Source organism: Corallococcus exiguus, assembly GCF_009909105.1.
Classification (GTDB): domain Bacteria; phylum Myxococcota; class Myxococcia; order Myxococcales; family Myxococcaceae; genus Corallococcus; species Corallococcus exiguus.
The window spans coordinates 400979-457460 of the sequence record NZ_JAAAPK010000005.1; the positions used below are offsets into that span (position 1 = coordinate 400979).

Genomic DNA, 56482 nt, shown 5'->3' on the forward strand with positions numbered 1-56482 from the left:
GGACGCAGTACGGCCGGGGCAGTCCCTACGAAGACATGTCCCAGAAAACCATTTATGAGGACGCGTTGGGGGGAGAGGCCCTGCTCATTTCGCCCCGCAGGGGAATCGAGAGGTGACGCCATGACAAAGGACTATCCAGTCATCCGCCTGTGGTCGAAAGGCGAGCCTCCCGTCCCCACGGCCCGCGATGGCGTCGTCCTCCACTTTTTCATTCAGCATGAGCACAAGGAGGCCGCGCTGGCGGCATGGCGCGCGTTGCAGCACTACCGTCAGGCCATTCCCCCTGGCTCGCTGGGTTGGTATGGAGCGGACGATGGCGACATCCTGGAGCTCGACGACAGGGGCTGGGAGGTCGCACGCCAGAAGATGATCGAGCGTCCCTCAGGCTACAGCGGAAGTGCGCTGCTGCTGGAAAGCCCAGGAGGAGGAGAGGTCTCCAGCGGCTACATCTTCGAATACGAAGGCTGGTCCAGCGACAATCCCTTCGGCAAGGTGCCCTTCGTCTCGGTGTCATTCACGTTTCCCACCGAATACCTCCAGGAGAACGGAGCAGCCTCGTTTCGCGCCCTGGCACTAGAGCTGGCTCAAGAGCTGCCCTTCAGCTTCGGCTACGCCAGCTTCGCCATCATTTCTCCGGGAAGCCACTGGAGCTCCACGAGGGGAGAGCTGATCGAAGCGCTCCTCATCCGATACCCAGGCCTGGACCTGCACAACATCGAAGACTTCGGCCCCATCATCGGGACCCGTGCGCTGGGCCCCCACTGGCTCACGTTCCTGGGACAGCCCCTGCTGGGACAGCCGGGCGGCATCGACGCGCTCCGGAACGTGCTCCCCTTCCCAGAGGTCTCCCTGCTCCCCATGGACGGCGACCGCGTCCTCGTCACCCTGGACGAGTGGCCAGACCCCATCGACACACAGACGAAGGCCATTCCCCCCCAGTACCGCGCACTGGCCCGCCTGATGGAGCCCTTCCTCTTCCAGTACGAAGGCAAAGAGCTGCTCCCCTACCAACACGACACGAACCAGTGGCTCCGCCGGTTCCTCCAACCCTGAAGCCAGGACGACGTCCCGCGATGAGCCTGTGGGTGGCTTGCGCCCTGCTGACTGCGTGTGCTGGCGGTTCACGGCATTCCCGGCACGGAGAGCTGGGGTTCGTGGACTCGGAGACCGCCGGCAAGGCACGGCACGCGGCGTATGTGGCAGAACAGGCGTCCGCGCGGGCGGCGGCGTCGACCCTGGTCCAGGCGGCGCCCGTCCTGCTTGGCTTGATGCAGCAAGACCACGACGCCGTGGATGAGTTGGAGGAACGCCTCGCGGAGTGTGCTGCCCGGGCTGAGCAGGTGGGGAATGCGCGCTACTTCCACGGGCGGCCTCCCACGCGGCAGGAATGCAGCGAGATCGTCGAGAAGGATCGCTGTGGCAACCCCATCACGCGCGCAATGCAGTTGGGAAAGCAGAAGCACGTGCTCGCGCTTCAGTGCGCGGAAGAGGGGTTGAAGGAACTGTGGCCCGCGCCCTTCAGCATCGAGCAGCGCTACCGCTACTACCCGAACGCCCGCTTCTTGGAGACCATCAGCCCGCGGGAGGAAGCGCGCCTCATTGCCCAGGGATGCACCGAGGAACTCCGGGGCACCATCAAGCCCGACCTCGTGCTCCACGGAGACCGCGACCTGCTCAAGTCCGCGCTCACCCTGGACTTCAAGTTCCCTTGCCCTGATAGCAACCTGCCAAAGTGGACGGAGTATGGCCCCAGCAGTCCATACATCGGCAGGGACCAGGGTGAGATCTACAAGGCAGCACTGGGCGGACCGGCGCTACTCATCTCTCCGGGCAATGGAGTGAGGCCGCGATGAGGGACAACTTTCCAAGCATCCAGCTTCGCGCCAGGAAAGGCTGGCTCGCGGGACGCGATGGCATCGTCATCTCCTTCTTCATCCAGCGCACCCCCGCGGATTTCGCCCCTGCGGTATGGCGCGCCCTGCAAACCTATCTTCGAGCCATTCCTGCTGGAACGCTGGGTTGGTACCCGTCCGACGACGGAGACATGGCTCCTCTCGATGACGCCGGATGGAAACACCTCCGGCAGTGTCTGCTGGAGCCGCCCTGGAACGGTCTCCGATCCATCGAACTCATGGAGAGTCCGAGCGAGGCTGGCGGCTATCACTTCGAATACTACGGGCGGCAACTCGGGGATCCCATCCTTGAGGACCCCATCAGCTCGGTGTCGTTCACGTTCCCGACCGAATACCTCAGGGAGCACGGGGCTTCACACCTTCAAGCCCTTGCGCTCCAACTGGGGCACGAGCTGCCGTTCAACTTCGGCTACGCCAGCTTCGCGATCGTCTCACCCCAAGGTTTGTTCAGCTCAGGCGACTGGAAGCTCACCGAAGCGCTCCTCGCCCGGTATCCGGGACTGGACGCCTACAACAACAGGGAGCTCAGCGCAGTCATCGGCACGCACGCCCTGGTCCCCGCCTGGCTCACGTTCCTCGGCCAGCCCCTGCTGGGACAGTTGGGCGGCATCGACGCGCTCCGGAACGCGCTCCCCTTCCCGGAGGTCTCCCTGCTCCCCATGGACGGTGACCGCGTCCTCGTCACCCTGGACGAGTGGCCAGACCCCATCGACACACAGACGAAAGCCATCCCCCCCCAGTACCGCGCACTGGCCCAGCTGATGGAGCCCTTCCTCTTCCAATACAAAGGCGAAGAGCTCCTTCCCTTCCAACACGACACGAACCAGTGGCTTCGCCGGTTCCTCTAACCCTGCGGCCAGGGCGACAGCTTCTCCGCCTCGTACCGCCCCAGCAGCGCATGCGTCGCGCGCGCCGCCTCTTCCACCTCCACGCGGGACAGCCCCCGCGGCAGTGACGGAATCAGCGTCGGGAACGGCTGGTCGAAGACGAGCAGGTTCTCCATCTCCAGCGGGTCCGTCTCCAGGTCATACAGCTCCCACTGGTCCGCGTGCTCTCCGGACGGGTCAAACGTCCTCGCCAGCTTCCAGCGGGGCGTGCGCACGCAGCGGACGTGGTTCGGCTGGCACACCGCTCCGGGCCTCAACCCGGGCACCTTGCCCTGCTCCCGCAGCCGCTCCACCGCTCGCGAGTACACGGTGAACAGCGCGTCATCGTGCAGCTGGTGCGGGTCTCCCGTGCGCGGCAGCGGCTCCGTGATTTCGTCGTCCGTGATGAAGAGGACGCCTTCTCGCGGCGTGCCGTTGGGCTCCACCACCGTGGTGGACTCGCCCCTCGCCAGCGGGCTCAGGTCCGCGCCCACGAACGGCGGCACCGGACGGTGGAGCCGCAGGTCCGTGCGGATCGCCGCCTGCTCCTCGCGGGTAATCCCCGCCAGCCCCAGCACCGTGGGCACGATGTCCGCGTGGCTCGTCAGCGCGTCGATGTATCGCGTCTTCTGCTCCTCGGAGAACTGCACCACCAGCGGCACGTGCAGCGCCTCCTGGTAGGACGTGTGCCACTTCTCCATCAGGTAGCTGTGTGCCGCGCCGTACTCGCCGTGGTCGGAGAGGAACACCACCACCGTGTTCTCCCGCAGCCCCGTCTCGTCCAGCGTCCGCAGCACCCGCTCAATGTGCCCGTCCACCAGGTGGATGAGCCACGCGTAGTACTGCTGGAAGCGCAGCGCCGCCTTCTCCGGGTCGTGCGTCAGCTGGAACGGGATGCCCGCGTTCAACGTCACCGTCACCGGGTCGATGTTCTCGTTCGCCTGGTGCATCGTCAGGCCCGTCTTCGACGACAGCGCGAGCCCCACCTTGTACGCATAGTCCCGCTGACAGGCCGGCTTGTTCTCCAACGTGTCGTGCAGATTCGACGGCACGCTCGCGTTGTCCTGCGGGAACCCCAGCGGGTTCAGCGGCACCGTGAACGTCCCCCCCGTGGGCGCCACCGACCGCCCCCCCGTAGGCACCATCAGCGGCCCCACCTTGGGCCCCGCCGGATCCAACTGCCGCGGCAGGATGGGATACGTCGCGATGTCGTGCGGATTGGTGAACGACGCCACCGCCAGCCACGGCTGGGGCTCGCTCCCCGGCGCGGCGGCCCGGGGCGCCTCGTACGACTGCTCCGCCAGCGCCCGGTTGTACGGCTCACCCAATGCCATCCGCCGCAGGAAGCCGCACGCCAGGTCCGCGAAGCCTTCGTCACGGAACGCGCCCAGGTTGTTGATGGAGGCCCCGTGCGGCTCCGGATACGACAACTCCCAGTCGTCAAAGCCATACTGTTTCAGCGAGTGGTCCGGAGGATTGCTCACATGCCACTTGCCGAAATAGTGCGTGTGGTAGCCCGCCTTCTGGAACCAGTGCCCCAGCGTCGGAATCCCATCCGCTGACAGCCACGGGAAGGCCGCCGCGTCACCGCTCTTGAACAGGCCGTCCGTCTGCGTGACGCCCGTGCGCGTGCCGTACTGCCCCGTGTAGATGACCGCGCGGCTGGGAGTGCACGCCGACGCCGCGATGGTGTGGTTGCGGAACACCGCCGCGTTCTTCCGCAGCGCCGCGAAGCCGGGGAAGAACTTCCGGAACGGGTTGTCCTCCCCTCCCTCGTCCGCGAAGCCCAGGATGTCCTTGATGGCCGGCAGGAAGCCGCCATCAGGCCCATAGGCGAACGGGGGGAACTGGAGCTGATCGACCGTCAGGATGAGGATGTTGGGCCGCGAGGGAGTGGACATGCCCCGTCCCTGAGCACGCGCCATACCAACGGCCTTCCCAGAGACACCGGCCCCACGCCCCGCGTCCCCGGGGAACGCAAGCAGCCCTCCGCCGCGTCCCCACCCGACGCGGAAGGTTCAGCTCGGCGTGCGCGAGGACTCCGTCGGCGTCGCCGCCTGGGCCTCCGTGCGCCGGGGCAGCCAGACGTTGAAGGTGGAGCCCTGGCCCACCGTGCCCGTGGACTCCGCCCAGATGCGGCCGCCGTGCTGCTCCACGATGCCCTGGCTGATGGTGAGCCCCAGCCCCAGCCCGCCGTACTTGCTGCCGTGCGCGCGGCCGAAGCGCTCGAAGATGAGGCGCTGCTTCTCGCTGGGGATGCCCACGCCCTGGTCCTTCACGGACAGGTGCACGCCGCTGTCGCCCTCCGCCGCCACGCGCACCAGCACCTGGCCGCCTTCCGGCGAGTAGCGGATGGCGTTGGACAAGAGGTTCGTCAGCACCTGGTCCAACCGCCCCCGGTCCCACGTGCCCTCCAGGCGCTCGGGGACCTCCACCTTCAGCTCGTGCGTCTGGGACAGCACCGCCATGCGGTCCCGCGTCTCCAGCACCAGCTGCGACAAATCAAACGGCTCCAGCTCCAATGACAGCCGCCCCGCCTGCAACCGGCTGATGTCCAGCAGGTCCTCCACCAGCTTCGCCATGCGGTCGATCTGCCGGTTGATGATCTGCAGCGACTTGCCGGGGCCGGCCTCCGTCTGCCCGCCCAGCTTGAGCAGCGCCAGGTGCGCGTGGCCCTTCGCCGCGGCCAGCGGCGTGCGCAATTCGTGGCTCGCGGCGGCGAGGAACGCGTCCTTCGCCTCGCTCGCCAGCCGCAGCGCCGTCTCCGCGCGCTGGCGCTCGGTGATGTCGCGCGCCACGGAGATGAAGCGGCCGGGGCCCTCCCCTTCCGCCACGTACTGGAGCACCACCTCCACCGGTACCTCCGAGCCGTCGCGGCGGCGGTGGTTGGTGGAATACGTCTGCGACGGCAGCGTGCCGGACATCAGCGGCGCCAGCAGCTTGCGGAAGCCCATCTCGTCGAAGGCGCTCTCCACCTCCAGCACCGACAGGCCCACCAGCTCCTCCACGGAGGAGGACAGCTGCTTGGCCGCGCCCGCGTTCGCGTACGCGAGCGTGAGCGAGTCCGGGGTGAACATCAGGACGCAGTCCAGCGTGGCGTCGAGCGTCGTCTTGAAGCGCCCCAGCGCCTCCTCCGCGCGCCGCTTGTCGTCGATGTCCGTGGCGATGGCCAGCCAGCCCACCAGCTGCCCGTGCTCGTCGCGCTCCGGCACCGCGCGCGCCAGGTGCCAGCGGTAGACGCCGTCCTTGCGACGCAGCCGGAACTCCTGCGTGCTGCTCTGCACCTGCACCACCCCGTCGCTCCACACGCCGCGCATCCGCTCGCGGTCCGCCGGGTGCACGTCCAGGAGGAACGAGGAGAGCGACAGCTCATACCCCTCGTGGTGGCCGGTGTAGTCCCGCCAGGCGCGATTGGCGTACGTCAGCGCCCCATCCGCGCGAGCCGCCCACATGGGCTCCGGCAGGGACTCCGTGAGCCGCCGGTAGCGCAGCGCGCTCTGGCGCTCCAGGGCCTCGCGGTCGCGCTGGCGCAGGAGGGCCGCCTGGCGCTGGAGCTGCTGCTCCTTGAGGAACAGGTCCACGAAGACGCTGACCTTCGAGCGGAGGATTTCCGGGTCGAAGGGCTTGAGCAGGTAGTCCACCGCGCCGTGCGCGTAGCCCTTGAAGACATGCGCCGCGTCACGGCTGAGCGCGGTGAGGAAGATGATGGGGATGGTGCGCGTGCGCTCGCGCTGCTTGATGAGCGCCGCGGTCTGGAACCCGTCCAGCCCCGGCATCTGCACGTCCATCAGGATGACCGCGAAGTCGCGCTGCAACAGCTGCTTGAGCGCCTCCTCGCCGCTGGTCGCCTTCACCAGGTCCTGGCCCAACGGCTCGAGGATGGCTTCCAGCGCCAGCAGGTTGGCCGGATGGTCGTCCACCATCAGGATGGCCGCGCGCGGGGTGGCGGCGGCTTCCTGGGGACGTTCCGGAGTGTGCTCTGTGGAGTTCATGTGCGCGGCGGGGGAGCGCGTGGGTCAGAGGACCCGATACACGGCGAACAAGGCTAGGGCTGCCCCCTTCCAGACGGAAGTGCCAAGGGGGCTCAAGGATGGATCGTCCTCGTTGAGTATCAAGCACTCACCCACAGCCGGACCAGTTCCAACAGCTTATCGGTATCCACCGGCTTGGGCAGGTAGTCACTCGCGCCGGCCGCCATGCACTTCTCCCGGTCGTCCTTCAGCGCCTTCGCGGTGACGGCGATGATGGGGAGGCTGGCGTACTTGGGGTCCTTGCGGATGGCACGCATGGTTTCATAGCCATCCATCTCCGGCATCATCACGTCCATCAGCACGACATCCACGTCGGGGTGCTGACCGAGCATCTCGATGGCAGCCCGCCCGTTCTCCGCGAAGACCACCTGCATGCTGTGATTTTCCAGCACGCTGGTGAGCGCGAAGATGTTTCGCATGTCGTCATCCACCAGGAGCACCTTCTTGCCGGCCAGCGGCGCGTCCTGGTCGTTGCGCTGCGCCAGGGCCGCCCGCGCGCGCGCCGGGAGGTTCTCGTCCAGGCGGTGCAGGAAGAGCGCTGTGTCGCTGAGCAGCTGGTCGGGGCTCTTCGCGCCGCTCTTCAGGATGACGCTGCCGGTGTAACGCCGCAGGCGGGCCTCGTCCTTGGGCGTCAATTCACGGCCGGTGTAGACGACGATGGGCAGGTCGCGGAAGCGCTGCTGCGTCTTCACCTCCTCCACCAGCTTGATGCCGTCCATGTCGGGCAACAGGAGGTCGATGACGAGGCAGTCGTACTCGTTCTCCTCCAGCTTCGCGAGGGCCTCCTGGCCGGACGCCACCGCGGTGACGACGACGTCACCGCCGTCGCTGAGCAGCTGGGTGAGGCTGTTGCGCTGCACGTCATCGTCTTCGATGACGAGCAGGCGGCGCTCGCGGCGCTCCAGGAAGCGCGACAGCTGTCCGAAGACGCGCTCCAGCCCCTCCTTGCTCACGGGCTTGGTGAGGTAGCCGAACGCGCCCTGGGTGTTGCCCAGGTGCTTGTCCATCACGCTGATGATGTGGACGGGGATGTGGCGCGTGCGCGGGTTGCGCTTGAGGCGGTCCAGCACGCTCCAGCCGTCCACCACGGGCAGCTGGATGTCCAGGGTGATGGCGTCCGGCTGGTACTCGTGCGCCATGGACAGGCCGCTGTCACCGCGCGTGGCGACCAGGGCCTTGAAGCCCTTCTCGCGCGCCATCTGCACCATGATGCGGGCGAACTTCAGGTCGTCCTCGATGATGAGCAAGGTGCGGTCGCCCTCGCGGATGAGCTCGCGGTCGTCCTCCACCACGACGGGCGTGTGCGAGCCCTCCACCTGCGGGGGCAGCGCGGCGTCCAGTACGTGCGCCTGCGGCTCGGCCACCGGGGACGGCGGCGCGAGCGGCGGCGTCGCCGTGACGATGCCGGACGTGGACGGGGTGGCGTGCGTCTCCGGCAGGGCTCCCAGCGCGCGACTGGCCTCGTCGTTGCCCTGCCCGCCCTCCTCGTCCGCGCCCTGGTACTCCGGCGGCAGGTAGAGGGTGAAGGTGCTGCCCTTGCCCGGCTCGCTCTCCAGGCGGATTTCGCCACCCAGCAGCTTGGCGATTTCACGGCTGATGGACAGGCCCAGGCCGGTGCCGCCGTACTTGCGCGCGGTGGAGCCATCCGCCTGCTGGAACGCCTCGAAGATGATGCGCTGCTTGTCCTTGGCGATGCCGATGCCGGTGTCCTTCACGGCGAAGGCCAGCACGTGGCGCGAGCGGCGCAGCGCCTCGTGGTCGAAGCGGATGCCCTTGTCCACCAGGCGCACGGTGAGCTTCACGCCGCCCTCGTCAGTGAACTTGAAGGCGTTGGAGAGCAGGTTCTTGAGCACCTGCTGCAGCCGCTGCGGGTCCGTGCGCACGTGGCGCGGCGTGCCCGTCAGCACCTCCACCTGGAAGGTGAGGCCCTTCTGGTCCGCCACCGGGCGGAAGCTGCGGTCGATGAACTGGTTGAGCTCCGTGAGGACGATGTCCCGGGGCTCCACCTGCATCTTGCCCGCCTCCACCTTGGACAGGTCGAGGATCTCATTGATGAGGCTGAGCAGGTCCCCGCCGGACGCGTAGATGGTGTTCGCGTACTCCACCTGCTTGTTGGAGAGGTTCCCGTCCTTGTTGTCCGACAGGAGCTTCGCGAGGATGAGCAGCGAGTTGAGCGGCGTGCGCAGCTCGTGGCTCATGTTGGCCAGGAACTCGCTCTTGTACTTGGAGATGATGGTGAGCTGCTCCGCCTTCTCCTCCAGGCTGACGCGCGCCAACTCCACCTCGCGGTTCTTCTCCTCCACGCGGGTGTTCTGGTCCGCCAGCTCCTTCGCCTTGTCCTCCAGCTCGATGTTGGTGCGCTTCAACTCATCCTGCTGCTGGGTGAGCTCGCGCGACTGGCTCTGGAGCTCCTGGGTCAGGCGCTGCGACTCGGAGAGCAGGGTCTCCGTGCGCATGTTCGCCATGATCATGTTGAGCACCACGCCGATGCTCTCCGTCAGCTGATCCAGGAAGATCTGGTGGATGGCGCTGAACGGGTGGAACGAGGCCAGCTCGATGACGGCCTTCACCTCGCCCTCGAAGAGGACGGGCAGGACGATGATGTTGAGCGGCGCGGACTCACCCAGCCCGGAGGAGATGGTGATGTAGTCCGACGGCACGCGCGTCAGCAGGATGGTCTTCTTCTCCAGCGCGCACTGGCCGACCAGTCCCTCGCCCAGGCGGAAGCGGTTCGCCAGGTGCTTGCGCTCCCGGTACGCGTAGGTGCTGGTGAGCTTGAGGGACGGCATGCCGCCCTCGGGGTCGGAGAGGAAGAAGGCGCCGTGGTGCGCGGACACCAGCGGGGTCAGCTCGCTCATGATGAGACGGCTGACGGCATCCAGGGACTTCTGGCCCTGCATCATGCCGCTGAACTTCGCCAGGTTCGTCTTGAGCCAGTCCTGCTCCTGGTTCTTCTGCGTGGTTTCACGCAGGTTGACGATCATCTGGTTGATGTTGTCCTTCAGCGCCGCGACCTCGCCTTCGGCGACGACCGTGATGCTGCGGGTCAGGTCGCCCTTGGTCACGGCGGTGGCCACGTCGGAGATGGCGCGCAGCTGGCTGGTGAGCGTGCCGGCCAGCTGGTTCACGTTGTCCGTCAGCTGCCGCCACGTGCCGCGCGCACCGGGCACGCGGGCCTGGCCGCCCAGCTTTCCTTCGATACCCACCTCGCGGGCCACCGTGGAGACCTGCTCCGCGAAGGTGCCCAGCGTGTCGGTCATGTTGTTGATGGTGTCCGCGAGCGCCGCCACCTCGCCCTTCGCGTCCACGATGAGCTTCTGGGTCAGGTCGCCGTTGGCCACCGCCGTCACCACGCGCACGATGCCGCGCACCTGGGTGGTGAGGTTGGACGCCATGAAGTTCACGTTGTCCGTGAGGTCCTTCCACGTGCCGGCCACACCGGGCACGCGGGCCTGGCCGCCCAGCTTCCCTTCCACGCCCACCTCGCGGGCCACCGAGGACACCTGCTCCGCGAAGATGCCCAGCGTGTCGGTCATGTTGTTGATGGTCTCCGCCAGGGCGGCCACTTCGCCCTTCGCGTCCACCACCAGCTTCTGCTTGAGGTCGCCGTTGGCGACGGCGGTCACCACCTTCACGATGCCGCGCACCTGCGTGGTGAGGTTGCGGGCCATGAAGTTCACGTTGTCCGTGAGGTCCTTCCACGTGCCGGACACGCCCTTCACTTCCGCCTGACCGCCCAGCTTGCCTTCCGCGCCCACTTCACGCGCCACGCGGGTCACTTCGGAAGCGAAGCTGTTGAGCTGGTCCACCATCGTGTTGATGGTGTTCTTCAGCTCCAGGATTTCGCCCTTCGCGTCCACGGTGATCTTCTTGGACAGGTCACCGTTCGCGACCGCCGTGGTCACCAGCGCGATGTTGCGCACCTGGCTGGTGAGGTTGGACGCCATGCTGTTCACGTTGTCCGTGAGGTCCTTCCACGTGCCGGCGACTCCGGGCACCGCGGCCTGACCGCCCAGCTTGCCGTCCGTACCCACTTCCTTCGCGACGCGGGTCACTTCGGAAGCGAAGGCGCGGAGCTGGTCCACCATCGTGTTGATGGTGCTCTTGAGCTCCAGGATTTCGCCCCTCGCCTCCACGGAGATCTTCTGCGACAGGTCGCCGTAGGCCACCGCCGTGGTCACCTTGGCGATGTTGCGCACCTGGTCCGTGAGGTTCGCGGCGAGGACGTTCACGTTGTCCGTGAGGTCCTTCCACACGCCCGCGACGCCGGGCACCGCGGCCTGGCCGCCCAGCTTGCCCTCCGTACCCACTTCCTTACCGACGCGCGTGACTTCCGAAGCGAACGCGCGGAGCTGGTCCACCATCGTGTTGATGGTGTTCTTCAGCTCCAGCACCTCGCCCTTCACGCTCACGGTGATCTTCTGGGACAGGTCGCCGTTGGCCACCGCCGTGGTCACCTTGGCGATGTTGCGCACCTGGTCCGTGAGGTTGCCGGCGAGGACGTTCACGTTGTCCGTGAGGTCCTTCCACACGCCGGACACGCCCTTCACGTCGGCCTGGCCGCCCAGCTTGCCCTCCGTACCGACTTCCTTCGCGACGCGCGTCACTTCCGCGGCGAACGCGCGGAGCTGGTCCACCATCGTGTTGATGGTGCTCTTGAGCTCCAGCACCTCACCCTTCGCGTCCACGGTGATCTTCTTGGACAGGTCGCCGTTCGCGACCGCCGTCGTCACCTCCGCGATGTTTCGCACCTGGGCCGTGAGGTTGTTGGCCAGCAGGTTCACGTTGTTCGTGAGGTCCTTCCAAGTACCGGCGACACCCGGCACCTCCGCCTGGGCGCCCAGCTTGCCTTCCACGCCCACCGTGCGCGCGACGTCCGTCACCTGCTGCGCGAAGACGGACAGCGTCTGGGTCATGGCGTTGATGGTGTCCGCGAGCGCGGCGATTTCACCCTTGGCCTCCATCACCAGCTTCTGGGACAGGTCGCCGTCGGCGACCGCCGTCACCACCTTGACGATGCCGCGCACCTGGGTGGTGAGGTTGAAGGCCATGCTGTTCACGTTGTCCGTGAGGTCCTTCCACACGCCGGACACGCCCTTCACGTCGGCCTGACCACCCAGCTTGCCGTCCGTGCCCACTTCCTTCGCGACGCGCGTCACTTCCGAGGCGAACGCGCGGAGCTGGTCCACCATCGTGTTGATGGTGCTCTTGAGCTCCAGCACCTCACCCTTCGCGTCGACGGTGATCTTCCGGGACAGGTCGCCCTTCGCGACCGCCGTCGTCACCTCCGCGATGTTACGGACTTGATCAGTGAGGTTGTTCGCCAACAGGTTCACGTTGTTGGTGAGGTCCTTCCACGTGCCCGCCACGCCCGGCACCACGGCCTGGGCGCCCAGCTTGCCTTCCACGCCCACCGTGCGCGCGACGTCCGTCACCTGCTGCGCGAAGATGGAGAGCGTCTGGGTCATGGCGTTGATGGTGTCCGCGAGCTCCGCCACCTCGCCCTTGGCCTCCATCTTCAGGCGCTGGGTGAGGTCGCCATTCGCGACCGCGGTCACCACCTTGGCGATGCCTCGCACCTGGGTGGTGAGGTTGGACGCCATGAAGTTCACGTTGTCCGTGAGGTCCTTCCACGTACCGGACACGCCCTTCACTTCCGCCTGACCACCCAGCTTGCCGTGCGTGCCCACCTCGCGGGCCACGCGGGTCACTTCGGAGGCGAAGCTGTTCAGCTGGTCCACCATCGTGTTGATGGTGTTCTTCAGCTCCAGGATTTCGCCGCGCGCGTCGACGGTGATCTTCTTGGACAGGTCACCGGTGGCCACCGCCGTCGTCACCAGGGCGATGTTGCGCACCTGGGTGGTGAGGTTGGAGGCCATGCTGTTCACGTTGTCCGTGAGGTCCTTCCACGTGCCGCCGACTCCGGGCACCGCGGCCTGACCGCCCAGCTTGCCGTCCGTACCCACTTCCTTCGCGACGCGGGTCACTTCCGCGGCGAACGCGCGGAGTTGGTCCACCATCGTGTTGATGGTGCTCTTGAGCTCCAGCACCTCGCCCTTCACGTCCACGGTGATCTTCCGGGACAGGTCGCCATTGGCGACGGCGGTGGAGACCTCCGCGATGTTGCGCACCTGGCTGGTGAGGTTGGACGCCATCAGGTTCACGTTGTCCGTGAGGTCCTTCCACGTCCCCGCGGCGCCGGGCACCTGGGCCTGGGCGCCCAGCTTGCCCTCCACGCCCACCGTGCGCGCGACGCTGGTCACCTGCTGCGCGAACACGTTGAGCGTGTCCGTCATGTTGTTCAGCGTGGCACCCAGCGCGGCGATTTCACCCTGCGACGGCACCATCAGCTTCTGGGTGAGGTCACCGTTGGCGACCGCCGTCACCACCTTCACGATGCCGCGCACCTGCGTCGTGAGGTTGGACGCCATGAAGTTCACGTTGTCCGTGAGGTCCTTCCACGTGCCGGACACGCCGGACACCGCGGCCTGACCGCCCAGCTTTCCTTCCGTACCCACTTCGCGCGCGACGCGCGTGACTTCGGAGGCGAAGCTGTTGAGCTGGTCCACCATCGTGTTGATGGTGCTCTTCAGCTCGAGGACTTCGCCCTTCACGTCCACGGTGATCTTCCGGGACAGGTCGCCGCGGGCCACCGCCGTCGTCACTTCCGCGATGTTTCGCACCTGCGCGGTGAGGTTGCCGGCGAGGACGTTCACGTTGTCCGTGAGGTCCTTCCACACGCCGGACACGCCCTTCACGTCGGCCTGGCCGCCCAGCTTTCCTTCCGTACCGACTTCCTTCGCGACGCGCGTCACTTCGGCGGCGAAGCTGTTGAGCTGATCCACCATCGCGTTCACGGTGGTGCCGATGCGGAGGAACTCGCCCTTCACGGGCTGGCCGTCGATCTCCAGCGCCATCTTCTGGGTGAGGTCGCCTTCGGCGACCGCCACCAGCACGCGGGCGACTTCCGTGGTGGGCTGCACCAGGTCGCCGATAAGGGCGTTGATGGACTGGACGCTGGTGGCCCAGTCGCCGCGCACGTCGCCCAGGTTCACGCGCTCGCCCATGCGACCTTCGCGGCCGACGACGCGCTCCACGCGGACGATCTCGTGGGTGAGCGTGGAGTTGAGCGTCACCACCGCGTTGAACGCGCGGGCAATCTCATCCATGACCACGTCCTGCGCGCCCGACGGCAGCCGCACGGAGAAGTCACCGCCCTGCACGGCCCGGAGCGCCGCCAGCAACTGCTGGAGCGGAGGAGGGCCACCGGGGCGCAGGCCGTCATCAGCGGCCGGGCGGCTGTTGCCGTTGCGGCTTCGCGAGGGAGCACGGCGGGCGGTCGCGGGCTCGGCACGCGTCGCCTCCACGTTGCTCAGCCGGTTGGCCGCGACGTTGCCCTGCGAGCGGGCGCGTGGCGGGCCAGCGTCCTGGCTTGCGGCGGTGGCGGCTGTCTTTCGGCCGTTGGCGCGCTTGCGGGGAGCGGAGGAGCTGGAAGCCTTGGTGTCGTCCACGAATGAAACCCCTGATCGGCGGAAGCGTTGCGACCGGTACTGCGAAACCGGCCCGCGATCCCAGGAACGTCCAATGAGTTCGCGGGTTTGTCGAATGTAAAGCTGGGGCGGAATGGCCCCAGGTGTCAGGCACTGAACGCCGTGCCTGGGCCTGAGCCCCACCAACCCCGAAAGCCCCGGGTCACAGTCGCGGGCCCGAGGAGAAACCTCCCCATAACAGTTTCAGGGAGGCGAGGCGGTGCACGGGAAGCCATCGCACCCCTGCACATACAACGCCCGCCCCGAGAGCCTTCGGGCAGGCGTGCGAGTGCGTGCGGGCATCACTTCGCGTGCCCCCGTGCGGACATCGAACCGTAGCGAGCCCGGCCCCGATGCGTCCGGGGAAGCAGTGGCGCCACAGGCCAGCAGGACCTGATCCGCGGTGTCGAGCCACCACAGGAACTCCACGGCGCACGGGGCTTCCGCCCGCACCAGTTCCAGGGTGCGCGCGTCGTAGACGATGACGCCGCCGCCCCACTCCACCGCCGCGAGCACGCCGCCAGGACCGATGGACAGACGGCCTCCTGGACCCGGCACCTGCGCCTGGCCCAGCACCTTGCCGTCCGGCGCCACGGAGACGAGCTGCCCGGTGGCATCCAGCGCGAGGACTCCGCCCGCGTGGCCGATCAGCCATTCCGGTGGAGTGATGTCGCCCACCGGCAGCAGTGCGCCGTCCCGCTCCCGCAGCAGGTGACCTCCGGCGGCGGCCCACAGACGGCGTGCGCCGTCGAAGGCGAGCGCGGTGGTGCCGGGGATCTCCAAGCGCGAGTGCGAGCCATCGTCGCCGCAGACCGCGACGACGCGGGGCCCGAACACGGCCGCGCGCGACGCATCTGGCGCCACGGCCCAGCCCAGCCGCGTGACCCCTTCGAGCTGCCGCGCCAGACAGTCATTGAGTGCGCCCAGGTGCGCGTCTCCGGCGGGTGAGGCGATGAGGTACGGAAGGCTGGTGGTGGAGACGTAGAGCAGCAGGCCCAGGCCCGCGGCGATGACGAGCGTGAGCGGCCATGCACGGGCGCCCACGCTCCGCGCGAGGCGCGCGCTCTTGCGGCCCGCCGCCAGATGCCCTTCCCGTCCGCTCACGCACGCTCCTCCCGGGACCGGAGGACAGCACAGAAACGGGGCAAAGACTTCTCGCCGCGACACGGAAGCGCGGGTGTTGGACACCCGGGGGTATGCCGTCCCCGCCTGTTTCACTGTGTCGGGCGCGCGTGCGTGCAAGCCCTGTCCCGCGTGCTCTGTCCCATGAATGACCTGCGAGCTGGCGGCCTGCCATGTGCTGACTGGTCCTGACGGGTTGCCCTGTCCGGTGAAGCACACACCTTTACGCCTCAAGCGAGGGGAAAGGATTCCTGACATGCGACGCTCCATTGGCACCGCGGCACTGGCCTTCAGCTTCTTGCTCTCCACCAGCGCGCTCGCCCAGCAGGTAGGCGACGGTTCGAGCCCCGGGACGACCCCCGGCTCGTCGGGCGCTTCGCCGGAGATGATCAACAGCGGGCAGACGGGCACCGCTGGCTCGTCGGGCACGGTCACGCCCGGCACCAACAACTCCACGGGCGTGCAGACGGGCAACACCGCCACCGGCACGGGTGGCTCTGGCACCGGCGTGAACCCGACTCCGGGCACCACTGGCACCGGCACCACGGGAGGTAGCACTTCCGGCACCGGCGGCACCGGGACCAGTGGCATCGGCACGGGCACCGGCACCACCGGCTCCAGCACGGACACCTACGGCACCGGGAGCACCGCTCCGTCCACCGGCACGTACACGCCGCCCTCGACGAGCACCGGCACCTACGGCGGCGCGGGCACCAGCACCACCGGCGTCGGCAGCTCCGGTAGCAACGGCACCATTGGTGGCTCCGGCAGCACCGGCACCATTGGCGGCACGGGCACCGGCACCACCGGCGCCACCGAGCCCGGCAACGAGTCCAACGGCTCGACCGTCATCAACCCGGGCGGCACCGGTACGGGCGGCACCAGCGGCACGACTGGCACGGGCGGCGTCGGAGGCACCGGCACCAGCGGCTCCGGCGGCACCATGGGTGGCGTGGGCGGCACCGGCACCGGTGGCTCCAATGGCACCATTGGCGGCCAGTAGCCTTCAGCGAGCTGCATTTGCATGACAGCCACGGCCGCCAGCCCTTCGCTGGCGGCCGTCGCCGTGTCTGGCTTTACTTCGGCGCGTCCAGACAGGCCATGGCCCGGCCCACGTACTCCATGAGCTTCGGGTCGCGGCCCTGACGCTGGGCCATCCGCGGCTCCTGCTGGTGCATCGTCTGGAGCGACTTCTCCATGCCGGGGTTGCCGCCCGTGAAGGCGCGGACGAGCTCGCGCCAGCGCGTGGCCAGGGCTCGCACCGGCTCGGACGCGGGGTCGGCGCCCTGCTCCATCTGTTCGCGCATGCTCGCGATGAGGCGGGGCCACTCGGCCTCCACCTGCTTGATGGCGTCGTCACCCATCGCCTGGCGACGGGCCTCCAGCTCCTTCAACTGCTCCGGGGTGTAGTACTTCTCGAACATGGTCATGGCCTCGATGGTCTGTAGGAAGTCGTCGGCGGAGACGGGCTCCGCCGCGCGCAGCTGCCGTGCGAGGGAATCCAGGCGGTCGCAGAGCTGACGCTGTTCCGCCAACTGCTCCCGGGCCCGCTGGAGCCGCAGCTCCACCACGCGCAGGGCGGAGAAGTCCGCCCGGCCCAGCGTCTCGGCAATCTCCTCCAGCGAGAACCCGAGCTGCTTGAGCGACAGGATGTGACTCAGGCGGGCAATGTCCTCCGCCGTGTAGAGCCGATGCCCCGACGCCGTGTGCGCCGAGGGCTTGAGCAACCCAATCTCGTCGTAGTGGTGCAGCGCGCGGATGGACAGCCCCGTGCGCCGGGCCAGCTCCCCGACCTTCAGCTCCGTGTGCTGCATGCCTCACCCCTTTCCAGCCACGGTCTTCGCGTGACTGGATGTCATGGGTACAACCTCACGTCGCGTGAGGTTCAAGGGGGAAAACGCACGGGGGTGGCCAGCGGCCGACAGGAATTGTTAGGGTCCCGCACGGAACGGCGATGACCGCCGGTGGTTCCACGCACCCTGAGGAGACCTGTCCTGATGACTCCGCCCCTTGTCGTCGTCGCGGCCCTGTCCGCCACGCGGGCGCCCATCCGCTGAGCCGGTCGCATCACCGTCGTCCGTCGCAGCGCGAGCCCCGCTTCCTTCACGCCCGGCGCCCCGGAGTCCTCTCCCCGCGCCCCAGGCATCGCTCTGCCCGGAGTTCCCCAAGTGTCACTTGAAATCCTCGGCTGGGGTCCCGACCTCGACCTCGCGCTGTCCAACACCGTCTTGCAGTCGTCTTCCTCCCTCGTCCCCGGGCGCGTCGTGCGCCAGCAGCGGGGACTGCTCACCGTGCAGACCGCCGGCGCGGCCTTCCTCGCGCGCACCTCCGGACGCCTCCTCCATCAGGCCCAGGGCCCGGAGGCCCTGCCCACCGTGGGCGACTGGGTCCTCCTGCAACCGCCCGCGTCCGGTGACGGAGAGGCGCTGATGCACTCCGTGCTGCCCCGCCGCAGCCTCCTGAAGCGGCGCGAGGCGGGCAGCGAACACGACGGCCAGCTCATCGCCGCCAACGTGGACGTGGTGTTCCTCGTCGTGGGGTTGGACGGCAACTTCAACCCCCGCCGCATCGAGCGGTCCCTCACGGTGGCCTGGAACAGCGGCGCCACGCCCGTCGTGCTCCTCAGCAAGGCGGACCTCGCGGACAACGCGGCCGGGCGCGTCCTGGAGGTGGAGGCCCTGGCCCCCGGCGTGGACGTGCTCGCGGTGAGCGCGAGGACGGGCATGGGCGTGGAGGACGTGCGCGCACGGCTTCCTCCCAGCAGGACTGGCGTGCTGTTGGGCTCGTCCGGCGTGGGCAAGTCCACGCTCGCCAACCGGCTGCTGGACGCCGCGCGACTCGTCACCCAGCCCGTGCGGCCAGAGGACGACAAGGGCCGGCACACCACCACGCACCGTGAGCTGTTCGTGCTGGAGCACGGCGGCCTCATCATCGACGGGCCCGGCATGCGCGAGCTGGGCCTGTGGGGGGACGACGAGGAGGGCCTGGCCAACGCCTTCGCGGACCTCCTCGCGCTGGCCACCGGCTGCCGCTTCAGCGACTGCGGCCACCAGGGTGAACCGGGCTGCGCGGTGAGGGCGGCGGTGGAGAACGGCACGATCCCCGAGGAGCGGCGCGCGAACTTCGCGAAGCTCCTGCGCGAGCAGGCCTTCCAGCACCGCCAGACGGACGCCACCGCGCAGCGCGAGCACAAGCGGGTGCAGCGCAACCAGTCCAACGCGGGCTGGGCCCGGACGCGCTCCAAGCGGCGCGGCGAATAGACAGACACCTCCGGGCGCGGCGCGGACACCTTCGCGCGCCGCGTCCGGATGTATTTCAGAGTCCGGGGCTCGAATCCGGCACGGAGCCGGGCGGCGGCAGCGGCGGCGGAGTCGGGGCGTCGAGCACCGGGACCTCACCCTCCTCCGGTGCGTTCACGGAGTCCGGCACGCGGGCCGGCGTCTCCTGGCCCAGGTCCTGCCGCGGATTGACGTTCTGGGACTCCGAAGCGCAGGCGTAGGCAACGGTGCGCGAGCCCACCAGGAGCGTGGGCACCAGCAGGCCAATCGCGGCGCAGTTGGCCTGTTCCTCTTCGGTCCGGTTGCCGCCAGCGCACACCGCCGACCCGATGAACGCGCCCGCCACCGCCAGGCCCGCCTGGATGAGGAAGTCGCTGGGGGTCGCGCGGCTCTGCGCCCACGCGATGCCGTTCTTGCATTCGCTGCCAGGGGGACTCGACACGGGCAACAGGCCCACCGCCGTGAACCACTGCCGGTCCTGGTGGACCTTGGGCTCCGGCCGCAGGTTCGTGACGATGCTCGTCCGATAGCAGCCCGTCTGCCCCAGCATCAGCGCCACCATCGACGCCGCCACCGCATGTGCCTTCCGCATCAATGCCCCCAATCCCGGTGAGTGACCGCTCGCACCCGCGTTCAGGCCTCTGTGCCTAGCCTGAACGCGGGGGTCACCGGAAGAGGGGACGGCTCTAGCGGCGGCGCTTCACCGGGGCGGGCAGATGTTCGAACGCCGTCTCCACCATGCCGCGCAGGCTGGCCTCGTCCATGCCCGCCTTGCCCACGGCCTCCAGCCCCCGGAAGACCGCGAGCAGCATGGCACCCAACCTCTGTGAGTCAGCGTGGGCGGCAAGGTCCCCATGTGCCCGGGCCTGCTCCAGGCAGCGAACGAACGCGGCCTCCAGCCCCCGGAAGGTCTCCAGTGCCCGGTCCGCCACGTGCGCGTCCTGCGCCGCCAGCTCCGACGTGCCTCGCGCCAGCAGACACCCTCGCCGGTTCGCGGGCGCCGCGGACGCGGTGGCCACGCCCAGCATGTACTGGCGCAGCCGCTCCAGCGCTCCTGCGTCCGGCCCCTCCAGCGTCTTCTTCACCGACTCCACGGAGCTCACGCAGTACGTGTCGAACACCTTCAGGAAGAGCTGATGCTTGTCGCCGAAGGCTCCGTAGAGGCTGCCCTTCCCCAGCCCCGTGGCCCGCATCAGGTCGTCCATGGACGTCGCCGCGTAGCCCTTGTTCCAGAACTGGTCGCGCACCGCCCGCAGCACCTGCGCTTCATCGAATGTCCGAGGCCGAGCCATGCCCGGAAAATAAAAGTTATTGACCGTTCGGTCCACCATTCTTAGATATGGACCACAAAGTCCATAACCAAGGAGTGGGACGATGGGCAGGCTCGACGGGAAGGTGGCAGTCGTCACGGGTGGAACCACGGGCATCGGCTTCGCGTCCGCGAAGCGCTTCGCGCAGGAGGGAGCGAAGGTGTTCCTCACCGGCCGCCGGCAGGCGGAGGTGGACCGGGCGGTGCAGGAGATTGGCCACGGCGCGGTGGGAGTGCGCGGGGACGTGTCCGTGATGGCGGACCTGGACCGGCTCTACGCGCGGGTGAAGGAGGAGGCGGGGCACCTGGACGTGGTGTTCGCCAACGCGGGCGGCGGCGAGTTCGCGGCGCTGGGCTCCATCACGGAGGCGCACTTCGACCAGACGTTCAACGTCAACGTGAAGGGCACGCTGTTCTCGGTGCAGAAGGCGCTGCCCCTGTTGAAGGACGGCGGCTCCGTCATCCTGACGGGCTCCACCGCGGGCTCGGACGGCTCGGCGGCGTTCAGCGTCTACGCGGCGACGAAGGCGGCGGTCCGCTCGTTCGCGCGCACCTGGGCAACGGACCTGAAGGGGCGGCGCATCCGGGTGAACACGCTCAGCCCCGGGCCCATCGACACGCCGGGACTCAACGGGCTGGCGGCCGACGCGGCGGGGGCGAAGCAGATCAAGGAGTACCTCACCAGCCTCATCCCGCTGGGACGCATGGGGCAGCCGGACGAGGTGGCGAAGGCGGCGCTGTTCCTCGCGTCGGACGACAGCAGCTTCGTCAACGGCGCGGAGCTCTTCGTGGACGGCGGCGCCGGGCAGGTCTGAGCGGCCCGGCGAGGAAGGACCGCGTCAGTCTTCCTTGCCGTCCGGGTTCGACGCGGCCAGCTTGCGCATCTTCGCGGCGAAGGGGCTCTCGCCGTTCACCGGCAGCGGGCCGCCGGCCATGCGCTGGCGGCGGTCCATGGCGAGGTGGCCCTCGGGAGGACCTTCCAGGGCTTCCTTCTCGAAGCGGTCCTGGCCGCTCAGCACCCGTCCCACGGGACGGGACGAACCGACGCGACGAAAGGGATCCACGGACATGGTGCCGACCTCCGGATGACGCCCCTGTTCTACCGCGCTTCGGTCCCCGGTGCATCCCACCCCCGGGGATCCTCCAGCGCGCCACCGATGTGCCGGAGCACCCGCGCGGCCAGGTCCACGTCGATGAGGCGCGCGTCCCAGGTGCAGGTGAGCGTCATGGCCTTGCCGGGCACCAGCGTCCCGTCCTGCACCACGGGCACGTCCCGCACCAGCCCGGGCGCCAGCAGGAGCGGCACGCGGGTGTAGGGCACCATCGCGACGAAGCCCCGCTCCAGCCCCAGCGAGCCCAGGTTCGTCACCGCCACGGAGCCGAACGGGTCGAACGGCATGCCCACGCGGCGCAGGTTCACGTTCAGGCCGTACCAGACGAAGGACAACAGCCGCAGCGCGGGGCCCATCAGCCAGCCGGGCAACAGCGACGAGCGGCGCTTGCCCCGCTCAATCTCCACGTCCTCACGCGCGCGGACCCGCGACACTCGCGACTCCATGGCGTCCGCCAGCGCCTCCAGCGACTTCTGGTCCGCGCGGTGCACGGTGGCGGTGGTCAGGTCCACGCGCGACGCGCCGCTCGCCGGCTGCACCACCAGCACGCAGACGCCCACGTCCTCGCGCAGCCACGGGCGCTGGCCGCGCAGCACGACGTTGGCCTCCGGGTAGCGGCGCAGCGCGTCCGCCGCGGCCTTCGCCACCAGGTGCGTCACCGTCAGGCGGCGGCCGGTGAGCGTGCGGTGCGTGGCCATGAACGCGAGCGCCGGCTCCATGCGGACCTCCAGCGCCGCGTAGGCCGTGGGGTCGCGGGGCGCGCGCCACGTCCCCAGCGCGAGCTTGCGCAGGGCACTGGCCGGGGGCGCGGGATGGAGGTCCAGGTTCATGGAAGGTTTCTCAAGCCTTTGCACGGCGGGAGGACCGCGCGCAACCGGGACGGGCACCTGTTAGACATTGGCCCCAGCGCCCCTGCCCCTCCCGCCCTTCGAGGCCCATCCGCATGAGCACCCTCGCCCTGGTCCTGTCCCTGGCATTACAGGCCTCGCCGCCCGCGACGAAGCCGCTCCCGAAACCCGCCGCGCAGGCGGAGAAGAAGGCCCCCGCGGAGGACGTCGCCGCCGCCACCCAGGCGTGGCACGCCGAACGGCTGCAACGCCTGCAATCGCCAGACGGATGGCTGACGCTGGTGGGGCTCACCTGGTTGAAGGAGGGCGAACAGACGGCCGGCTCCGCTCCCGACAGCGCGGTGCCACTGCCCTCGTCGGCGCCGGCCAGGGCGGGGACCTTCGTGCGCAAGGGTGACACCGTGAGCTTCCAGCCCGCGCCGGGTGTGGCCTTCACGCTGGAGGGCAAACCCTTCACCGGCGGCGCGCTGAAGACAGACGAGAAGGAAGCGCCGGACGTGGTGCGGCTGGGCACCGTGAACTTCCAGATCATCCGCCGGAAGGACAGGCTGGGCGTGCGGATGAAGGATTCGGAGGCGGCGACGCGCAAGCAGTTCCACGGCATCCCGCTGTATCCGGCCAGCGCGGACTGGAAGGTGGAGGCGCGGCTGGTGCCGGACGACAAGCCGCGCATGCTCAGCGTGCCCACGGTGCTGGGGTACGCGGAGGAGATGAAGTCCGCCGGCACGCTCGTCTTCAAGGTGGCGGGCAAGGAGTACCGCCTGACGCCCGTGGGGGAAGAGGGCTCGGACGAGCTGTTCATCGTCTTTGGCGACGAGACGAACCGCGACACCACCTACGGCGCCGGCCGCTTCCTCGAAGCGCCGCTGCCGGACAAGGACGGGCGCGTCGTGCTGGACTTCAACCGCGCCTACAATCCGCCGTGCGCCTTCTCTCGCTTCGCCACCTGCCCGCTGCCTCCGCGCGGCAACCGCCTGTCCCTGCGCGTGGAAGCCGGTGAGAAGCGCGCGGGCGAGCACTGACCCCTCGAAACGCCTCCGCCCGCTTCCCTCCAGGAGGGAAACGGGCGGCATGGGGGGTGTCATCAAGGTGAAGCCTCAAATCTGGATGTTCTTCTCCACTTCCGCCATGCGGAAGCGCGCCATCGCCAGGTTCGCGTTCGCGCGGTGCAGCGCGATGTAGAGGAACAGTCCTTCGCGGGCCGCGAGCGGACGGATGATGTGGTACTGCTCGCCCAGGGTGATGAGCATGTCCTCGATGCGGTCCTTGATGCCCAGGGCCTTCATCGTCTTCAGCTTGGCGCGCATCACCTCCGTGTTGCCCGCCGCCGCCGCCTCGACGTTGAACCCCGCGGATCCGACACTTCCCAATGTCATCCCGCTGTTGGCATCCGCGAGACAGACCGCGAACGCCCCTTCAATCTTCATCGCCTCTTCCAGCGCCTGCTTCACGTTCGCCATGACTTCACCTTCCAGTAGGACGGGGGGACCCAGGGGGGACTGCGACTGCGGGGATTCGGCCGTGAGCTCCGCCAGGTCGAACGTCAGCTGGCTGGAGTAGGAGCGCGGCTGCGGCACGAAGAGGGCCTGCGCCTCCGTCAGTCCGCAGAGCGTCTCCAACTGCACCGCCAGGTGGCGGCACAGCACGTCGCGCAGCGTGTCGCGCGGCACCAGGCCCCACGCCACCAGCGTCTCGCAGAAGTTGCCGCCACTCTTGCGGCACTCCGCCATCACCTGCTCGACGTCCTCGCGGCTCACCAGCTTCGCGTCGATGAGCGCCGTGGAGAAGCTGCGCGCGCCCGGGCCCGTGAGCACCGTCCACGCCACCTTGCGCTCCACCACGAAGATGCGTCCGGAGACCGTGGTGGACTTCACCACCACCTCACCGCCCAGCTTGCTCTCCAGCGCTTCGTTCAACACCGCCCGGACAACCTGACGGGGCTGGGACACCACGTTTCGGGGAGCCGGATTCATGCGGAGTCCACAGTGACCGTCAGTGATGTCGCGGTCCGTCAAGGGGGCCCTACTGGCGGAATACTAAGCAACAACACTGTATAATGGCAACTCAGCTGTAAAATTCAGGGATTTTATGACTCCCCTGGGGTTGATGGAACCCCGTACAAACGTCTGAGTGTCTTGTATCGAAGAACCAAAGACAACGGAACAATGCCAGCGCAGCAAAAAACCGGCGCATGCGTCCGACAGTGCAATGCGTCGAGGGGATGCGGGGTTGTCCCCTCAACATTTTCCCTCTGAAACAGGGGCAGGCAGGCCTCTCCCCGGGGGGAAAATCCGATCCTCCGCGCGGCACGTAGAACCCCCCAGAGCGCGTGAAGCACCCTGGGGGGCTGGGTCCTGTTGGACCATGTTTCGCCCTGTTGGCGGCTCAGTGCACTGGGGGTGCGCGGTCCGCGGTGGCTTGCGGGGCCAGGGGCGACTCCAGACGTGGGGCGATGCCGTCCTTCAGCTGACGCAGCACGGCGGCGCAGAAGGCCTCCAGGTCATCCGGCTTGCGGGACGTGATGAGGTTGCCGTCCTCCACCACCTGGCGGTCCACCCAGCGCGCGCCGGCGTTGATGAGGTCCGTCTTGATGGAGGGGAACGAGGTGACGGTGCGCTCGTCCGCGATGTCCGCCTCCACCAGCATCCACGGCGCGTGGCACACGGCGGCGATGGTCTTGTCCGCCTTGAAGAAGTCGCGCACGAAGCCGACCATGGCGATGTCCATGCGCAGGTGGTCCGGCGAGTAGCCGCCGGGAATCACCAGCGCGGCGAAGTCCGCGGCCTTCACCTCCTTCACCGCCTTCTCCGTGCGGATTTCCGCGCCCTTCTTCCCCTTGAGCGTCTTGCCGGCCTCCACGCCGATGACGACGGGCTCGTGGCCCGCCTGCTTGAGCGTGTCGAAGGGCACCTGAAACTCGGAGTCCTCGAAGTCGTTCGCCACGATGAATGCGATGCGCGCCATGGAACTACCTCCCGCTGGGCATTGGTGTCGTTGAACCCGCCCGAGCAAGGTGCCCACGACAGGGGCCGCGACAACGCCACCCCGCACCGTCTTCCAGTCCCGAATGCGCTCGGCTGCCCCCCTTCCAGGTCGGTAGGCCGCGTTCACCAACGCTAGATTGTCGCCATGCGCTCCCGACGCCTGCTCCTGTCCGCCCTCGTGGTGCTCACCGCATCCGCCTCCGCCTGCCGCAGGAGCCAGGCGCAGGGGACGGCCTCCGCCGCGGACTGCATCCTGATGGAGGACGACTGGGGCCAGGACGGCAGCGTGCCCGTCACCGTGGACGTGGTGGCGGAGGGGCTGGAGGTCCCCTGGGGCGTGGCCTTCCTGCCGGGCCAGGACGGGGACGCGCTGATCACCGAGCGGCCGGGCCGCGTGCGGCTGTTGCGCGGAGGGCAGCTGCAGCCCGGGGCCGTGGCCACGCTGCCCCTGACGGCGAACGGCGAGGGCGGCCTGCTGGGCATCGCCGCGCATCCGGACTTCGCGACGAACCGTTGGTTCTACCTGTACGTCACCACCCAGGCGGACGGGAAGGCGCAGAACCGCGTGGAGCGCTGGACGCTGTCACCGGACAGCACGAGCGCGACCTTCGAGCGCGTCATCTTCGGCGACATCCCGTCCGCGAAGTATCACGACGGCGGGCGGCTGCGCTTCGGGCCGGACGGCATGCTGTACGTGGGCACGGGCGACTCCCGAGACCCGGACCTGTCGCAGGACGTGGCCAGCCCCGCGGGCAAGCTGCTGCGCCTGACGCCGGACGGCGCGGTGCCCCAGGACAATCCCTTTCCCAATTCGCCCACGTTCCTGCTGGGCGTGCGCAACACGCAAGGCTTTGACTGGAAGGACGCCACCACGCTGTACCTCACCGACCATGGCCCCAGTGGTGAGACGCTGCGCTTCGGCCACGACGAGGTGAACGTGGTGAAGGCGGGCGACAACCTGGGCTGGCCCGGCATCTATTCGTGCGAGACGCAGAGCGGGCGCATCACCCCGTCGCTCACCTTCGATGACGCCGCGCCCCCAGGCGGCGCAGCCGTCTACACGGGCAGCGCGATTCCGGAGTGGAAGGGGTCGCTGCTCGTGGGCACGCTGAAGTCCAAGCACCTGCACCGGGTGGAGTTCGATTCACAGGAGCCCCGGCGCGTGACGAAACACGAGGTGTACCTGCGCGACACCTGGGGCCGCCTGCGCGACGTGCTGATGGGGCCGGACGGCCACCTGTACGTCACCACCAGCAACTGCGACGGCCGGGGCGAGTGCGGTCCGAAGAAGGACCTGCTCCTGCGCGTCCGGCGTTAGCTCACGCTCTCCGCGCTGTAGCGGGCCAGCAGGCCCGTGCGCACCGCGTAGCGGTAGACCCGCTGGAACACCCAGCCCGCCAGCACGATGTCCAGGAGCGCCAGCGCGAAGCCCCACCCGAGCGTGGCGCCGGAGAACTCGCCGCCAGCCACCAGCGTGCGCACGCCCTCGAAGACGTAGGACGGGGGCAGCAGCTTCGCCACCCACTGCATCCACTCCGGCAGAGTGGACAGCGGGTAGAAGACGCCCACGAACGGGGACAGCAGGCTGGGGATGGGCCAGACGAACCACTCGGACGCGGGGCCCAACCTCAAGACCATCGCGCTGCTGAGGATTCCCAGCGCGATGCCGAAGAGGAACAGCACCATCACGAAGGGGATGAACATTGCCCCGTAGGCGGCGAAGGACAGGCCGAACACCGTGGTGGACAACAGCAGCATGACGACGAGGCCAATGGCGCTGGTCACGATGCTCGTCAGCACCAGGCCACCCACGTACTCCGGCAGCGTGAGCGGCGTGGCGAAGACGTTGAGGAAGTTGCGCGACCAGACGTCCTCGAAGAAGCCCGTCGTCAAACCCTGCATCACGCGCGCGAAGAAGTCCCAGAGCAGCACCGCGCCCAGCAGCGCCGGCACGAAGTCGTAGCCGGAGGACGTGACCTGGTTGAGGTACCGGGTCATGAAGCCCCACAGCACCATGTCCACGGCCACCCAGGCGAACAGCGGCACCACTCGCGCGAGGTTGCCCTTGTAGAGATAGAACTGGCGCAGCGCGATGCCCGCGACGTGGTTCAGGTTCATGGCGCTTCGTGCCTCTCCAGCGCCAGCGGCTCGTTGGCCACGGCGATGAACAACTCCTCCAGTGACGCCTTGCCGTGCTCGCGGGGCAGCGTCTTCGGGTCGCCCTCCAGCAGCACCCGGCCGCGCGCCAGGAAGAGGACGCGGTCGCAGACGGACTCCACCTCGTACATGTTGTGGGACGTCCACAGCACGCCGCTGTTGCCCTTCGCGGCGAAGTCACGGATGCGGGTGCGGATGTCCAGCGCCGTGGCCGGATCCAGCGACGCGGTGGGTTCGTCCAGCAGCAGCAGGCGGGGCTCGTTGAGCATGGCCTTGGCCAATGACACACGGGTCTGCTCGCCGGAGGACAGCACGCCGCACTTGGTGTCTCGGAAGCGCTTCAGGTCGTACTCCTCCAGCAGCGTCTCGATGCGGGCGGACAGCCCCTTCACGCCGTAGATGAGGCCGAAGACGCGCAGGTTCTGGGCCACGGTGAGGTTGCCGGGCAGGGGCGAGTAGACGGCGGCGAAGTTGGTGCGGGACAGGGCCTTCACCCGCTGGGTCTCCAGGTCGGTGCCTTCGATGGCGATGGTGCCGGAGGTGGGCTGGAGCACGCCCAGGAGCATGTTGATGGTGGTGCTCTTGCCCGCGCCGTTGGGTCCCAGGAGCCCCACGATTTCGCGGCGGCGCACGTGGAAGGAGATGCCGTCCACGGCCGTGTGGGCGCCGTAGGTCTTGCGCAGGGCCGTGACGGAGAGGACCAGGGTGTCCAGCGAGCCGGATTTCATCTGGGTGCTTGCTGTACCACGCGGACGTCTCGCCGCCAGGGCGCACTTCCGGCGGGCGGCAGGCGGGCGGGGCCTCGGGGCCCGGAGACGAAAAGCGGACGGTGCCCGTGCACGGTCCACGCGAATCTGGAAAGCTTCGCGCCCCTTCCTGGCCCCAGTGGAGTCGCCGTGCTGCTGGAAGTACCTATTTTAATAGGCCTAATGGTGGCAGCCATCGCGCTTGCCATCGCCGCCAAGCGGGCCAGCGTGCCGTACAACGTCGCGCTGGTGCTTGGTGGCCTTCTCATCTCCGTCGCACACCTGCTGCCGGGAGTGCCCCCGCTCAACCCGCAGGTGGTCTTCCTCATATGCCTTCCGCTGCTGCTCTTCGAGGGCGGCATCATGGCGGACCTCAATGGCATCCGCGCGAACGCGGTCCCCATTGGCCTGCTGTCCACGCTGGGGATGGTGCTCGCCATTGGCGCCACCGGCGCCGCGCTGCACTGGATGCTGGACCTGGCGTGGGGGCCCGCGCTGCTGCTGGGCTCCATCCTCGCTGTGACGGACACGGTGTCCATCCTCTACGCCTTCCGTCGTGCGCCAGTGCCCGGGCGGCTGGCGGGCATCATCCAGGGGGAGAGCCTCTTCAACGACGGCACCGCGCTGGTGGCGTACACGGCCATCGCGGCGGTGGTGGCGGGCGGTATGGCGCCCTCGCTGGGGTCGCTGGGCGGCCATGTGCTGCTCGCGTCGGTGGGCGGCGCGGTGGTGGGCCTGGCGCTGGGACTCCTGGGCGGCTTCATCATCCGGCGCGCGGAGGATCCGCTCGCGGAGATCATGGTGACGACGGCGGTGGCGCTGGCGTCCTACGTGATGGCGGAAGAGGTGCACCTGTCGGGCGCCATCTCCGCGGTGGTGGCGGGGCTCGCGGTGGGCGTGACGCTGAGGCGGGAGGTGCCGCCTCAGAGCCAGGTGGCCATCCACTCCTTCTGGGAGTACGCCACCTTCGGCGTCAACACGTTCCTCTTTCTCTCCGTCGGTCTGGACACGCGGCCGGAGGCGCTCCAGGGACACCTGCCGGGCGTGGGCATCGCGGTGGTGGCGGTGGTGCTGGGGCGCGCGGTGGCCATCTACCTGCCCTTCCTGCTGCTGCGTCTGTTCAAGCCCGCGGAGACCATCCCGCTGCGCTGGCAGCACGTGTTCCTGTTGGGCAACATCAAGGGCGCGCTGTCCATCGGTCTGGCGCTGGGTCTTCCGGAGAATACGCCCGCGCGCGAGCAGATTGTCTCCATCGCGTTCGGCGTCACGTTGGTGTCCATGGTGGGCCAGGGGTTGATGCTCACGGGCGCGCTCAAGGCGCTGGGGCTGTTCCAGCAGGACGCGGTGGCGCTGGAGATGGCGGAGCAGCGCGGGAAGCTCATCGCCAGCCGCGCGGCGCACGTGGAACTGGAGGCGTTGCATTCGCAGGGCCTGTTGCCGCGCGCGGCCTATGAGCACCTGCGCAGCGAGTACCAGGTGAACATCGCCCGGGCGGAGCGGGAGCTGCGGCGCATCAGCGAGCAGCACCTGGCCGAAGGGGCGAAGGACCTCTTGAGCACGCGGCGGCGGCTCATCGACGCGGAGCGCACGGCGTTGCAGGGCGCGCGGCGCAACGGGCTGATTCCGGAGACGACGGCGGAGGAGATGCTGGCGCAGCTGGACGCGCGGATGTTGGGCCTGGAGAAGGTGCTGCACGGCGGGCACGCGAACTCGGAAGGCAAGGAGCACAAGGCGTCATGAAGATCGTCATCGCGGGGGGAGGACGGGTGGGCGGCGCGCTGGCGGCGCGGCTCGTGTCGGAGCAGCACTCGGTGACGGTCATCGAGCGCGACGCGGGCATCTGCTCGCGCCTCTTCGAAGAGGTGGGCGTGGTGACGGTGTGCGGTGACGCCACCAACCCGCGCGTGCTGGAGGCGGCGGGCATCGGGACGGCGGACGTGGCGGCGGCGGTGCTGGCGCACGACCCGGCGAACCTCGCGTTCGCCATGCTGGTGCGCGCCACGTCCAGCGCGCGCCTGATGGTGCGGATGCTGGACACGAACTACCGCGACGCGTACCGGCTGGCGGGCGTGAAGGAGCTGGTGGCGGAGGCGGACGTGGTGGTGGCGAAGATGACCACCGCCATCGACTTCCCGCAGGTGTCCGGGTCGCTGCCGCTCAGCAGCGGCGACGCGCTCCTCTTCGAGCTGGCCATTCCCGCCCGCGCCCGGGTGGCGGGCCAGACGGTGGCGCAGGTGCGCGGCATGGAGGGCTTCCCTCGCGAGTGCATCTTCATCGCGCTGGTGGATCCACAGGGCCACACTGCGCTGCCGGAGGGCAACACTCAGCTGAAGGCCGGGCACAACGTCATCCTCGTGGCGCGCCGCACGCAGGTCGCGAAGGCGGTGGAGTTCCTCACGTCGGAGCCGCCACTGGGCGAGGGCCTCGCTTCGACGCTGGCGAAGACGCTGCGCAAGCTGGACTTCCTGGCGCCCCTGAATGACGACGAATTGGAGGCGGTGGCGCGCGGCGCGGAGCTGCTCCAGACGCCCGCGGGCACGGAGCTGTTCCGCCAGGGCGATGCGGGCGAGACGTTCTACGTGGTCATCTCCGGCGAGGTGGCGATGAAGGACGGCTCACGGCAGACGGTGGCCACGGTGAAGCAGGGGGGCTTCTTCGGAGAGCTGGCCCTGCTCACGGGTGAGCCACGCAACGCCACCGCCGTCACCGCCACGCCGTGCGAGCTGGCCGCCGTGGGCCGCGAGGACTTCCGCGGCGTGATGATGGCCAACCCCGCCGTCGCGCTGGAGATGAGCCGCATCCTGGGCCAGCGCCTGTCACGCCTGGGCGGACAGGTGCAGCCGGCGAAGCGGCGCGGGCTGTTCGGGCGCTGAAAAGACAGGCACCCTTCAGGCGGAGAAGCGCATCCCCGCCTGAAGCACTTGCGTGTCAGGGGCTCGCGAAGAAGACGCGCGGGCCCTCTCCACCGATGAGGGTCCGTCCCAGCTCCAGGGTCCAGGGCACGTCACGAGGCACGGGCTCCGGTGAGCGCAACACCACGGTCGTCCCCTCCCAGTGCTGGGGTTTCAAACACTCGGAGACGCGCCAGACTCCCAGGGAGGAGTGATCCTCCGGCAGGACCTCCGGGGTCGGGTACCCAACGAGGCCAATGCACAGGGACTCCCCGTCCTTGTCACAGCCGTCGGGCTCCGAGCCGTTCGCGGGCACGCAGGTCAGGACAGCTGTCACGGTGACGTGGTCGTCCGCGTCACGGGTGGCGGAGGCGGCGCGAACGCCCACGGCGTCCCAACGAGGCCCGCAGGCCGTCAGCAGGCCCGCGAGGGCCACGATGATGAAGGTCGGATGCATGGGGGCCTCAGGGGTTGGGGATGATGACGTTCGCCACGCGGGGATCCGCGCTGACGAGGATGCGCAGCCCGGGGTCACGGGCCACGGCGTCCGGAGTGGTGACCGTCACCTGGGTGCCGATGATGTCGGGGACCGTCTGGCACGACTCCGCCCGGTGCAGCGGATGGGCGAAGGCCGTGTCGTCGGCCGCGTACCACGCCGCGGAGACACAGACGCGCTCGCCATCCGCGTCACAGCCTTCCGACCGCGCGAAGCCGTACACGAGGCCGCACGCCAGCGTGACTTCGACGGAGACACGGTCGTCCTCGAGCCGTGCCGCCGTGGCATCCAGTACGCCGGCAGCCTCCAGCCCGGACTCACAGCCAACAAGGATGGGGAGTAGCAGCAACAGCCAGCGACGCACGCGGGACCTCCGGGGGCAGTGGAGCCGGCACCCCAGAGCAACACCCGTGCCCACTCGCCGACAGACGGCCGCACTCGGAGTCGCGCTCCGCAATCCCTGACAGGCATGTCAGGGCATGACGCCCATGCCCTGCCGTCCGCGGTCTCTCAGGTCGACTGCTTGAGGCGCCCGCACACCGCTGACGCCGCCAGGAAGCCCACGCTGAAGGCCTTGCGGAAGCGGTCGTAGAGCGCGCCGACTCCGGGCACGTTGGCGATCATGTCGCCGAAGCTCCACATCTCCTCATGCGCGTGGATGAGCGGCAACACCTCACCGCCGTCCTCGCCGCGCTGGAGCGTGAAGTCGTACACGAGCAGCGTTCGCAGCGGGTACGTGTAGAGCCACGCGAACTGCTTGAGGTTCATCACCCCGTCCACGATGGCCCGCCCGCTCTTCCCATCCGGCTCCAGCTGGACGTTGAGCTGGAAGATGTCAAAGTCGAAGTGGAACATGCAGTGGAAGCCCGCCGCGCCCTTGCGGTACGTCTCCTTGCCGCCCCCCTTCTGCCAGGGGTCGGTGAAGGTGACGTCCTCCGCCATCATCGGCAGCAGCTCCGCGTCCAACACCGACGCGGGGATGGACGTCGTGTAGAGCAGCCGCGTCACTTCCCGGAAGCGCGCTTCCAGCTGCTCAATCAATGCCTGCTCCGCCTTGCGCATGCGTCCCCCCTGCCCGCTCTCGGACCGCGCCTGAAGGTAGGCACGGGCCTGGGACAGGGGAAGACGGGGTGCGTCAGCCGCTCAGCTCCGTGAGGAGCTGCGCCGCCTGGTCCTTCACGGTGGCGTCCGCCGTGCCCAACGACTGTGCCTGCCTGGCGTGCCGGGTGGCTTCCGCTCGGTCGAACGGCTGGGTGGCGCGCGCCAGGTTCAGGTGCGTGAGCGCGTCCTGGGGGTTCGCCTCCAGCACCCGCTCCAGCAGCACGCGGGCCCGCGCGTGGTCCTGGTCTCCCATCAGCAGGCGCACCAGGTCGTTGGTGGGGCCGGGCTCGTGGGGCACCACCGCCACGGTCTCCTCCAGGAGCTTGCGGGCCTCGGCGCGCTCGCCCAGCGCCTCGTGCGCCTGCGCCAGCGAGTGACGGATGTCCCACTGATTCGGAGCGCGCTCGAGGGCCTCCGCGAAGAGGGCCTTCGCCTCCGCCAGCTCCCCGGCCAGCATGCTCGCCAGGCCGTGCAGGTGGACGTAGCGGACCTGCGCCGGATCCAGCTCGCGCAGCTCCAGGATGGTGCGGCGGGCCGAGTCCTTGCTGTTGGCCTGGAGGTAGAGGCGGAAGAGGTCCTGCAACACCGCCACGCGCGTGCGGCCCTGCGCGTTCTCGAGCGCCCGCGTGGCCGCCGCGATGGCCGCCCCGATGGCGCCGTTCGCCGCGTGCGCGCGCGACAGCATCAGGTGCGGCAGTGCCTCCTGGGGCGCCAGCGCCGAGGCCTGCTGGAAGTGCGTCACCGCCGCCGCCGTGTCCCTGCGCTGCACCGCGATGCGGCCCAGCTCGAAGTGCGGATAGACGCTGTGGGGCGCCACCACCTGCGCGGCCTCGAAGGCGGCCTTCGCGCCCTCCAGGTCGCCGCGCTCGGCCAGCAGCGTGCCCAGGTTGAAGCGCTCGAAGTAGCCGGCGGTGGGCGCGGCGGCCAGCGCCTTGAGCGTCACCAGCGCCACGGGGTCTCCGGCCTGCGCCTTGAGCATGGCCAGGTGCGCCTGCGCCTCCGTGTTGTCCGGCTGCACCTGCAGCAGGCGCGTCACGGCGCCTTCCGCCTCCTTCGCGGCGCCGGTGCTCAGGTGGGTGCGCACCAGGCCCATCAGACAGTCCACGTCCTTCGGGTCGATGGAGAGGCCCTTCTGGAAGCTCTTCACCGCCTCCGCCGGCTGACCCTGCTGGAGCGACTGCCCACCCTCTTGCGCGTACCTGGATGCCATGGTCCCTCCTACCTACCACGAGCCTCCAGAATCCCCGCCTCCCCGCCTGCCCCTACCGGCGCAGCGCGGCCAGGGCGACACCGGGGACCTTCCACCAGGATGGGGACTGCTCGAATTCCACCAACCGGCGGCCCAGCGCCGCCACGCCCTTGTGACCCGGCACCCACGGAGGCGAGGGCAGCGACGTGAGCGGGGCGCGCAACACCGCCTTCTCGATGGACTCCAGCATGAACGTGTTGTGCACCCAGCCCTGCCCGCTCTGGATGTCCCGGGCCGACGCGGACGGATGGCCGCCCCAGGGCATGCTGCCCAGCGCGTACGCCGCCGCGGGCCACGTGTTGAGGGCCACGGTGCCGTAGCGCAAATCGCGCACCGCCTTCTCCACCGCCGCGCGCACCCTCGGGTCCCGCATCGTCTTCGGGTGGACGATGAGCGTCACGTTCAGCGTGCCCCACACCTTCTCGTTGAGGAACGCCACCGCGGCCTCCAGGAAGGTCACCGGTTCGTCGGAGCCCGGCAGGCCCGTCTCAGACAGCACCGTGCACCAGGGCTCGTTGCGGAAGACGCGGTCATCCGTCTTCGAGGGATCCACGTCGGGAATCAGCGCGTAGGCCAGGTCGCCATCGCCGGGGTTGCCCACCAGCCGCAGGTTCGGGCGTGCGTCCGTGAACTGGTGCCAGCGCTCCTGCGCGCCCGGGTAGTACGCGCGGCGCACGGGCGCATGGCCCAGGCTCGCCTGGATGCGGTCCATCAGCGTGCCGCGTTGGAGCCAATCCTTCGGCTGCACCAGCAGCTTCGCCGCGTTGCAGTTGAAGGACGCATTGTTGGCGACCATGCCGGCGATGTCGTCCGCCTGGAAGCGCAGCTCGCCGTCCGAGTACGGCCCCGGCACCACCACCACGGGGGAGATGTTGCCCAGCTCGCTGGAGACGTGCTTCGCGAGCAGCGGTTCGTTCTTCCGGCGGCGCTCGTCGGACTCAGGGCCGGGCGGGCCCCACACGAGCGCGTCGTGGGTCTTGTCGCTGCCGGTGATGTGCAGTTCGTCCACCGCGTCGTGGTGGACCAACTGCGCGCCCTCCTCCGCGCCGCCGTACACGATGGCCAGCGCGTCGCGCGCGATGAGCGGGGCGAAGGCCTGCTCCAGGAACGGGCCCAGGTACGCGTTGACGGGGTTCATCTTGAGCACGCAGGCGGTGCCCTCGACGAAGAGCTTGTAGAGGCAGTCCATGGGCGGGATGGAGTTGACGTTGCCGCCGCCCAGCACCGCGCAGACCCGGCCCTTGTGGGGCTTCCGGTAGAAGGACGCCTGGTGTTCGCGCAGGTTGGCCGCGGTGACGCCGGGCTGGAAGTAGACCTCGCCCGTGGTGCCGGGCAGGAGCATCCCCTCCAGCCTGTCCCGGGGGAACAGCCGCGCGGCGAGCCGCCCGTCCTCCAGCGTGCGCAGGTGCTTCGCGGGGATGACGGGCGCGCCGTGCTTCTGGATGTCCTTCAGCGCGTCCGAGAGCAGGCGCAGGTTGCGCACCACCACCATGGGCCCGGCGAGCCACTCCTCACCCGCGAGTGGACCGCCGGGGTCGATTCCCTTCGCCTCGCAGGCCGCGCGCACGCTCGGCTCCGCGATGGCGACGTACGCGTCGCGCAGGTCCTCCAGGAGCCGGATGCGCTCCGGCAGAGGGAGCTTCGCCCACGCGCTCGAGCCCTCACGGACCCGGCGCACCAGGATGTCGATGGTGGTGCGTGACGTGTGCTGCGGGACGGCGGCGGACATGGCGACCTCCGAGACAGGCTTCACACCGGGTCCCGGTATAGGGAACCCCCGCGTGCGCCGTCACCAAGGGGCCGCGCCCTCCGTCCTCAGGAGGGCAGAGGCTCGGCCAGGCCCTTGCGGATGGCCTCGTCGATGACGGCCATCACCTTCTTCATGTTCTCGCGGCTGCGCGCCGCATGCTGCTCGCCCAGCTTCCCCTGCTGCTCTCCGAGCTTCGCCTGCTGTTCACCCAGCTTCTCCTGCTCCTCGCCGAGCGCCTCCATCTTCTTGCTGAGCTCCTCCTGCTGCTTGTCCAGTCCCTCCAGCTCCTGGTCGAAGGACGCGTCGCGCTTGTCGAGCTCCGCTTCCTTGCGGTCGCGCTCGGGGCCGTCCGCGAGCGAGTGGAGGCGGGCGCGCTCCATGGAGATCTCCGCGCGCTTGGAGGCGATGGCGGCGTGCTTCGCGGCGATCTGCGACATGGGATAGCCCAGCTCCGCCTGCTTCTGGCCCAGCGCGGCCTGCTGCGCGCCCAGGGCCGCCTGCTTCTCACCGAGCGCGCTCTGCGAATCGCCCAGCTTCCGGTCGTCCTCCATCAGGTTGCGCACCTGCTCCAGCGTCTTCGCGTCGCGGATCAGCATGGGCTTGTTATCGCGGCGCACGAAGAGCAGGTCCTTGCCCTTCTGCTTGAAGGTGCGCGCCAGGTACAGGTCGTCCGTGCTGCCGGCCATCATCGTGCGGCCATCGGAGAGATACGCGAAGGTGTCGCCGTCCTCGATGTCCATGTCCGGCGGCGGCGCGGGCGGCGCGGGAGGACGCGGCGCGGCCGCGAGCATGGGGGCCATGGGCGCCACCGGGGACACCGAGCTCCGGACCGGAGGCGCGGGCGGCACCGGCGGGGTGGGCCTGCCACCGACCGGGGGCGCGGGCGGCGCGGGCGGCACCGGAGCCAGCCTGTCATTGGCCGGGATGGGCGCGGGCGCGGACGGCGGGACGTGCGTGGTGAGCTGCATGGACCGCGTCGCCCCCGGCGTAGGCGGAGGCAGCGCGGGCAGCGGAGGCAACGGCGGTGCATCCGCGGGCGTGCCGGGCGCCTTCGCGGTGTGCTCCATCACGGTGGGCTTCGCATCGGGGGCAGGCGTCGTGGTGGAGCGAGAAGCGACGGTCGGCCGGGGGGCCGGCGCGGCGTCCTCGGGCAGGTACCGGACGGTGCCCACCCGGACGGGGGCGGGGGTCGCGTCCTTCGCGGCGGGAGTGGTGCTCTCCGCGGGCGCCTTGGCGACGACCTGGAAGGGCATCAGGACGACGGCGCCGAGGGCGAACAGCGCACCCTTCAGCCACCGGCGGGGTTGCGTGGGGACGACGTCGACATGTTCCAGCATGCGGAGCCTCCTGTGCAGCGCGTGAAGGTGGGCCGACGCCCCGAGCGCCGCTGCGCTGCCTGGGGGCCGGGTGATGCCAAAGGCGATGAGCAATTCGCCGTAGTCCGCGGGCTCCGCGCCGGTGAGGCGCAGCGCCTCCGCGTCACACGCCTCTTCCCGTGCGAGCGCGTACTCACGGGCCGCCTGGCGCGCGAGCGGGTGGAAGAAGAGGACCGTCTCCGCCAACGCCGGCACCCAGCCCAGCCACAGGTCCCCGCGCCGCAGGTGCGCCACTTCATGCGCCAGCGCCATGCGCAGCGAGTCCTCCGGCAAATCACGCAACGCCTTCGCGGGCAGCACGATGACTGGCGACACCAGCCCCGCGGCCAGCGGGCTCACCACCTCGTCCGACACGAGCAGCGTGGGCGGACGGCGCAGGCCCGCTTCATTCGCGAGGAACTCCGCCTCCTCCTCCAGCACCGGGTGACGCAAGGGCCGCGCGCGCTCCCGCATGCCCTGCACCTGACGCCACGCCAGCACGTGGCCCCGCACCTTCCACGCCACGCCCGCGCCCCACAGGACAAGCAGCGCCCACACCCCGCCCACCGTCCACGAATGCGCGCGGAGCGACGCCACCGAGCTCTTGAAGAACGAGGTGACCCGCGCCCCGGCCGAGGGGCCCTCCACGTGAGCCGGTGTCTGCCCTTGCGGCGACACCCGCATGAGCACGGTCGCATCAGGCGCCGTGAGCACCATGACCGTCCGCCCCGGCGTCTGGGATTGAGCGCCGTCCACGCGGACCGTCTGGGATTGCGCGGTCGTGGACTCCACGGGCAGCAGCGCCAGCGGCATGGGCCTGGGCAAGCCCAGCGTGAGCACGAACTTGAGCGCCACCAGCCACCAGAGTCCGGCGCGCAGGGCAGCGGGCAGGCGCGGCAGCGTCCGGGCCAGCAACCAGACGGCCAGCGCGCACAGCGCCCCCTGCCACGAGGCGCGCCACACCGACTCCGACCACGACGACCACCACGGCGAGGTCATGAGCGTCATCACGGGGCTTACTCCTTCCGCTTCTGGCGCAGGCGCGCCACGACGTCCTGGAGCTGCTTCAGCTCTTCGTCGGACACGTCCTCTGTCTCCGACAGGTAGGTCACGAACGGCGACAGGGACCCGGAGAGCGTGCGCTGCACGAAGTTCCCTACGACGTCGCGCAGCAGCTCTTGCGTCGCCACCGGCGAGGCGTACTGGAACACCCCGTCCACCTTCGAACGGGTCAGGTGCCCCTTCAGCCGCAGCCGCTCCATCACCGTCAGGATGGTGGAGCGCGCCAGGCCCTGCGCCTCACCGAAGCGCTCGGCCACCTCGCCCACCGTCGCCGGACCGTGCTCGGCCACGTACCGCAGCACCGCCAGCTCCTGCTCTCCCACCGGCTTCTTCATGCGCCCTGCCCTTCGTGACGACAGCTGTAGTCAGAAAGCAAGGTACGCCTGACTACAGCCGTAGTCAAGCGGGTGTCTTCGGAGGGCATCAGGGATCTCCCGCAGGGACAGACACCCTCTAATTTCCTAGTCTCCTCGCTCCCCCATGACGCACCCAGCCGTCCCTCCGGCCGGGCGCGTCAACGAAAGGCAGTCGAAGATGAAAGGCATTGGCCCCAAGCTGAGCCAGACGCAGTTCAAGGTCGGCAACAACAACACGAAGGTGGGCGAGCAGGTGAAGTACGGCCCCACCGCAGACCTGACCCCGAAGCAGCAGCAGAAGCTCACCCAGCACTACGGCGAGCACGGCACGGCGAAGACTCCGCAGAACTCGCTGAACCGCCTGACCCAGTACAGCGATTCACACACCACGTACACGAAGGCGGCGACGGCCTCCGGGCGTCCCCTGACGGAGCAGGAGGCGCTGGTCGCGGGGAGCGCGAAGAACAAGGCGCCCGCGTCCAGCATCAACCACGTCATCGCCTCCGGCACCGGCCAGAACGTCCTCAACCACGAGACGCTCCAGTTCAAGGAGGGCGTGAAGAACACGAACGAAGGGGCCCAGAAGCTGAGCACGGCCTCCACTCCCAAGGAGAAGGCCGCGGCCCAGAAGCAGATCCAGCAGGGCCTGGCGCAGCAGGCCGCGGGCGTGGGCCGCATGCAGGGCTACTCGCGCGCCACGCTCGCCGAGCGTCAGGGCGAGCTGACTCCGGCGCAGGTGCAGGGCAAGCGCAACGGCGCTCTCCAGAACACCCTCACCGCGATGCAGGGGCCTGATCAAGACACGCGCTTCGGCGCCTACAAGGACGTGCTGAAGGACACCTTCGACTCGCCGGGCAACCTGCGCCTGGGCAACCGGACGCAGAACACGAAGATCAGCACCGGCTTCGACACGCCGCTGGACGCGAAGGGCAAGCCCACGGAGCGCGCCGAGCGCCTCTTCCAGGCGCATCAGACCTTCGGCCCGGACCGGCTCCTCACCAAGGAGCGCCTCTTCACCCTGGATGACAAGGGCGAGGCCATGTCCAGCAGCAAGGAGACGGCGCAGGTCGGCGACAAGCGCAAGGCGGACGCCGCCGACACCGACTCCGGACCGTCCTCGTCGAAGAAGCGCAAGAAGGCCTGAGTCAGCCAACCGGCACCTGAGCGCCCGCTCGCCCGGTCGCTCAGGTAAGGGTCGGGTAGCAGAGGACCGTGTGTGTCCTTGTCTCTGTCGGAAGGGCAACCAGATTTCTGGCAGCCGACTTCAAACCCGACACACACGGAGATTTCCCATGAAGCTCCCTCTGTTCGCGGCGATCGCCGCCCTGTCGCTGTACGGTTGTGCCAGCCACAACGCCACCACGCGCGAGGCCTCGTCACCGGAAGCTGGTGCCGTGGGGGGCTCGGGCAGCGCGGGCACCACGTCCGCCAACCCGGACACCACGGATGGCACCAGCGGGAGCATCGACCCCGCTGACACCTCACGCTCCACGGAGCTGCCCGGTGAGACGGGCAACGTGAGCGACCTGGAGAAGCGCGACCGCAAGGACGCGCCCACCGTCTACGACGGCGAGGCCACCGGTGGCTCTGGCGCCGCGCACGAAGCCGTGAAGACCGGCGACGGCCAGAAGTGGGACGTCCAGCAGAACACGCCCACCGACCTGGGCGACGCGCAGGTGCCCGCTGGCGCGGTGAACCAGAACCGCAACCCCAGTGAGAAGGGCAACCTGGGCACCGGCGGCTCCGGCGACCTGAGCACCGACGGCAAGAGCGACGTGAGCGAGGAGACCGGATCCGGCGCCCTCAACAGCGACGTGGACGCCCCCAGCACGGACAGCTCCAAGGTGGACACGGACGCCACGCCGGATCCCACCAATTAGTCATCGCGCCCCACGCGAGGGCGGATACCCGGGAAAGCCCGCTCACGGGCCGTCCCGGGTATTCGTCTGTCCAGCCCGCGCCGCGCCAACTAGAGTGAGCACCAATGACTGGTGCTCCCTTCGTGGCCCTCATCGCGCTGCTTCACTCCCAGTCCTCCAGCATCGAGGAGGTCCCCAATGATGCGCAGCAGGAGACGTACTCCGCGCCGGAGTCGTCGGGGAGTTCGGGAGGTTCCTCGGAGGGAATCGGCTTCCGGGCGCTCCTGGAGGTGGGGCCGCTGAGCTTCCCGTCCGGGACGCGAGGTGGGGAGCAGGACCTGTTCGGCTACGCGTACCCGTCCCTGGGCGTGGATGGAGGCGAGGACTTCGCCTTCATGCTGGGCGCACCGCTGCGCTTCCGGCTGCTGGACAATGAGCCGAAGCAGAAGGACGACGACTACGGCGCGTGGCTGCGGCGCGAGGACTGGGACGAGCGCAGCGACTACGGCCAGGTGGTGCGCCTGCTGCGCATTGGCGATGAGTCCGGCCGCTTCGGCCTGCGCGTGCAGCCGTTCCTGGAGGAGTCGCTGGGGCGCGGCTACCTGGTGAACCGCTACGACAACCAGCTCAACCCGAACTACCACCCGGCGGGCGGCACGCTGTCGTTCACCGCGGGGCCCGCGCGCGTGCAGCTGCTGGCCAGCGACGTGCTCGCCGCGCGCATCTTCTCCGGCGAGCTGCTGCTGGACATCGGCCGCATCGCCAGCGACAGCGAGGGGAACTTCGACCGCTACCTGGTGCGCGCCTCGGCGGCGCACGACTTCGGCGAGGCCGGCGGAGTGACGCCGGAGGCCACGGTGGCGTCGGTGGGCGGCGAGTTCGCCATGTACAAGGGCGAGCGGCTGCGCTCGTGGGCCCTGCTCGCCGGCGGCGCGCGGCTCAACGATGGCGCGCAGGACGTGGGTGGCATGCTGGGCGTCGCGTTCGAGGGCAACTTCAAGGGCACTCAACTCAGCGTCACCGCGCAGGGGCGCCGGCAGGGCGGAGGCTTCCGCTTCGGCTACTTCGGCGCGGGCTACGAGCTGTCGCGCTTCTCCGCCGTGGGCCTCTCCGAGGAGCCCCAGGCCGACCAGCGCGTGCCCAAGGACTTCTCCGGCTACCTGGAGCTGTCCGTGGCGCGGGGCGACGGACCGGACTCTCCGGAGGTCGTGGCCAGCGGCGCCGTGGAGTACTCCGCCTTCGGCCGCGCGGACGGTGACCTGTCCCTGAGCTTCAGCACCCCGGGCGGCGAGTCGCGAGGCATCGCGCGCCTGGTGGTGGTGGGCCTGGGCGACAAGCCCCGCTACTCGGTGGCGGCGGAGTTCCGCCAGCGAGTGCTGCCCGCCATGTACATCTGGGGCGCCGGCGCCACGGTGACCTTCCCGCAGCCGGACGGCACGCTGGTGCAAGGCGTGAGCGCGGGCGCGGGCGTGGGCGTGGACTTCGCCCGCCGCTAGTTCCCCACCGTCCCGCCCTCTTCCTGGGCGGGAGCGCAGGGCAGGATGGCGCTGTGCCGCCGGGCCGTCTCGCACGACTTGCCCACCAGCCAGCGCGACAGCAGGCGCACGCCGGAGGCGAAGAGGCCGTCGTCGCCCTTGTGCAGGGCCTCGAAGAGGGACTCGTCCAGCACCGACTCCTCCGGGTCGATGAGGAACTCCTCCGGCTCCAGCGGCTTGAAGAGCGGGTTCTGGTCGAACACCGTCTCCAGCGGGTGCGGACGCAGCCGGCGCTGTCCCTCGTGGGCCAGCCCGTCCAACGTCTCCACCATGTGCGTCGCGTCCACCAGCGGGCGCAGCGCGGCCACGCCAGCCAGGCCGGCCTGCTCCGCCATCAGCGACACGCGCACGCGGCGGATGGCGCGCGACACAGCGTCGCCGGGCGCCTCCGCCTCCCAGCTCAGGTTGAGCTCCGAATCCAACCCCAGGCTGCGGTTGGTCGTGTTCGCGGAGCCAATGGTCATGAAGGTGTCATCCACGATGAGCACCTTCGAATGGATGTACGTGAAGACGTCCGAGCCGTCCTCGTCCTTCGCCGCGGAGCCGTACACCGCGAAGCCGTGGCCCGTTTCGGAGGCCACCTCGCGCAGCGCGCGCAACAGGCGCACCTGGGCCACGCCCATGGCGATCTGCTCGCGCAGCGCTTCTGGCTGACGAGGCAGCACCAGCATCACCTGGAGCCGGGGCCGCCCGGCCGCGCGCATGCGTTTGACGAGCGCGTCGTAGATGGCGCGTGAGGAGAAGTACTGGTTCTCGATGTAGATGAAGCGCTCGGCAGCGTCGATGGCGTCCACGTACAGCGCGCGGATCTCCTGCACCTCCGCTTGCGGAGGCAGCAGCGTCTTGCCGAAGGTGCGGCTGATGGCCACCGGGCCCGGAGGCGCGGGCATCGTCGCTTCGAAAGTCATGTCGTCGCGGTTCACGGGCTCCAGGTGGAGCTCGCCTCCGCCCGAGTGCGCCCAGCGCGCCTCGAACAGCTCCGCGAGCGGCTTCACCGCGGGGCCCGTCAGCACCGTCTGCACGTCGTGGTACGGCCCGTGCGGGTCGCGGCCGGAGTCGCAGCGCAGCTTCGAGCGCGCGGGGTGGTCCCGGTCGTCCCAGCGACAGTCACACACGTCCATGCCGCCGGTGAACGCCATCACGCCGTCGATGACGACGAGCTTCTGGTGATGGGCGCCGTAGAGCGGACTGGAGGAATCGAAGCGGAAGCGCAGCCGCTCGTTCGTCGTCCAGTTGAAGAGCAGGTTCTGCATCCACTCGCGCTCCATGGCGAGCAGCATGCTGAAGTCCCACGCGAGGATGTAGACGTGCAGCTCCGGGTTCTCCCGGCACATCTCATCCAACAGTGGCAGCAGCCGGACTTCTCCTCCCTTGGCCTCCTCCAGGTCCTCACCGCGCAGCAACGTCACATCGCTGTCGAACTGCCAACCGGTGATGACGATGGAGCGGCGGGCCTTCCGGATGGCCCTGTACAGCTCACGGTAGTAGTCCCGGGCGTCCACCAGCACGCCCGCGTCATGCGTATCCGTCCGCGTCCAGCAATTGCGTCCGGGATTGAGAATGGGTTTCACGTCATTCACCTGGCCCTGGAGTGGATCCCTGTTGTCGTCCGCGCCCGGCCGGCGGAAGCATCACCCCACGAACACAATGTGCTTTCCGGTCGCCAACGTCATGTCGGTGGACGAGACCACCCTGGCCACCTTGCGAGCCTCGCCCCCCACGGTGTCGAAGGCCGCGGCGATCAGATCACCGAGCGTCACCTGCACGCGCTTCGCCTGCTTGCCGGCGCTGGACACGGCCTTCACCGTCTTCGCCTTCATCTGACGGGCCTTGCGCTGGATGGTCTGCTTCTGGGTCTTGGTCGCCATGGTCTTCGTTCTCCGAGGATGAAGTGTCTGCGTGATGCGCCGTACCGCCCCGTACCGCCCCGTCCTGCCGTGCTGCCCCTGCCCCGTCCCGCCCGTCCTGCTCTGCTGCCCCGACCCCGTCCCGCCCGTACTGCCCCGTGCTGCCCCGACCCGCCCTGCCCCGTACCGCCTTGCTGCCCCGACCCCGTCCCGCCCGTCCTGCCTTTGCTGCCCCGACCCGCCCTGCCCCGTACCGCCCTGCCTTGCTGCCCCGACCCGCCCTGCCCCGTACCGCCCCGTGCTGCCCCGTCCCGCCCCGCCGCCCTGCCCGCCCACCGTCCCGCCCGTCCTGCCCTCATACCCAAGAGCAACTGCCGTGCCGTCGCTCAACCCAGCGTTTTCCGAGGGAAGAAACCCTGGAGCACCCCTGCCTCGCAGGGCAGGACTGACTTTCTTTCAGCCCGGCTCCAGGTAGATCCGCCCTCTTTCCTGCCCTCCGGTGCCATGCGCACCCCAGCGCACGTCAGGCGGGGGACGGAGCCATCCGACGCTGGGACAGCACACCGTCCACGCAGGGGTGGATGTGCGAGGACCTGGGAAGATTCAGGGACGGTGGGCCCTGACGCGGGGCCGCCCGGGGAGAAGGGGGCCATCCAGGCGTCAGGGTGGGGATTCCGCGGACGGCGCCTGCCTTGAGGGCGGCGCGCATCCGTCACGACTTACACAGCTACTTCGACGGCGGCACCAGGACGAGGATGAGCTCGCCACCCACGTGCTTGCCGGCCTTCTGGTACACGGCACCCTGACGGCCCAGCTCCACCTCCACGGAGGACTGGTTCGGGATGATGACGCGCAGCGTGGCGCTGCCGTCCTTCATGCCCAGCAGCTGGAGCGACGCGTTCGTCCCGTTGGGGAGCTTCACTTCCGTGGGCTTCTGGGCGCCCACCTCCACGGTGTCCAGCGACATGCGCTTGAAGGAGGTGAAGCTGAAATTCTGCTTCTGGAACGCCTCCTTCATCTTGTTGAGCTCGGGCGGCTCCACCGCGGTGCCCTTGTTGGAGGCCAGCACCACCTCCACCTGCACCTTCACCTTCTGCTCCTGGGCGGAGGCGACCGCCGGCCCCATCACCAGACCCACGGCGAACAGCAGAGCCAGCACCGCCCACGTCGGCTTCGTCATAGCGCTCCTCCGGTGGGCCGGGGCGGGACGGACGGAGCCGGCGTCGGCTGTCCTCCCTGGCCATCCTGCTCCACGCTCGAATCCTGGGACTCCACCGCGCCCGGCTTCTTCTCCTTCACGGGCTCCGGGGCCTGCTCCTGCTCGTCCACCATCCAGATGATGGAGCCGCCGCCCTCCGTCTCCATCACCACCGGGGCCACGCGGGCGCCCTGGTAGGACTGGATGGACTTCACCGTCATGCGCTCGGCGGCGTAGCCCTCCGGCGCGTTGTCGCGCAGCACCAGCGGCAGGGCCACCAGCATCACCACCGCGGCGGTGGCCAGCGACGAAATCATCGCCGTGCGCTGGTAGAGGAACATCTCCGACAGGGCCAGCCGCATCCGCTCGATGAGGGGCGGCTTCTCCGGCGTCACCCGGGCCATGACCTTCTGGGCGAAGTCCTTGAAGTCGACGTCGTCCACCGCCATGTCCAGGCCGACCCGGAGCAACCCGGACTCGGCGCGCAGGTCCGCCGCGCGGCCTGTGCAATCCCGGCAAGCGGCCAGGTGCCGCTCCACGTTGACGCGCTCCCCAGGAGCGATTTCACCGTCGATGTAGGGAGACAGGAGCGGTACGAAACGCTCACACGCGGGATTTCCGGCCATACTCTTCACCCTGCGGGCTGGTGGGAATTCGTCGGTGGGACGCGACGGGCCCCACGGATATTCGAGGAGGCCTTTCTGGCATCCTCATTCGTTGCCCACTCCGCTCTTGGCTTCGTCCAGCTCCAGATAATCCCCCAGGATTTTCTGCACCTTGGCGCGCGCGTGGAAGAGCCGGCTCATCACCGTGCCCTTGGGGATGTCCAGCGTGCGGGCCAGGTCCTCGTAGGACATTCCCTCGATTTCGCGCAGCAGGAGGATGGCGCGGTGCTTCTCCGGCACCGTGGCCAGGGCCTCCTGGATCTTCTCCGCCAGCTCCTTGCGCAGGGCGCTCTTCTGGGGATTGGTCCCCAGGCGGCTGCCCAGCGCGCCGATGCGGGCTTCGGAGAGGTCCACTTCCTGCGTCTCGTCGAACTCCACGGACTCGCCGCCGCCGCGGCGCTTGCGCAGCACGTCGATGCAGATGTTGGACGTGATGCGGTAGAGCCACGTGTAGAAGGACGCGTCGCCCTTGAAGTGGTCCAGGTACTTGTAGACCTTGACGAACGCCTCTTGAGAGACGTCCATCGCCTCCTCCTTGTCCTTCAGCATTCCGAGCGCGACGGCATACACCTTGCGCTGGTAACGCTCGACGAGGAGCTTGAAGGCGCGCTGGTCCCCGCTGCGGACGCGCTTGACGAGTGTGAGGTCGTCGGTGGCCAAGTGCGCGGCACCGTAGCACATGCCGCGCCAACCCCAAGGCTTTCGACGCGCCCCGTCGCTCCTAGAGGGAGCTGACGAGCGCGATGGCCGCCAGGGCCAGGCCCACCATGGCCAGCACCGCCCCGAAAATCATTCGGTCCCACTGGGCCTGGGTGACGGCGGAGTCCTCCGTGTCCTCCCCGGCCCGGAAGGTGTGGAGCACGTTCCAGAACATGCGGCCGCCCAGCCGGCGGTCGGTGCCATGGCGGTCGCGGGGGTCGTCGTTCTGGAGGGGGTGCCCCTGGGCGTCCCGGCGCACGAAGGCGCCGGGCAGGGGGTGGTAGAGGCCGGGGGTGAGCGGGGCGGCCTGCTCGGAGTGGCGCACGTCGGGAGGGGGCTCCAGCCGGACGGCGTCCGCGCGCTCGCGGGCCTCCTCGGGGGTGGGCGCGTCCATCACCCACATCCCGGCCTCCACGCCGTTCTGCCCGGTGTGGGCGTCCTGGAGGTGGGCGAAGCCCTGGTCCTTGAGGGCCTGCTCGAAGGCGGCCTTGCCCTCCGCGGCGGGCGGGTGCGCCGCGGCGGCCTCCGCGTAGGCGGCGAAGAAGGCCCACAGGCGGGCCACCCGGTCCGACGAGGGCAGCGACGAGGGCCGCACCTGCGCGGACAGGAGCGCCCCGTCCGACGCGAAGCGCTTGCCCACCGCGAGGTGGCTCTCCAGGTCGTTCAGGTCAGAGGGGATGAGCGACTCCACGTCCAGCACCGGCCCGCGCGCCTCGCCCGCGCCCAGGTAGGGGCTGGCGGTGGTGGGGATGGAGCCGGGCGTGCGGAAGCCGTCGCCGCCCTTGCGCCGGGGCGTCTGGGTGGCCGCGCCGGAGGACTCGAAGCCCGTGCCGGCGTCCGCCCGAGGGGCCCGACCCGTCCCGTCGGAGCGAGGGCCCCGGTTGGGAATGCCGACGCGGACCGAACGGGGGCCCACGTCACCACCCTCCGGAGAGGCGCCGGCCTCCGTCCCTTCGCCACCGGGGAGGCCGGGCTCGCCGGGCTCCGCGCCAGACTCCAACGGCGCGCCACCATCGGCTTCCGGCGGAAGTCCCACGGGCGGGGAGCCGATGCGGGTGCGGTCGCCGGACGAGGTGGTGGGGGTGGAGGTCTCCATCCCGTCATCGCGGAACGGAGACGCCGGCGACGGGCCCGTCGGCGCAGAGGAGCCACCGCCGGAGCGGGGCCCACCAGAGCCGGGAGGACCTCCTGCGCGGGGGCCGCGGATGTCGCCGACGTTTCCCATCACGAAGGATTCTCTCACAACGAGAACCCCGAGTTGCATGGGGGGCTACTCCCCCTCGCGCTCCACCTCCACGGGGCTGGTCATTCCGTTGGCATCCAGACGGACGCGGTACACGGCGTTGAGGCCGTCGCCATCTTCGTCCACGCGGGCGAGGCAGGACACCTCGGGTTCACCCACGGGGCTCTCCTCCGCCCGCACCTCGTACTGGAGGTGAACGATGGGGCCCGGGTCGAAGCCGATGCGGTGGAAGTCCTCGTGGTCCTGCGGGAAGGGCACGCCCTCGCCATGGCGAGGCACGGGCGCGGGATAGGGCGCGATGGGCACGTAGTCGCCGTGCTCGTCCCGGAAGGCCTGCACCGCGTCGCACAGGGCCAGCACCTGGACGCGGGCCTCATTGGCCACCCGCTCCGGCGACGCGCGGCTCCGGCCCGACGCCCCCATGATGGGCAGGTAGGCGATGTACAGGCAGCTCATGGCCACGGCGAGGAACACCGTGACCGCGACGCCCAGGCGCACCGCGAGGTTGCGGGGGCGCGCGGGGCCGGGCTCCTCGGGCTCCGGAGCCGAGGACATCAGGCCCACTCCCGGGGATTGCGCAGCACCTCCACCAGCCGGCCTTCGGGCGTGCCGGGCTCCGGGTGGTAGTCGTAGCGCCAGCGCACGCGCGGCGGCAGCGACATGAGGATGGACTCCGTGCGCCCCTGCGTCTCCAGGCCGAAGATGGTGCCCCGGTCGTAGACGAGGTTGAACTCCACGTAGCGGCCCCGGCGCACCTCCTGCCAGTAGCGCTGCTCCTCCGTCACCGGCGTGTCCTTGTGCTTCCGCGCGATGGGCAGGTACGCGGGGATGAAGCTGTTGCCGCACGCCTGCACGAACGCGAACTCGCGCTCCAGGTCGCCGCCCATGTTCTCGAAGAAGATGCCGCCCAGGCCGCGCGCCTCGCCCCGGTGGCGCAGGTGGAAGTACGAATCGCACGCGGCCTTGAAGCGCGGGTAGTACGTGGGGTCGTGCGCGTCGCACGCGGCCTTGTGCGCGCGGTGGAAGTGCGCCGCGTCCGCTTCGTCCAGGTAGTACGGCGTCAGGTCCGCGCCGCCGCCGAACCACGCGCGCCCGCCCTGGTGGATGAAGCGGTAGTTGGCGTGCACGGTAGGCACGTGCGGGCTCTTCGGGTGCAGCACCAGCGACAGGCCACCGGCCCAGAAGGTGCGCCCCTCGCCCTGGAGCTTCCTGGCGAAGGCCTCCTCCAATTCGCCATGGACGATGGAGATGTTGACGCCCGCCTTCTCCAGGACGGCGCCATCCTCCAACACGCGGCTGCGGCCGCCACCGCCTCCAGGGCGGCTCCACGCGTCCTCGCGGAAGCGGCCCTGGCCGTCCAGTTCCTCCAGCGCTCCGCAGATGTCGTCCTGGAGCTTCTGGATGAAGGCGGCCATGCGCCCCTTCAAACCCTCCACATCCACCGTCGCCGTCATGCCCGTTGTCTCCCTGTCGCGGGTTGAACGGGCAGACACACTACTAAGGGCCCTGGGCGGACGGGGCCTCGAAGTCCACGGGAGGCGTGGATGGCGCCAGGTTGCCCGCTGCATCGAAGGCCTCGATGCGCGCGCGATAGCTGCGCCCGTCCTCTAGAGAGAAGGCTCCACCGCAGGCCTCATGGCCCAGATAAGCCGTATTGCCTTGCACGGGCAGCAGGTACTGCTGGGGAGAGATGCCCAGCCGGCGCGGCGACAGCTTCACCACCAGGAAAGCGGGGCTCTCCTCGCGCAGCGCCAGGTTGAGCTTCACGAAGCGCGCGATGCCCTGGGGCGAGCGGCGCACGAAGCCTTCCGAGACCGCGGGGCGCTTCACCCATTTAGGTGCCTTGGCGTCCGGCCCCTTGCCGCTCAGCCATGACGGCTGCGCGCCCACCTGGCCGTTGAGGAGGGCGATGTTGGGGAGCACCTCCTGCAGGTTCAGGAAGTAGCGCTTGTCCGGCTGCATCGGCTCCGCCAGCTTGAGGATGACGGTGGCGCGGCCCAGGGAGCTCTCCCAGCCTTTGGTGACCTTGAGCTTCACCTCGTGGTCGGTGGAGACCAGCTTCAGCGGCTTGCCCACCAGTCCCAGCACCGGCGACTTCGCGGTGCCCACGCCTTCCAGCAGGATGCGCATGTTGGTGGGGACGATGCCGCCCGGCGCGGGATACAGCTGTACTCCGTCCCCGGTGCACTGGGCGGAGGCGTTGGCGGCGGACAACAGGGCAGCGGCGAACACGAGGGCTCGGAACACGATGCCGCTCAGTGTGCGCCGGGAAAGGCCGCGAGGGAAAGTCCCGGCGGCGCCTGCCCTTCAGTGCTTGGGGCCTTCGTCCTCGCCCAGGGTGATGGCGCCGAAGCGCGCTTCGTAGCGCTGCACGTTTTCCTGGAGTGCCTTCAAGAGCCGCTTGGCGTGGCGCGGGCTGGTGATGATGCGCGAGCGGACGCGGGCCAGGGGCTGCTGAGGTTGGACATAGAGGAAGTCCAACACGAACTCCGAGTCCGTGTGATTCGTCAGGACCAGGTTGCTGTACTGGCCATTGGACACCTCTTCGGTCATCTGCACCTGGAGCTGCACTTCAGGGGGCTTCGTCGGAGTGTCGGCCATGAGTCAGGCGGCATAGCGCCTGGGGCCCGTCGTGGCCAGTGTCCTCCCCGTGAGCACGCGCTGGCGCGACATCGACGGAGAGTCCACCGCGCCCTTCACGCTGGGGCGGGGGCCGGACGCCTGCCTGCTCCTGCATGGTTTCACCGGCAGTCCCTGGGAGGTGCGTCCCCTGGGTGAGGCCCTGGCGGCGCGGGGGATGCGCGTGGTGGCGCCCAGGCTTCCGGGCCACGGCACCACGCCGGAGGCGATGCTGGGCGTGGACTTCCGCGACTGGCAGGCCTGCGCGGACGAGGCGCTGGCGTCGCTCTCCGGACACCGTCGCGTGTTCGTCGCCGGACTGTCCATGGGTGCGCTCCTGGCGCTGCGGTTGGCCGCGCATCAACCGGAAGCCGTGCACGCGCTCGCGCTGGTGGCGCCCGCGGTGCGCTTCCGGGGCGCGCGCATGGCGCTGGTGAGACAGCTGTGCCGCACGCCGCTGCTCGAATGGACCACGCCATGGGTGGACAAGGGCGGCACGGACATCTCCGACCCGGAGGTGCTGGCGAAGGCGCCGGTGCTGCCCGCGTTCCCGGTGGCCCGGCTGCGCGACCTGTGCAGGCTGCAGGACCTGGCGCTGGCGGACGCGCCCCGGGTGCGCTGCCCGGTGCTGGTGGCCACCGCGGAGCAGGACCACGTGGTGGATCCGGAGGGCGGACGCTGGCTCGCGCGGCGGATGAAGGCGTGTCCCCAGGTGCGGCACGTGGCCTATCCGGAGGGCTTCCACATCATCCCGCGCGACGTGAGCGGTGCGCGGCTCGCCCGGGAGGTGGGGGACTTCCTCCAGCCGTGGCGTGCGGAGGAGGACTTCAGGAGCCGACCGGATTGGCCGGAGCAAGACGCGCCACCGCCGTGAGCAGCTCCACCGCGTCGAGCGGCTTGGTGACGAAGGCGCTGAAGCCCGCGCGAAGGGCGCGGTCGCGGTCCTCGCGGCGCGCGGCGGCGGTGACGGCGAGCGCGGGCACACCGCCTCCGGACTCCCAGGGCAGCGCGCGCAGCCGGTACAGGAGCGAATAGCCGTCCTCGCCGGCCAGCGTCACGTCCGTCACCAGCACCGTGGGCGGAGAGCGGCGCACCTCGTCCATGGCGTCGGTGACGTTGGTGGCGGTGAGCACGTGCGCGCCCACGCGGGTGAGCAGCACGGACATCCACTCGCGCGCGTCCGGCTGGCCATCCACCACCAGCACGCGCTGGCCCTCCAGCTCCGGGAAGCGCGGCAGCGTCAGGCCCTCCACGGGGCGCGGCACGCGCAAGGAGCCCGGGGCCGTGCCCACGCGCGAGTTGGGCAGCACGACCGTGAACGTGGCGCCCCTCCCCAGCCCTTCGCTGACGGCCGTCACGGTGCCGCCGTGCAGCTCCACCAGGTGCCGCACGATGGACAGGCCCAGGCCCAGGCCGCCGTGCTGGCGGCTCACGCCGGTGTCCGCCTGATGGAAGCGCTGGAAGAGGAAGGGAAGGAAGTCAGTGGGGATGCCCTCGCCGTCGTCGCGCACCACCAGCTCCGCGCCCTCGTCGCACGTGCGCGCGGACACCGTCACGTGGCCGCCGTGCGGAGTGAACTTGATGGCGTTGGAGAGCAGGTTCCACACCACCTGCTGCAAGCGGTCCGGGTCGCCGAACAGCGGCACGCCATCCTCGTCCACGGAGACATCGAGCGTCAGCTCGCGCGCGAGCGCCGTGGGCCTGACGACATCCAGCGCCGCCTCCACCACGTGGCCCAATTCCAACGGCACCGGCTCCAGGCGCAAGCGGCCGTTGGCGATGCGGCTGATGTCGAGCAGGTCCTCGATGAGCTGTCTTTGCGCGCGGGCGTTGCGCTCGATGGCCTCCACCGCGCGCTGTCGTTTGTCCTCGCCCAGCAGGCCCTGCCGCAGCATCTGCGACCAGCCGAGGATGGACGTGAGCGGCGTGCGCAGCTCATGGGACACCGTGGCGAGGAACGCGTCCTTGGCGCGGCTGGCGGCCTCCGCGACGCTCCGGGCCGCGCGCTCCTCGTCGTACAGGCGCGCGCGGTCCAATGCCTGCGCGCACAGGCGGCCCACCGTCAGCAGGAAGGCACGCTCCGGCGCGTCGAAGTCGCGCGCATCGCCGAAGCCCAGGCCCAGCGCGCCGAACACGCGCCCGCCGCTCACCAGCGGCACGGACGCCCAGGCCAACAGGGTCCGCTCACGAGACAGCTGCGCGAGCCTCGGGTAGCGAGCCATGCACTCCGTCCACGAGCCCAGCGCGCAGGGCTCGCGGGTGCGCGTCACGTCCGTGAGGGGACAGGTCGCGGAGACCTCGAAGCGCTGCCAGCCCTCCAGCTCACCGGGAGCGAAGCCATGCGCGGCGGCGCGCTCGAAGACGTCCAGGCTCGTCCCTTCTGGCACCACCACCAGGCCGGTGAGGGCCCCCATGGCGAGGGCGCCTTCGCGAGCGGCCACCTCCACCACTTGCGCGGGGGTGAGCGCTTCGGAGAGCGCGGCGGTCATCGCCTGGAGGCGTTCGGTGCGCCAGGCCGCGGTGGTCCAAGCGGCACGGCGGGTGCTCACGAGCTCCGTCACGTCCACCGCGAAGGCGAGCACGCCCTCCACCTTCCCCTGCGCGTCGCGGCGCGGCAGCAGGGACAGGTTGAAGAAGAGCTCCTCGTCGGCGGGGCACGCGCGGGCGGACGCCTCGCGCAGGTGCAGGGCTTCTCCGGTGGCGAAGACGCGGTCCCAGGCGTCGTGCCAGCCGGGGCCTTCCAGTTGGGGGCAGGCCTCGCGCAGGGGGATGCCCACCTGGCCTCGCGTGTCGAGCAGCGGCAGGCGCGTGGAGGTGCTGAACTCGATGTGGTGGCCGGGGCCACGGTAGAGGCCAAAGAAGGCAGGGAGCTGCTGAAGCAGCTCATGCAGCGGCGGGGGCACACTGCCGGACGCCGCCACCCACCCGGCCTGGGCTTCATTCATGTGTGGCCCCCCCTACCCCGCGGAAGGCAAGGCTTCCGGCGAGGAGAGGTGGACATCAAACACCGGGACGTGTCGGCACGCACGAAAAGCAACCCGGACAACCTGCCGGGTGTCATGGGCTGAGCGCTCCCTGGCGCTGCTGGCGTCCAGTAGCGGGCATCCCTCCTGGTTGGATGGGGAAACGCTCCCGGATGCCGGGCATCGGCTATGTCGGATGCCCGGCATGCCTTCCTCTCCTCCCGATTCGCGGCCCCTCGTCGAACTGCGCGGCGTCACCAAGTCCTACGCGGAAGGCGATTCCGTGCGCGAGGTGCTCTCCGGCACGTCGCTCTCCCTGCACCGGGGCGAGTTCGTGGTGCTGCTGGGCCGCAGCGGCTCCGGCAAGTCCACGCTGCTCAACCTCATCAGCGGCATCGACCAGGCGACGCACGGCGAAATCCTGGTGGAGGGCCGCGACCTGGGGCGCATGCCGGAGCGGGACCGCACGCTGCTGCGCCGCGAGCGCGTCGGCTTCATCTTCCAGGCGTTCAACCTGCTGCCCACGCTGACGGTGGAGGAGAACGTGCGGTTGCCGCTGGAGCTGCTCGGCCGCTCGAGCGCCGAGGCCAGCGCGCGGGCGCGGGAACTGCTGGAACGGGTGGGCTTGGGAACGCGCGCGAACAGCTTCCCGGACCGGCTCTCCGGCGGAGAACAGCAGCGCGTGGCGGTGGCGCGAGCCCTGTCCCACGCCCCGCCGCTGCTGCTGGCGGACGAGCCCACGGGCAACCTGGACGAGGAGACGGGCGGCCAGGTGTTGGACCTGTTGGAAGGGCTCACCCGGCAGGGCAACGCGTGCGCGCTCATCGTCACGCACGAGCCCGCGATGGCGGAGCGCGCGGACCGCGTGCTGACGATGGAGAACGGGCGTCTGGTGGAGCGCCCCGGCGGCGCGCGCGGCCGGGGGACGCCATGAGGGCGCTGCTCGCACGCTCCAGCCTGCGGCACCTGGGCGGGCACCCGTGGCTCACGGCGCTGTCGCTCCTGGGCATCGCGATGGGCGTGGCGGTGGTGGTGTCCATCGACCTGGCGAGCGGCAGCGCGCTGCGAGCCTTCGAGCAATCCACCGACGTCGTCGCGGGTCGCGCAACGCATCAAATCGCAGGAGGCACCTCCGGTCTGCCGGAGGGCGTCTACACGGCGCTGAAGCTGCGGCCGGACTCACCAGACGCGGCGCCCGTGGTGCAGGGCTTCGTGCAGGTGGAGGGCGGCAACCACCGCACGCTCACGCTGCTCGGCCTGGATCCGTTCGCGGAGGCCCCCTTCCGGGACTTCTCCAGCGGGGGCGCGGTGGGGGACGTCGGCACGCTGCTCACGCGGCCCGGCACGGTGGTGATGGGCGCGAAGACGGCGCGGAGCCTGGGCGTGAAGGCCGGGGACACGCTGCCGGTGATGGTGACAGGGCTTCGCCGGGAGCTGCGCGTGTCGGCCCTGCTGACGCCTTCGCAGGAGACGACGGAGCGCGCGCTGGAGTCGCTGCTCATCGCGGACATCTCCACCGCGCAGGAGGTGCTGGGCCAGGAGGGCCGGCTGACGCGCGTGGACCTGCGCTTGAAGGGCGGCGAAGCGCAGGCCGCGGCGCTGAAGGCCACGCTGCCGCCGGGCGCGGAGCTGGTCCAGACGTCCGGGCGCGCGGGCACGGTGGAGCAGATGACGCGGGCGTTCCGAACCAACCTCACCGCGCTGTCGCTGCTGGCGCTCGTGGTGGGGATGTTCCTCATCTACAACACGATGACGTTCTCCGTGGTGCAGCGGCGCGGGATGCTGGGCCGGCTGCGCGCGGTGGGCGTGACGCGCGGTGAGCTGTTCGCGGTGGTGCTGGGCGAAGCCCTGCTCCTGGGCATGGTGGGCACCGCGGCGGGGTTGCTCCTGGGCATCCTGATGGCCAGCGGACTGGTGGGCCTCATCACCCGCACCATCAACGACCTGTACTTCGTGGTGAACGTGCGGCGTCTGTCCTTGGAACCGTTCACGCTCATCAAGGGCCTGAGCCTGGGCCTGGGCGCGACGGTGCTGGCGGCGCTCGTCCCCGCGTGGGAGGCGGCGCGAGCGGCACCGGTGACAGCGCTGCGGCGCTCGACGGTGGAGGACGTGTCGCGCAACCGGGCGCCCCGGCTGGCGGTGATGGGGTTGATCATCCTGGCCCTCTCGGCGGCGGTGCTCGCGTGGCCCACGCAGGCGCTGATGCCGGCGTATGCGGGGCTCTTCGGCGTGCTGCTGGGCAGTGCGCTGCTGGTGCCTTGGGTGACGGAGAAGCTGACGGTGGCGGCGGCGCGGCCGCTGGGCGCGATGTTCGGTCCGCTGGGACGCATGGCGGCCCGAGGCGTGACGGCGAGCCTGTCGCGCACGGCGGTGGCGCTGGCTGCGCTGATGGTCGCGGTGGCGACGACGGTGGGCGTGGGCCTGATGGTGTCCAGCTTCCGAGGCACGGTGGCGGCGTGGCTGGAGTCCGCGTTGCAGGCGGACGTGTTCGTGTCGCCGCCGTCACTGGTGGCGCGGCGCGGGGATTCGTCGCTGGTGCCGGGGCTCGCGGAGAAGCTGCGGTCCACGCCCGGCGTCGAGGCGAGCGGATCCATCCGCGTCATCCACGTGCGCATCAACGACGTGGACACGGACCTGCTGGCGGTGGACTTCGCGAAGGGCCACGAGCGGACGTACCGCTTCAAGGAAGGGCGCGCGGAGGACGTGTGGCGACAACTGGACGCGTCACCGGACGCGCTAATCGTGTCGGAGCCCTTCGCGTTCCACCGGGGCGTTCACGCAGGCGACACGCTGCGAGTCGCCACTGACAAGGGGCCGCACGACTTCCGCGTAGCGGGCGTGTACTTCGACTATGGCTCGGACGTGGGGACGGTGCTGATGCCGCGTGCCACGTATGAGCACTGGTACGAGGACCGGGGCGTGTCCGGCCTGTCCCTTTTCGCCGCGCCCGGACAGGACGTGGACGAACTGGTGGCCCGCGTGCGCGACCGCGCGGGCGGTGAGCAGGCCTTGAACGTGCGCGCGAACCGGGCGCTGCGGCAGGCGTCGATGGAGGTGTTCGACCGCACCTTCACCATCACGCAGGTGCTGCGCTTGCTGGCCATTGGCGTCGCGTTCGTGGGCGTGCTGAGCGCGCTGATGTCGTTGCAGTTGGAGCGGGCGCGCGAGTTCGCGGTGCTGCGCGCGACGGGGCTCACGCCGGGACAACTGTGGGGCATGGTGTCGTTGCAGACAGGCCTGCTGGGCTTGCTCGCGGGGCTGTTCTCCGTGCCGTTGGGGTTGGCATTGGCCTACGTGCTGGTGCACGTCATCAACCAGCGCTCGTTCGGGTGGACGTTGCAGCTGGTGGTGGCGCCGGGCGTGGTGGGACAGGCGCTGGTGCTGGCCCTGGTGGCAGCGGCGCTCGCGGGACTGTACCCGGCGTGGCGCATGGCGCGCGCGAACCCGGCCATGGCGCTGCGGGAGGAGTGAGGCATGGGGCGGGGACTCGTCATCGGGGTGGTGTTGGTGCTCGCCGGGCTGGGCGTGGCGGTGGGCGTGGTGCTGCGGGACACGGAGGACACCGGGCCCGCGAACACAGGCGGCATGACGGTCGCGTCCGCGATGGGCGGAGACGGCGGCACGGAGGGCTACGCGCGCGCGATGGAGCCCCGGCCCTTCCACTTCCCGGAGGACCACGGCCCCCACCCCGACTTCCGC

General features: G+C 69.6%; 49 protein-coding genes (2 of these 49 cut by a window edge). 18 read left to right on the top strand and 31 right to left on the bottom strand.

Features of this window, described 5'->3' with window-relative positions; translation table 11 throughout:
- The 4 genes from GTZ93_RS21805 to GTZ93_RS21820 all read left to right on the top strand — a co-directional run.
- Positions 1-116, top strand: partial view of a hypothetical protein gene (locus tag GTZ93_RS21805; protein WP_257979249.1) — the final stretch only. 685 nt of this gene lie to the left of the window's left edge; only the last 116 of its 801 coding nucleotides appear in the window; the start codon falls outside the window, past its left edge; it ends in the stop codon at positions 114-116.
- A 4-nt stretch (positions 117-120) separates the two neighbouring features.
- Positions 121-1053 carry a type VI immunity family protein gene (locus GTZ93_RS21810; RefSeq protein ID WP_161662963.1) on the top strand — a complete coding sequence of 311 codons (933 nt, stop codon included), beginning with the start codon at positions 121-123 and terminating at the stop codon, positions 1051-1053.
- Between the two features lie 101 nt (positions 1054-1154).
- Positions 1155-1853 carry a hypothetical protein gene (locus GTZ93_RS21815; RefSeq protein WP_257979250.1) on the top strand — a complete coding sequence of 233 codons (699 nt, stop codon included), beginning with the start codon at positions 1155-1157 and terminating at the stop codon, positions 1851-1853.
- Positions 1850-2761 carry a DUF3396 domain-containing protein gene (locus tag GTZ93_RS21820; protein WP_139919248.1) on the top strand — a complete coding sequence of 304 codons (912 nt, stop codon included), beginning with the start codon at positions 1850-1852 and terminating at the stop codon, positions 2759-2761. Before GTZ93_RS21815 ends, GTZ93_RS21820 begins: the two co-directional genes overlap by 4 nt.
- Here GTZ93_RS21820 and GTZ93_RS21825 read toward each other — a convergent pair.
- The 4 genes from GTZ93_RS21825 to GTZ93_RS21840 form a co-directional block, all read right to left on the bottom strand.
- Positions 2758-4680, bottom strand: a complete 1923-nt coding sequence (locus tag GTZ93_RS21825; protein ID WP_161662965.1) for a sulfatase-like hydrolase/transferase — start codon at positions 4678-4680, stop codon at positions 2758-2760. The two genes, GTZ93_RS21820 and GTZ93_RS21825, sit on opposite strands and share 4 nt — an antisense overlap.
- Positions 4681-4797: 117 nt before the next feature.
- Positions 4798-6771: a hybrid sensor histidine kinase/response regulator gene (locus GTZ93_RS21830; protein WP_139919828.1), complete on the bottom strand. Its 1974-nt coding sequence runs from the start codon at positions 6769-6771 to the stop codon at positions 4798-4800.
- Positions 6772-6890: 119 nt separating this feature from the next.
- The gene (locus GTZ93_RS21835; protein WP_139919829.1) at positions 6891-14321 is read right to left on the bottom strand and encodes a HAMP domain-containing protein; all 7431 of its coding nucleotides are present in this window, start codon (positions 14319-14321) and stop codon (positions 6891-6893) included.
- 222 nt (positions 14322-14543) lie between these two features.
- The gene (locus tag GTZ93_RS21840; protein WP_139919834.1) at positions 14544-15443 is read right to left on the bottom strand and encodes a hypothetical protein; all 900 of its coding nucleotides are present in this window, start codon (positions 15441-15443) and stop codon (positions 14544-14546) included.
- Between the two features lie 274 nt (positions 15444-15717).
- Between GTZ93_RS21840 and GTZ93_RS21845 the strand changes: the two genes are divergently transcribed.
- Positions 15718-16464, top strand: a complete 747-nt coding sequence (locus GTZ93_RS21845; protein WP_161662966.1) for a hypothetical protein — start codon at positions 15718-15720, stop codon at positions 16462-16464.
- A 73-nt stretch (positions 16465-16537) separates the two neighbouring features.
- On the opposite strand, the gene GTZ93_RS21850 is transcribed toward GTZ93_RS21845, so the two are convergent.
- Positions 16538-17275 (bottom strand): MerR family transcriptional regulator, encoded by a 738-nt coding sequence (locus GTZ93_RS21850; protein WP_121753300.1) that lies wholly within the window; start codon positions 17273-17275, stop codon positions 16538-16540.
- 354 nt (positions 17276-17629) lie between these two features.
- On the opposite strand from GTZ93_RS21850, the gene rsgA reads away from it, so the two are divergent.
- Complete coding sequence (rsgA, locus tag GTZ93_RS21855) at positions 17630-18721, top strand: ribosome small subunit-dependent GTPase A (protein ID WP_139919830.1); 1092 nt, start codon at positions 17630-17632, stop codon at positions 18719-18721.
- Between the two features lie 55 nt (positions 18722-18776).
- Here rsgA and GTZ93_RS21860 read toward each other — a convergent pair whose 3' ends face one another.
- Together GTZ93_RS21860 and GTZ93_RS21865 are read right to left on the bottom strand one after the other, a co-directional pair.
- Complete coding sequence (locus GTZ93_RS21860; RefSeq protein ID WP_139919831.1) at positions 18777-19331, bottom strand: hypothetical protein; 555 nt, start codon at positions 19329-19331, stop codon at positions 18777-18779.
- Between the two features lie 94 nt (positions 19332-19425).
- A complete protein-coding gene (locus GTZ93_RS21865) occupies positions 19426-20031 on the bottom strand; it encodes a TetR/AcrR family transcriptional regulator (protein ID WP_167548267.1) in 606 nt (201 codons plus the stop codon).
- A gap of 82 nt (positions 20032-20113) precedes the next feature.
- Here GTZ93_RS21865 and GTZ93_RS21870 point away from each other — a divergent pair, with 82 nt between their 5' ends.
- Entirely contained in the window at positions 20114-20863 is a 750-nt protein-coding gene (locus GTZ93_RS21870; RefSeq protein ID WP_139919832.1) for a glucose 1-dehydrogenase, read from the top strand.
- Positions 20864-20887: 24 nt separating this feature from the next.
- Here the strand turns inward: GTZ93_RS21870 and GTZ93_RS21875 are convergent, their stop codons facing one another.
- Both GTZ93_RS21875 and GTZ93_RS21880 read right to left on the bottom strand, forming a co-directional pair.
- On the bottom strand, positions 20888-21118 hold the full coding sequence (locus GTZ93_RS21875) for a hypothetical protein (RefSeq protein ID WP_120578950.1): 231 nt from the start codon (positions 21116-21118) through the stop codon (positions 20888-20890).
- Positions 21119-21147: 29 nt separating this feature from the next.
- Positions 21148-21990, bottom strand: a complete 843-nt coding sequence (locus GTZ93_RS21880) for a 2-oxo acid dehydrogenase subunit E2 (protein WP_139919833.1) — start codon at positions 21988-21990, stop codon at positions 21148-21150.
- A gap of 113 nt (positions 21991-22103) precedes the next feature.
- Between GTZ93_RS21880 and GTZ93_RS21885 the strand changes: the two genes are divergently transcribed.
- The gene (locus GTZ93_RS21885; RefSeq protein ID WP_139919470.1) at positions 22104-23030 is read left to right on the top strand and encodes a DUF1684 domain-containing protein; all 927 of its coding nucleotides are present in this window, start codon (positions 22104-22106) and stop codon (positions 23028-23030) included.
- Positions 23031-23105: 75 nt separating this feature from the next.
- On the opposite strand, the gene GTZ93_RS42465 is transcribed toward GTZ93_RS21885, so the two are convergent.
- Both GTZ93_RS42465 and GTZ93_RS21895 read right to left on the bottom strand, forming a co-directional pair.
- Entirely contained in the window at positions 23106-23981 is an 876-nt protein-coding gene (locus tag GTZ93_RS42465) for a hypothetical protein (RefSeq protein ID WP_139919469.1), read from the bottom strand.
- A 412-nt stretch (positions 23982-24393) separates the two neighbouring features.
- Complete coding sequence (locus GTZ93_RS21895) at positions 24394-24972, bottom strand: type 1 glutamine amidotransferase domain-containing protein (RefSeq protein WP_120580685.1); 579 nt, start codon at positions 24970-24972, stop codon at positions 24394-24396.
- Between the two features lie 165 nt (positions 24973-25137).
- Between GTZ93_RS21895 and GTZ93_RS21900 the strand changes: the two genes are divergently transcribed.
- Positions 25138-26310, top strand: a complete 1173-nt coding sequence (locus GTZ93_RS21900; protein ID WP_139919468.1) for a PQQ-dependent sugar dehydrogenase — start codon at positions 25138-25140, stop codon at positions 26308-26310.
- Here GTZ93_RS21900 and GTZ93_RS21905 read toward each other — a convergent pair.
- Positions 26307-27110 carry an ABC transporter permease gene (locus GTZ93_RS21905; protein WP_139919467.1) on the bottom strand — a complete coding sequence of 268 codons (804 nt, stop codon included), beginning with the start codon at positions 27108-27110 and terminating at the stop codon, positions 26307-26309. The genes GTZ93_RS21900 and GTZ93_RS21905 overlap by 4 nt on opposite strands.
- Positions 27107-27877: an ABC transporter ATP-binding protein gene (locus GTZ93_RS21910; protein ID WP_139919466.1), complete on the bottom strand. Its 771-nt coding sequence runs from the start codon at positions 27875-27877 to the stop codon at positions 27107-27109. The genes GTZ93_RS21905 and GTZ93_RS21910 overlap by 4 nt, the downstream gene beginning before the upstream one ends.
- A gap of 201 nt (positions 27878-28078) precedes the next feature.
- Between GTZ93_RS21910 and GTZ93_RS21915 the strand changes: the two genes are divergently transcribed.
- Together GTZ93_RS21915 and GTZ93_RS21920 are read left to right on the top strand one after the other, a co-directional pair.
- Positions 28079-29635 (top strand): cation:proton antiporter, encoded by a 1557-nt coding sequence (locus tag GTZ93_RS21915; RefSeq protein ID WP_167548268.1) that lies wholly within the window; start codon positions 28079-28081, stop codon positions 29633-29635.
- Positions 29632-30768, top strand: a complete 1137-nt coding sequence (locus tag GTZ93_RS21920) for a cyclic nucleotide-binding domain-containing protein (protein WP_139919464.1) — start codon at positions 29632-29634, stop codon at positions 30766-30768. The genes GTZ93_RS21915 and GTZ93_RS21920 overlap by 4 nt, the downstream gene beginning before the upstream one ends.
- Positions 30769-30823: 55 nt before the next feature.
- Here the strand turns inward: GTZ93_RS21920 and GTZ93_RS21925 are convergent, their stop codons facing one another.
- The 7 genes from GTZ93_RS21925 to GTZ93_RS21955 all read right to left on the bottom strand — a co-directional run bounded on the left by GTZ93_RS21925 (position 30824) and on the right by GTZ93_RS21955 (position 38134).
- Positions 30824-31243, bottom strand: a complete 420-nt coding sequence (locus GTZ93_RS21925; RefSeq protein ID WP_139919463.1) for a hypothetical protein — start codon at positions 31241-31243, stop codon at positions 30824-30826.
- Positions 31244-31250: 7 nt separating this feature from the next.
- The gene (locus GTZ93_RS21930) at positions 31251-31646 is read right to left on the bottom strand and encodes a hypothetical protein (RefSeq protein ID WP_139919462.1); all 396 of its coding nucleotides are present in this window, start codon (positions 31644-31646) and stop codon (positions 31251-31253) included.
- Between the two features lie 146 nt (positions 31647-31792).
- Positions 31793-32344 (bottom strand): hypothetical protein, encoded by a 552-nt coding sequence (locus GTZ93_RS21935; protein WP_120599947.1) that lies wholly within the window; start codon positions 32342-32344, stop codon positions 31793-31795.
- A 73-nt stretch (positions 32345-32417) separates the two neighbouring features.
- Positions 32418-33593 carry a tetratricopeptide repeat protein gene (locus GTZ93_RS21940; protein WP_139919461.1) on the bottom strand — a complete coding sequence of 392 codons (1176 nt, stop codon included), beginning with the start codon at positions 33591-33593 and terminating at the stop codon, positions 32418-32420.
- A gap of 52 nt (positions 33594-33645) precedes the next feature.
- Positions 33646-35361 carry an aldehyde dehydrogenase family protein gene (locus GTZ93_RS21945; protein ID WP_139919460.1) on the bottom strand — a complete coding sequence of 572 codons (1716 nt, stop codon included), beginning with the start codon at positions 35359-35361 and terminating at the stop codon, positions 33646-33648.
- An 86-nt stretch (positions 35362-35447) separates the two neighbouring features.
- The gene (locus GTZ93_RS21950; RefSeq protein ID WP_261778732.1) at positions 35448-37745 is read right to left on the bottom strand and encodes a M56 family metallopeptidase; all 2298 of its coding nucleotides are present in this window, start codon (positions 37743-37745) and stop codon (positions 35448-35450) included.
- Positions 37746-37753: 8 nt separating this feature from the next.
- Positions 37754-38134, bottom strand: a complete 381-nt coding sequence (locus GTZ93_RS21955) for a BlaI/MecI/CopY family transcriptional regulator (protein WP_014400122.1) — start codon at positions 38132-38134, stop codon at positions 37754-37756.
- A gap of 199 nt (positions 38135-38333) precedes the next feature.
- Here GTZ93_RS21955 and GTZ93_RS21960 point away from each other — a divergent pair, with 199 nt between their 5' ends.
- From GTZ93_RS21960 to GTZ93_RS21970, 3 genes are all read left to right on the top strand, one after another.
- Positions 38334-39299, top strand: coding sequence for a hypothetical protein (locus GTZ93_RS21960; protein ID WP_139919458.1), 966 nt, complete (start codon positions 38334-38336; stop codon positions 39297-39299).
- A 148-nt stretch (positions 39300-39447) separates the two neighbouring features.
- Positions 39448-40035: a hypothetical protein gene (locus GTZ93_RS21965; RefSeq protein ID WP_139919457.1), complete on the top strand. Its 588-nt coding sequence runs from the start codon at positions 39448-39450 to the stop codon at positions 40033-40035.
- A 104-nt stretch (positions 40036-40139) separates the two neighbouring features.
- On the top strand, positions 40140-41510 hold the full coding sequence (locus GTZ93_RS21970) for a hypothetical protein (RefSeq protein ID WP_139919456.1): 1371 nt from the start codon (positions 40140-40142) through the stop codon (positions 41508-41510).
- Here GTZ93_RS21970 and GTZ93_RS21975 read toward each other — a convergent pair.
- The 10 genes from GTZ93_RS21975 to GTZ93_RS22020 form a co-directional block, all read right to left on the bottom strand.
- Positions 41507-43120, bottom strand: a complete 1614-nt coding sequence (locus GTZ93_RS21975; RefSeq protein WP_180946091.1) for a phospholipase D-like domain-containing protein — start codon at positions 43118-43120, stop codon at positions 41507-41509. The genes GTZ93_RS21970 and GTZ93_RS21975 overlap by 4 nt on opposite strands.
- 60 nt (positions 43121-43180) lie before the next feature.
- Entirely contained in the window at positions 43181-43417 is a 237-nt protein-coding gene (locus tag GTZ93_RS21980; RefSeq protein ID WP_120561048.1) for a chaperonin, read from the bottom strand.
- Positions 43418-44123: 706 nt separating this feature from the next.
- Complete coding sequence (locus GTZ93_RS21985) at positions 44124-44576, bottom strand: hypothetical protein (protein WP_120575622.1); 453 nt, start codon at positions 44574-44576, stop codon at positions 44124-44126.
- Complete coding sequence (locus GTZ93_RS21990) at positions 44573-45220, bottom strand: anti-sigma factor family protein (protein ID WP_120598200.1); 648 nt, start codon at positions 45218-45220, stop codon at positions 44573-44575. The genes GTZ93_RS21985 and GTZ93_RS21990 overlap by 4 nt, the downstream gene beginning before the upstream one ends.
- Before the next feature lie 84 nt (positions 45221-45304).
- Positions 45305-45919, bottom strand: coding sequence for an RNA polymerase sigma factor (locus GTZ93_RS21995; protein ID WP_180946235.1), 615 nt, complete (start codon positions 45917-45919; stop codon positions 45305-45307).
- Between the two features lie 61 nt (positions 45920-45980).
- On the bottom strand, positions 45981-47054 hold the full coding sequence (locus GTZ93_RS22000) for an Immediate early protein ICP0 (protein WP_222595336.1): 1074 nt from the start codon (positions 47052-47054) through the stop codon (positions 45981-45983).
- Between the two features lie 174 nt (positions 47055-47228).
- Positions 47229-47756: a hypothetical protein gene (locus GTZ93_RS22005; RefSeq protein WP_180946130.1), complete on the bottom strand. Its 528-nt coding sequence runs from the start codon at positions 47754-47756 to the stop codon at positions 47229-47231.
- Positions 47756-48655 (bottom strand): oxygen-dependent coproporphyrinogen oxidase, encoded by a 900-nt coding sequence (hemF, locus tag GTZ93_RS22010; protein ID WP_120575624.1) that lies wholly within the window; start codon positions 48653-48655, stop codon positions 47756-47758. The genes GTZ93_RS22005 and hemF overlap by 1 nt, the downstream gene beginning before the upstream one ends.
- 43 nt (positions 48656-48698) lie before the next feature.
- Entirely contained in the window at positions 48699-49451 is a 753-nt protein-coding gene (locus GTZ93_RS22015; protein WP_390624903.1) for a hypothetical protein, read from the bottom strand.
- A gap of 57 nt (positions 49452-49508) precedes the next feature.
- A complete protein-coding gene (locus GTZ93_RS22020) occupies positions 49509-49802 on the bottom strand; it encodes a DUF3467 domain-containing protein (protein WP_120575625.1) in 294 nt (97 codons plus the stop codon).
- Positions 49803-49872: 70 nt separating this feature from the next.
- Here GTZ93_RS22020 and GTZ93_RS22025 point away from each other — a divergent pair, with 70 nt between their 5' ends.
- Positions 49873-50694, top strand: coding sequence for an alpha/beta hydrolase (locus GTZ93_RS22025; RefSeq protein WP_139920705.1), 822 nt, complete (start codon positions 49873-49875; stop codon positions 50692-50694).
- Here GTZ93_RS22025 and GTZ93_RS22030 read toward each other — a convergent pair.
- On the bottom strand, positions 50648-52765 hold the full coding sequence (locus GTZ93_RS22030) for a hybrid sensor histidine kinase/response regulator (protein ID WP_139920689.1): 2118 nt from the start codon (positions 52763-52765) through the stop codon (positions 50648-50650). The two genes, GTZ93_RS22025 and GTZ93_RS22030, sit on opposite strands and share 47 nt — an antisense overlap.
- Before the next feature lie 223 nt (positions 52766-52988).
- Between GTZ93_RS22030 and GTZ93_RS22035 the strand changes: the two genes are divergently transcribed.
- The 3 genes in view from GTZ93_RS22035 to GTZ93_RS22045 are tightly spaced (at most 3 nt apart) and all read left to right on the top strand, a layout consistent with a single transcriptional unit that may run on beyond the window.
- Complete coding sequence (locus GTZ93_RS22035; RefSeq protein ID WP_139920691.1) at positions 52989-53717, top strand: ABC transporter ATP-binding protein; 729 nt, start codon at positions 52989-52991, stop codon at positions 53715-53717.
- The gene (locus GTZ93_RS22040; RefSeq protein WP_139920692.1) at positions 53714-56254 is read left to right on the top strand and encodes an FtsX-like permease family protein; all 2541 of its coding nucleotides are present in this window, start codon (positions 53714-53716) and stop codon (positions 56252-56254) included. Before GTZ93_RS22035 ends, GTZ93_RS22040 begins: the two co-directional genes overlap by 4 nt.
- 3 nt (positions 56255-56257) lie before the next feature.
- Positions 56258-56482: the 5' end (the start) of a lipocalin-like domain-containing protein gene (locus GTZ93_RS22045; protein WP_139920694.1), read on the top strand. Its footprint extends 975 nt past the window's final position; the window shows 225 of its 1200 coding nt (coding positions 1-225); it begins with the start codon at positions 56258-56260; the stop codon falls past the right edge of the window.

What these genes read in the sequence shown, in the direction of transcription:
- GTZ93_RS22030 (WP_139920689.1), bottom strand. Translation starts at nt 52,765, where the DNA reads ATGAATGAAGCCCAGGCCGGGTGGGTGGCGGCGTCCGGCAGTGTGCCC.
- GTZ93_RS22020 (WP_120575625.1), bottom strand. Translation starts at nt 49,802, where the DNA reads ATGGCCGACACTCCGACGAAGCCCCCTGAAGTGCAGCTCCAGGTGCAG.
- hemF (WP_120575624.1), bottom strand. Translation starts at nt 48,655, where the DNA reads ATGACGGCGACGGTGGATGTGGAGGGTTTGAAGGGGCGCATGGCCGCC.
- GTZ93_RS21955 (WP_014400122.1), bottom strand. Translation starts at nt 38,134, where the DNA reads ATGAAGAAGCCGGTGGGAGAGCAGGAGCTGGCGGTGCTGCGGTACGTG.
- GTZ93_RS21965 (WP_139919457.1), top strand. Translation starts at nt 39,448, where the DNA reads ATGAAGCTCCCTCTGTTCGCGGCGATCGCCGCCCTGTCGCTGTACGGT.
- GTZ93_RS21990 (WP_120598200.1), bottom strand. Translation starts at nt 45,220, where the DNA reads ATGGCCGGAAATCCCGCGTGTGAGCGTTTCGTACCGCTCCTGTCTCCC.
- GTZ93_RS21920 (WP_139919464.1), top strand. Translation starts at nt 29,632, where the DNA reads ATGAAGATCGTCATCGCGGGGGGAGGACGGGTGGGCGGCGCGCTGGCG.
- GTZ93_RS22040 (WP_139920692.1), top strand. Translation starts at nt 53,714, where the DNA reads ATGAGGGCGCTGCTCGCACGCTCCAGCCTGCGGCACCTGGGCGGGCAC.
- GTZ93_RS21950 (WP_261778732.1), bottom strand. Translation starts at nt 37,745, where the DNA reads ATGACGCTCATGACCTCGCCGTGGTGGTCGTCGTGGTCGGAGTCGGTG.
- GTZ93_RS21845 (WP_161662966.1), top strand. Translation starts at nt 15,718, where the DNA reads ATGCGACGCTCCATTGGCACCGCGGCACTGGCCTTCAGCTTCTTGCTC.
- GTZ93_RS21915 (WP_167548268.1), top strand. Translation starts at nt 28,079, where the DNA reads ATGGTGGCAGCCATCGCGCTTGCCATCGCCGCCAAGCGGGCCAGCGTG.
- GTZ93_RS21880 (WP_139919833.1), bottom strand. Translation starts at nt 21,990, where the DNA reads ATGAACCTGGACCTCCATCCCGCGCCCCCGGCCAGTGCCCTGCGCAAG.
- GTZ93_RS21860 (WP_139919831.1), bottom strand. Translation starts at nt 19,331, where the DNA reads ATGCGGAAGGCACATGCGGTGGCGGCGTCGATGGTGGCGCTGATGCTG.
- GTZ93_RS22005 (WP_180946130.1), bottom strand. Translation starts at nt 47,756, where the DNA reads ATGTCCTCGGCTCCGGAGCCCGAGGAGCCCGGCCCCGCGCGCCCCCGC.
- GTZ93_RS21960 (WP_139919458.1), top strand. Translation starts at nt 38,334, where the DNA reads ATGAAAGGCATTGGCCCCAAGCTGAGCCAGACGCAGTTCAAGGTCGGC.
- GTZ93_RS21905 (WP_139919467.1), bottom strand. Translation starts at nt 27,110, where the DNA reads ATGAACCTGAACCACGTCGCGGGCATCGCGCTGCGCCAGTTCTATCTC.
- GTZ93_RS21810 (WP_161662963.1), top strand. Translation starts at nt 121, where the DNA reads ATGACAAAGGACTATCCAGTCATCCGCCTGTGGTCGAAAGGCGAGCCT.
- GTZ93_RS21875 (WP_120578950.1), bottom strand. Translation starts at nt 21,118, where the DNA reads ATGTCCGTGGATCCCTTTCGTCGCGTCGGTTCGTCCCGTCCCGTGGGA.
- GTZ93_RS21850 (WP_121753300.1), bottom strand. Translation starts at nt 17,275, where the DNA reads ATGCAGCACACGGAGCTGAAGGTCGGGGAGCTGGCCCGGCGCACGGGG.
- GTZ93_RS21895 (WP_120580685.1), bottom strand. Translation starts at nt 24,972, where the DNA reads ATGGCGCGCATCGCATTCATCGTGGCGAACGACTTCGAGGACTCCGAG.
- GTZ93_RS21945 (WP_139919460.1), bottom strand. Translation starts at nt 35,361, where the DNA reads ATGTCCGCCGCCGTCCCGCAGCACACGTCACGCACCACCATCGACATC.
- GTZ93_RS21925 (WP_139919463.1), bottom strand. Translation starts at nt 31,243, where the DNA reads ATGCATCCGACCTTCATCATCGTGGCCCTCGCGGGCCTGCTGACGGCC.
- GTZ93_RS21910 (WP_139919466.1), bottom strand. Translation starts at nt 27,877, where the DNA reads ATGAAATCCGGCTCGCTGGACACCCTGGTCCTCTCCGTCACGGCCCTG.
- GTZ93_RS21985 (WP_120575622.1), bottom strand. Translation starts at nt 44,576, where the DNA reads ATGACGAAGCCGACGTGGGCGGTGCTGGCTCTGCTGTTCGCCGTGGGT.
- GTZ93_RS22000 (WP_222595336.1), bottom strand. Translation starts at nt 47,054, where the DNA reads ATGGAGACCTCCACCCCCACCACCTCGTCCGGCGACCGCACCCGCATC.
- GTZ93_RS21900 (WP_139919468.1), top strand. Translation starts at nt 25,138, where the DNA reads ATGCGCTCCCGACGCCTGCTCCTGTCCGCCCTCGTGGTGCTCACCGCA.
- GTZ93_RS21885 (WP_139919470.1), top strand. Translation starts at nt 22,104, where the DNA reads ATGAGCACCCTCGCCCTGGTCCTGTCCCTGGCATTACAGGCCTCGCCG.
- GTZ93_RS21870 (WP_139919832.1), top strand. Translation starts at nt 20,114, where the DNA reads ATGGGCAGGCTCGACGGGAAGGTGGCAGTCGTCACGGGTGGAACCACG.
- GTZ93_RS21970 (WP_139919456.1), top strand. Translation starts at nt 40,140, where the DNA reads ATGACTGGTGCTCCCTTCGTGGCCCTCATCGCGCTGCTTCACTCCCAG.
- GTZ93_RS21940 (WP_139919461.1), bottom strand. Translation starts at nt 33,593, where the DNA reads ATGGCATCCAGGTACGCGCAAGAGGGTGGGCAGTCGCTCCAGCAGGGT.
- GTZ93_RS21865 (WP_167548267.1), bottom strand. Translation starts at nt 20,031, where the DNA reads ATGGCTCGGCCTCGGACATTCGATGAAGCGCAGGTGCTGCGGGCGGTG.
- GTZ93_RS21980 (WP_120561048.1), bottom strand. Translation starts at nt 43,417, where the DNA reads ATGGCGACCAAGACCCAGAAGCAGACCATCCAGCGCAAGGCCCGTCAG.
- GTZ93_RS21825 (WP_161662965.1), bottom strand. Translation starts at nt 4,680, where the DNA reads ATGTCCACTCCCTCGCGGCCCAACATCCTCATCCTGACGGTCGATCAG.
- GTZ93_RS21830 (WP_139919828.1), bottom strand. Translation starts at nt 6,771, where the DNA reads ATGAACTCCACAGAGCACACTCCGGAACGTCCCCAGGAAGCCGCCGCC.
- GTZ93_RS21935 (WP_120599947.1), bottom strand. Translation starts at nt 32,344, where the DNA reads ATGCGCAAGGCGGAGCAGGCATTGATTGAGCAGCTGGAAGCGCGCTTC.
- GTZ93_RS42465 (WP_139919469.1), bottom strand. Translation starts at nt 23,981, where the DNA reads ATGAATCCGGCTCCCCGAAACGTGGTGTCCCAGCCCCGTCAGGTTGTC.
- GTZ93_RS21820 (WP_139919248.1), top strand. Translation starts at nt 1,850, where the DNA reads ATGAGGGACAACTTTCCAAGCATCCAGCTTCGCGCCAGGAAAGGCTGG.
- GTZ93_RS22035 (WP_139920691.1), top strand. Translation starts at nt 52,989, where the DNA reads ATGCCTTCCTCTCCTCCCGATTCGCGGCCCCTCGTCGAACTGCGCGGC.